The 57,671-nt window shown below is 46.1% G+C and carries 57 protein-coding genes and 1 other annotated feature (2 of these 58 cut by a window edge); of the genes, 44 read left to right on the forward strand and 13 right to left on the reverse strand.

Annotated elements, in window-relative coordinates; genetic code table 11:
• From lonB to H2C83_RS10470, 4 genes are all read left to right on the forward strand, one after another.
• On the forward strand, nucleotides 1–629 hold the 3' portion of the coding sequence (lonB, locus tag H2C83_RS10455; RefSeq protein ID WP_181740456.1) for an ATP-dependent protease LonB. Its footprint begins 1,033 nt before the window's first position; the window shows 629 of its 1,662 coding nt (coding positions 1,034–1,662); the start codon falls outside the window, past its left edge; its stop codon occupies nucleotides 627–629.
• 149 nt (nucleotides 630–778) lie between these two features.
• Nucleotides 779–3,124: an endopeptidase La gene (gene lon, locus H2C83_RS10460; protein ID WP_181740458.1), complete on the forward strand. Its 2,346-nt coding sequence runs from the start codon at nucleotides 779–781 to the stop codon at nucleotides 3,122–3,124.
• Nucleotides 3,105–3,698, forward strand: coding sequence for a ribosome biogenesis GTP-binding protein YihA/YsxC (gene yihA, locus H2C83_RS10465; RefSeq protein ID WP_181740460.1), 594 nt, complete (start codon nucleotides 3,105–3,107; stop codon nucleotides 3,696–3,698). The genes lon and yihA overlap by 20 nt, the downstream gene beginning before the upstream one ends.
• Before the next feature lie 22 nt (nucleotides 3,699–3,720).
• On the forward strand, nucleotides 3,721–4,818 hold the full coding sequence (locus H2C83_RS10470) for a D-alanine--D-alanine ligase (protein WP_181740462.1): 1,098 nt from the start codon (nucleotides 3,721–3,723) through the stop codon (nucleotides 4,816–4,818).
• A gap of 227 nt (nucleotides 4,819–5,045) precedes the next feature.
• Here H2C83_RS10470 and H2C83_RS10475 read toward each other — a convergent pair whose 3' ends face one another.
• From H2C83_RS10475 to H2C83_RS10495, 5 genes are all read right to left on the reverse strand, one after another.
• Nucleotides 5,046–7,592 carry an ornithine cyclodeaminase gene (locus H2C83_RS10475; protein WP_181740464.1) on the reverse strand — a complete coding sequence of 849 codons (2,547 nt, stop codon included), beginning with the start codon at nucleotides 7,590–7,592 and terminating at the stop codon, nucleotides 5,046–5,048.
• 379 nt (nucleotides 7,593–7,971) lie between these two features.
• On the reverse strand, nucleotides 7,972–8,739 hold the full coding sequence (gene map / locus H2C83_RS10480) for a type I methionyl aminopeptidase (protein ID WP_181740466.1): 768 nt from the start codon (nucleotides 8,737–8,739) through the stop codon (nucleotides 7,972–7,974).
• Nucleotides 8,740–8,875: 136 nt separating this feature from the next.
• Nucleotides 8,876–10,486: an ABC transporter permease gene (locus tag H2C83_RS10485; protein WP_181740468.1), complete on the reverse strand. Its 1,611-nt coding sequence runs from the start codon at nucleotides 10,484–10,486 to the stop codon at nucleotides 8,876–8,878.
• A 2-nt stretch (nucleotides 10,487–10,488) separates the two neighbouring features.
• Complete coding sequence (locus H2C83_RS10490; RefSeq protein ID WP_181740470.1) at nucleotides 10,489–11,397, reverse strand: ABC transporter ATP-binding protein; 909 nt, start codon at nucleotides 11,395–11,397, stop codon at nucleotides 10,489–10,491.
• A gap of 9 nt (nucleotides 11,398–11,406) precedes the next feature.
• On the reverse strand, nucleotides 11,407–11,877 hold the full coding sequence (locus H2C83_RS10495; RefSeq protein WP_181740472.1) for a hypothetical protein: 471 nt from the start codon (nucleotides 11,875–11,877) through the stop codon (nucleotides 11,407–11,409).
• Between the two features lie 374 nt (nucleotides 11,878–12,251).
• On the opposite strand from H2C83_RS10495, the gene H2C83_RS18690 reads away from it, so the two are divergent.
• The 4 genes from H2C83_RS18690 to H2C83_RS10515 all read left to right on the forward strand — a co-directional run bounded on the left by H2C83_RS18690 (nucleotide 12,252) and on the right by H2C83_RS10515 (nucleotide 15,303).
• Entirely contained in the window at nucleotides 12,252–12,431 is a 180-nt protein-coding gene (locus tag H2C83_RS18690) for a golvesin C-terminal-like domain-containing protein (protein WP_446697286.1), read from the forward strand.
• A gap of 93 nt (nucleotides 12,432–12,524) precedes the next feature.
• Nucleotides 12,525–12,707, forward strand: a complete 183-nt coding sequence (locus H2C83_RS10505; protein WP_181740476.1) for a hypothetical protein — start codon at nucleotides 12,525–12,527, stop codon at nucleotides 12,705–12,707.
• Nucleotides 12,708–13,095: 388 nt separating this feature from the next.
• Nucleotides 13,096–14,028, forward strand: a complete 933-nt coding sequence (locus H2C83_RS10510; RefSeq protein WP_181740478.1) for a peptidase U32 family protein — start codon at nucleotides 13,096–13,098, stop codon at nucleotides 14,026–14,028.
• Between the two features lie 6 nt (nucleotides 14,029–14,034).
• Nucleotides 14,035–15,303 (forward strand): peptidase U32 family protein, encoded by a 1,269-nt coding sequence (locus H2C83_RS10515; protein WP_181740480.1) that lies wholly within the window; start codon nucleotides 14,035–14,037, stop codon nucleotides 15,301–15,303.
• Between the two features lie 1,150 nt (nucleotides 15,304–16,453).
• Here the strand turns inward: H2C83_RS10515 and H2C83_RS10520 are convergent.
• Genes H2C83_RS10520 through H2C83_RS10530 form a run of 3 tightly spaced genes read right to left on the reverse strand, consistent with a single transcriptional unit; the run spans nucleotide 16,454 to nucleotide 19,082 of the window.
• The gene (locus tag H2C83_RS10520; protein WP_312853902.1) at nucleotides 16,454–17,293 is read right to left on the reverse strand and encodes an ABC transporter permease; all 840 of its coding nucleotides are present in this window, start codon (nucleotides 17,291–17,293) and stop codon (nucleotides 16,454–16,456) included.
• Nucleotides 17,290–18,066, reverse strand: a complete 777-nt coding sequence (locus tag H2C83_RS10525; protein WP_181740482.1) for an ABC transporter ATP-binding protein — start codon at nucleotides 18,064–18,066, stop codon at nucleotides 17,290–17,292. The genes H2C83_RS10520 and H2C83_RS10525 overlap by 4 nt, the downstream gene beginning before the upstream one ends.
• Nucleotides 18,063–19,082 (reverse strand): ABC transporter substrate-binding protein, encoded by a 1,020-nt coding sequence (locus H2C83_RS10530; RefSeq protein ID WP_181740484.1) that lies wholly within the window; start codon nucleotides 19,080–19,082, stop codon nucleotides 18,063–18,065. The genes H2C83_RS10525 and H2C83_RS10530 overlap by 4 nt, the downstream gene beginning before the upstream one ends.
• Before the next feature lie 204 nt (nucleotides 19,083–19,286).
• On the opposite strand from H2C83_RS10530, the gene hemA reads away from it, so the two are divergent.
• The 16 genes from hemA to H2C83_RS10615 all read left to right on the forward strand — a co-directional run bounded on the left by hemA (nucleotide 19,287) and on the right by H2C83_RS10615 (nucleotide 38,375).
• On the forward strand, nucleotides 19,287–20,636 hold the full coding sequence (gene hemA / locus H2C83_RS10535) for a glutamyl-tRNA reductase (RefSeq protein WP_181740486.1): 1,350 nt from the start codon (nucleotides 19,287–19,289) through the stop codon (nucleotides 20,634–20,636).
• Nucleotides 20,637–20,651: 15 nt separating this feature from the next.
• A complete protein-coding gene (gene ccsA, locus H2C83_RS10540) occupies nucleotides 20,652–21,473 on the forward strand; it encodes a cytochrome c biogenesis protein CcsA (protein WP_181740488.1) in 822 nt (273 codons plus the stop codon).
• Between the two features lie 24 nt (nucleotides 21,474–21,497).
• Nucleotides 21,498–22,181 (forward strand): precorrin-2 dehydrogenase/sirohydrochlorin ferrochelatase family protein, encoded by a 684-nt coding sequence (locus tag H2C83_RS10545; RefSeq protein ID WP_181740490.1) that lies wholly within the window; start codon nucleotides 21,498–21,500, stop codon nucleotides 22,179–22,181.
• Nucleotides 22,163–23,089 (forward strand): hydroxymethylbilane synthase, encoded by a 927-nt coding sequence (gene hemC / locus H2C83_RS10550; protein WP_181740492.1) that lies wholly within the window; start codon nucleotides 22,163–22,165, stop codon nucleotides 23,087–23,089. The genes H2C83_RS10545 and hemC overlap by 19 nt, the downstream gene beginning before the upstream one ends.
• Entirely contained in the window at nucleotides 23,086–24,603 is a 1,518-nt protein-coding gene (cobA, locus tag H2C83_RS10555) for a uroporphyrinogen-III C-methyltransferase (RefSeq protein ID WP_181740494.1), read from the forward strand. The genes hemC and cobA overlap by 4 nt, the downstream gene beginning before the upstream one ends.
• A gap of 27 nt (nucleotides 24,604–24,630) precedes the next feature.
• Nucleotides 24,631–25,614, forward strand: coding sequence for a porphobilinogen synthase (gene hemB / locus H2C83_RS10560; protein ID WP_181740496.1), 984 nt, complete (start codon nucleotides 24,631–24,633; stop codon nucleotides 25,612–25,614).
• An 88-nt stretch (nucleotides 25,615–25,702) separates the two neighbouring features.
• On the forward strand, nucleotides 25,703–26,998 hold the full coding sequence (gene hemL / locus H2C83_RS10565; RefSeq protein WP_181740498.1) for a glutamate-1-semialdehyde 2,1-aminomutase: 1,296 nt from the start codon (nucleotides 25,703–25,705) through the stop codon (nucleotides 26,996–26,998).
• A gap of 450 nt (nucleotides 26,999–27,448) precedes the next feature.
• On the forward strand, nucleotides 27,449–28,702 hold the full coding sequence (locus H2C83_RS10570) for a LysM peptidoglycan-binding domain-containing protein (protein WP_181740500.1): 1,254 nt from the start codon (nucleotides 27,449–27,451) through the stop codon (nucleotides 28,700–28,702).
• A 33-nt stretch (nucleotides 28,703–28,735) separates the two neighbouring features.
• A complete protein-coding gene (locus H2C83_RS10575) occupies nucleotides 28,736–29,743 on the forward strand; it encodes a YutH/CotS family kinase-like spore coat protein (RefSeq protein ID WP_181740502.1) in 1,008 nt (335 codons plus the stop codon).
• A gap of 239 nt (nucleotides 29,744–29,982) precedes the next feature.
• Nucleotides 29,983–30,144, forward strand: a complete 162-nt coding sequence (locus tag H2C83_RS10580) for a hypothetical protein (RefSeq protein WP_181740504.1) — start codon at nucleotides 29,983–29,985, stop codon at nucleotides 30,142–30,144.
• Between the two features lie 55 nt (nucleotides 30,145–30,199).
• Nucleotides 30,200–30,364, forward strand: a complete 165-nt coding sequence (locus H2C83_RS10585; protein WP_181740506.1) for a hypothetical protein — start codon at nucleotides 30,200–30,202, stop codon at nucleotides 30,362–30,364.
• Nucleotides 30,365–30,786: 422 nt separating this feature from the next.
• Nucleotides 30,787–31,536, forward strand: coding sequence for a hypothetical protein (locus H2C83_RS10590; protein ID WP_181740508.1), 750 nt, complete (start codon nucleotides 30,787–30,789; stop codon nucleotides 31,534–31,536).
• 213 nt (nucleotides 31,537–31,749) lie between these two features.
• Nucleotides 31,750–31,985: a binding site (T-box leader), on the forward strand.
• A 51-nt stretch (nucleotides 31,986–32,036) separates the two neighbouring features.
• Nucleotides 32,037–34,676, forward strand: coding sequence for a valine--tRNA ligase (locus H2C83_RS10595; protein WP_181740510.1), 2,640 nt, complete (start codon nucleotides 32,037–32,039; stop codon nucleotides 34,674–34,676).
• A gap of 48 nt (nucleotides 34,677–34,724) precedes the next feature.
• Complete coding sequence (locus H2C83_RS10600; protein WP_181740511.1) at nucleotides 34,725–36,125, forward strand: bifunctional folylpolyglutamate synthase/dihydrofolate synthase; 1,401 nt, start codon at nucleotides 34,725–34,727, stop codon at nucleotides 36,123–36,125.
• A 34-nt stretch (nucleotides 36,126–36,159) separates the two neighbouring features.
• Nucleotides 36,160–37,545: a UDP-N-acetylmuramate--L-alanine ligase gene (gene murC / locus H2C83_RS10605; protein WP_181740513.1), complete on the forward strand. Its 1,386-nt coding sequence runs from the start codon at nucleotides 36,160–36,162 to the stop codon at nucleotides 37,543–37,545.
• A 185-nt stretch (nucleotides 37,546–37,730) separates the two neighbouring features.
• Nucleotides 37,731–38,375, forward strand: coding sequence for an SCO family protein (locus tag H2C83_RS10615; RefSeq protein WP_246333857.1), 645 nt, complete (start codon nucleotides 37,731–37,733; stop codon nucleotides 38,373–38,375).
• Nucleotides 38,376–38,392: 17 nt separating this feature from the next.
• Here the strand turns inward: H2C83_RS10615 and H2C83_RS10620 are convergent, their stop codons facing one another.
• The 3 genes from H2C83_RS10620 to H2C83_RS10630 are packed head-to-tail and all read right to left on the reverse strand — an operon-like array spanning nucleotide 38,393 to nucleotide 40,565.
• Nucleotides 38,393–38,614, reverse strand: coding sequence for a hypothetical protein (locus tag H2C83_RS10620; protein WP_181740517.1), 222 nt, complete (start codon nucleotides 38,612–38,614; stop codon nucleotides 38,393–38,395).
• On the reverse strand, nucleotides 38,611–39,834 hold the full coding sequence (locus H2C83_RS10625; RefSeq protein WP_281364141.1) for an ABC transporter permease: 1,224 nt from the start codon (nucleotides 39,832–39,834) through the stop codon (nucleotides 38,611–38,613). The genes H2C83_RS10620 and H2C83_RS10625 overlap by 4 nt, the downstream gene beginning before the upstream one ends.
• The gene (locus H2C83_RS10630) at nucleotides 39,831–40,565 is read right to left on the reverse strand and encodes an ABC transporter ATP-binding protein (protein ID WP_181740521.1); all 735 of its coding nucleotides are present in this window, start codon (nucleotides 40,563–40,565) and stop codon (nucleotides 39,831–39,833) included. Before H2C83_RS10630 ends, H2C83_RS10625 begins: the two co-directional genes overlap by 4 nt.
• A gap of 135 nt (nucleotides 40,566–40,700) precedes the next feature.
• Here H2C83_RS10630 and H2C83_RS10635 point away from each other — a divergent pair, with 135 nt between their 5' ends.
• From H2C83_RS10635 to obgE, 17 genes are all read left to right on the forward strand, one after another.
• Nucleotides 40,701–41,699, forward strand: a complete 999-nt coding sequence (locus H2C83_RS10635) for a type IV pilus twitching motility protein PilT (RefSeq protein WP_181740523.1) — start codon at nucleotides 40,701–40,703, stop codon at nucleotides 41,697–41,699.
• Nucleotides 41,692–42,357 (forward strand): prepilin peptidase, encoded by a 666-nt coding sequence (locus tag H2C83_RS10640; protein ID WP_181740525.1) that lies wholly within the window; start codon nucleotides 41,692–41,694, stop codon nucleotides 42,355–42,357. The genes H2C83_RS10635 and H2C83_RS10640 overlap by 8 nt, the downstream gene beginning before the upstream one ends.
• A gap of 91 nt (nucleotides 42,358–42,448) precedes the next feature.
• Nucleotides 42,449–43,630 (forward strand): SPOR domain-containing protein, encoded by a 1,182-nt coding sequence (locus H2C83_RS10645; RefSeq protein WP_181740527.1) that lies wholly within the window; start codon nucleotides 42,449–42,451, stop codon nucleotides 43,628–43,630.
• Nucleotides 43,631–43,820: 190 nt separating this feature from the next.
• On the forward strand, nucleotides 43,821–44,414 hold the full coding sequence (locus H2C83_RS10650; RefSeq protein WP_181740529.1) for a Maf family protein: 594 nt from the start codon (nucleotides 43,821–43,823) through the stop codon (nucleotides 44,412–44,414).
• Nucleotides 44,415–44,515: 101 nt separating this feature from the next.
• Nucleotides 44,516–45,214, forward strand: coding sequence for a RadC family protein (radC, locus tag H2C83_RS10655; RefSeq protein WP_281364142.1), 699 nt, complete (start codon nucleotides 44,516–44,518; stop codon nucleotides 45,212–45,214).
• Nucleotides 45,215–45,269: 55 nt separating this feature from the next.
• The gene (locus H2C83_RS10660; RefSeq protein WP_181740580.1) at nucleotides 45,270–46,328 is read left to right on the forward strand and encodes a rod shape-determining protein; all 1,059 of its coding nucleotides are present in this window, start codon (nucleotides 45,270–45,272) and stop codon (nucleotides 46,326–46,328) included.
• Between the two features lie 14 nt (nucleotides 46,329–46,342).
• Entirely contained in the window at nucleotides 46,343–47,188 is an 846-nt protein-coding gene (mreC, locus tag H2C83_RS10665) for a rod shape-determining protein MreC (protein ID WP_181740531.1), read from the forward strand.
• Nucleotides 47,185–47,715: a rod shape-determining protein MreD gene (gene mreD / locus H2C83_RS10670; protein WP_181740533.1), complete on the forward strand. Its 531-nt coding sequence runs from the start codon at nucleotides 47,185–47,187 to the stop codon at nucleotides 47,713–47,715. The genes mreC and mreD overlap by 4 nt, the downstream gene beginning before the upstream one ends.
• Nucleotides 47,716–47,793: 78 nt before the next feature.
• Nucleotides 47,794–48,474, forward strand: coding sequence for a septum site-determining protein MinC (locus H2C83_RS10675; protein ID WP_181740535.1), 681 nt, complete (start codon nucleotides 47,794–47,796; stop codon nucleotides 48,472–48,474).
• Between the two features lie 21 nt (nucleotides 48,475–48,495).
• Nucleotides 48,496–49,290 (forward strand): septum site-determining protein MinD, encoded by a 795-nt coding sequence (gene minD / locus H2C83_RS10680; RefSeq protein ID WP_181740537.1) that lies wholly within the window; start codon nucleotides 48,496–48,498, stop codon nucleotides 49,288–49,290.
• Nucleotides 49,291–49,623: 333 nt separating this feature from the next.
• The gene (locus H2C83_RS10685; protein WP_181740539.1) at nucleotides 49,624–50,394 is read left to right on the forward strand and encodes a M23 family metallopeptidase; all 771 of its coding nucleotides are present in this window, start codon (nucleotides 49,624–49,626) and stop codon (nucleotides 50,392–50,394) included.
• On the forward strand, nucleotides 50,387–51,253 hold the full coding sequence (locus H2C83_RS10690) for a M50 family metallopeptidase (protein ID WP_181740541.1): 867 nt from the start codon (nucleotides 50,387–50,389) through the stop codon (nucleotides 51,251–51,253). The genes H2C83_RS10685 and H2C83_RS10690 overlap by 8 nt, the downstream gene beginning before the upstream one ends.
• 153 nt (nucleotides 51,254–51,406) lie before the next feature.
• Complete coding sequence (rplU, locus tag H2C83_RS10695) at nucleotides 51,407–51,721, forward strand: 50S ribosomal protein L21 (RefSeq protein ID WP_181740543.1); 315 nt, start codon at nucleotides 51,407–51,409, stop codon at nucleotides 51,719–51,721.
• Nucleotides 51,718–52,053, forward strand: coding sequence for a ribosomal-processing cysteine protease Prp (locus H2C83_RS10700; protein ID WP_181740545.1), 336 nt, complete (start codon nucleotides 51,718–51,720; stop codon nucleotides 52,051–52,053). Before rplU ends, H2C83_RS10700 begins: the two co-directional genes overlap by 4 nt.
• A gap of 24 nt (nucleotides 52,054–52,077) precedes the next feature.
• Complete coding sequence (rpmA, locus tag H2C83_RS10705) at nucleotides 52,078–52,386, forward strand: 50S ribosomal protein L27 (protein WP_181740582.1); 309 nt, start codon at nucleotides 52,078–52,080, stop codon at nucleotides 52,384–52,386.
• Between the two features lie 143 nt (nucleotides 52,387–52,529).
• On the forward strand, nucleotides 52,530–53,258 hold the full coding sequence (locus H2C83_RS10710; protein ID WP_181740547.1) for a Spo0B domain-containing protein: 729 nt from the start codon (nucleotides 52,530–52,532) through the stop codon (nucleotides 53,256–53,258).
• Nucleotides 53,259–53,277: 19 nt separating this feature from the next.
• Entirely contained in the window at nucleotides 53,278–54,576 is a 1,299-nt protein-coding gene (gene obgE, locus H2C83_RS10715) for a GTPase ObgE (RefSeq protein ID WP_181740549.1), read from the forward strand.
• 18 nt (nucleotides 54,577–54,594) lie between these two features.
• On the opposite strand, the gene H2C83_RS10720 is transcribed toward obgE, so the two are convergent.
• Nucleotides 54,595–55,017, reverse strand: coding sequence for a hypothetical protein (locus H2C83_RS10720; protein ID WP_181740550.1), 423 nt, complete (start codon nucleotides 55,015–55,017; stop codon nucleotides 54,595–54,597).
• Between the two features lie 134 nt (nucleotides 55,018–55,151).
• A complete protein-coding gene (locus H2C83_RS10725; protein WP_181740552.1) occupies nucleotides 55,152–55,622 on the reverse strand; it encodes a low molecular weight protein-tyrosine-phosphatase in 471 nt (156 codons plus the stop codon).
• Between the two features lie 144 nt (nucleotides 55,623–55,766).
• Between H2C83_RS10725 and H2C83_RS10730 the strand changes: the two genes are divergently transcribed.
• The 3 genes in view from H2C83_RS10730 to thrB are tightly spaced (at most 25 nt apart) and all read left to right on the forward strand, a layout consistent with a single transcriptional unit that may run on beyond the window.
• A complete protein-coding gene (locus H2C83_RS10730) occupies nucleotides 55,767–56,210 on the forward strand; it encodes an ACT domain-containing protein (RefSeq protein WP_181740554.1) in 444 nt (147 codons plus the stop codon).
• A 25-nt stretch (nucleotides 56,211–56,235) separates the two neighbouring features.
• Entirely contained in the window at nucleotides 56,236–57,309 is a 1,074-nt protein-coding gene (thrC, locus tag H2C83_RS10735; protein ID WP_181740556.1) for a threonine synthase, read from the forward strand.
• On the forward strand, nucleotides 57,306–57,671 hold the 5' end (the start) of the coding sequence (thrB, locus tag H2C83_RS10740) for a homoserine kinase (RefSeq protein ID WP_181740558.1). The gene runs 576 nt beyond the window's last position; only the first 366 of its 942 coding nucleotides appear in the window; its start codon is at nucleotides 57,306–57,308; its stop codon lies off the right edge, out of view. Before thrC ends, thrB begins: the two co-directional genes overlap by 4 nt.

The raw sequence follows: 57,671 nt of genomic DNA on the forward strand, positions 1-57,671 counted from the left end.
AAATGCCGGAAAAAGCCGAAATCGGTCTGGCGACAGGATTGGCCGTATTCGGGCCACATATGGGAGCTATTCTGGAAATTGAGGTTTCTGCCGCCTGTGCCGAACCAGGTGAGGGAACGGTTCGCATTACAGGGGTTGTAGAGGAAGAAGAAATGGCAAGCCGCGAGCGGACATTACGCCGTAAAAGCATGGCTCGCGGTTCGGTGGAAAATGTAATGACGGTTCTTCGCAAAATGGGACTTCAGCCGGATAATTACCATTTGCATATAAATTTTCCAGGCGGTGTGCCAATGGATGGCCCTTCTGCCGGTATTACGATGGCAACGGCGATATGTTCAGCGATTAAAGGGATCCCGGTCGATCATCACCTGGCGATGACCGGGGAATTAAGTATACATGGGAATGTCAAGCCAGTTGGCGGGATCATTGCAAAAGTGGAGGCGGCCAAACAGGCCGGGGCCAAACGCGTGCTGATTCCGAAAGAAAACATGCAGTCTATGTTTACACAGATGGAAGAGATTGAAGTGATTCCTGTAGAACGGATTGAAACAGTATTTGATCATGCTTTTGGCCAACAGAAAAAAGCTGGGGCACCAGTTCTCTTTTCACCCACTTCGGCTCCCGTTTAAAGTATAATTTTCTTGACAGTGATGGCATCCTTACCGTTTTTTATGGATGAAGGGATGCCAATCGTATCATAGACAAAAGATAATGAATAGGATAAAATCGTACAAAGCTGGCATCCGTTCCTTGTGTTGACAGCAACGGAGGTGCATGTATGGCTGTAAAAGAAGGGGAACATCTTTTGCCTTTACTGCCGCTTAGAGGATTGATTGTTTTTCCTACCATGGTTTTACATTTGGATGTGGGAAGGGAAAAATCGGTTCAGGCTTTGGAAAAGGCAATGGTTGACGACGAAAACATGATTTTGCTTGCTACGCAAAAGGAGCTTCAAATAGAGGTCCCAACTGAAGAGGATATTTACGAAATAGGAACAATTGCCAAGATCCGGCAAATGTTGAAGCTTCCGAACGGGACGATCCGAGTGCTTGTTGAAGGGCTTAAAAGGGCAAGAATCAAGGGGTATGCCAATACAGACGATTGTTACTTCGTCACATATGAAGAGCTGCCGGAGCGAGAAGAAGAAGGACTGGATACAGATGCATTGATGCGCGCGGTATTGGATCATTTTGAACAGTATCTGCGGTTATCGAAAAAGCTTTCTCCCGAAACCTATTCGGTGGTAGCAGACATTGGGGAACCGGGACGCCTGGCGGATGTCATCGCTTCTCATCTTCCGCTCAAAGTTGCCGACAAACAGACGATTTTGGAAACTCTCGATGTGCAGGCACGGCTGGAAAAGCTGTTGTCCCTGATCCATAACGAAAAAGAAGTGCTGGAACTGGAGAAAAAAATCAGTTCCCGTGTAAAAAAACAAATGGAAAAAACACAAAAAGAATACTATTTGCGTGAACAAATGAAAGCCATTCAAAAAGAATTGGGCGAAAAAGAGGGTCGCATGGCTGAAGTGGAAGAGTTGAGGGATAAACTGATCAACCTGAAGGCGCCTGAACAAATCAAGCAAAAAATAGACAAGGAAATTGACCGTTTGGAAAAAGTTCCTACCAGCTCTGCCGAAGGCGGAGTAATCCGTACCTACATCGAGTGGCTGCTGGAATTGCCGTGGCTGAATGAAACCGAGGATGACCTGAGTCTCAAAAAAGCGGAAAAAGTATTGAATGAAGATCACTATGGACTGGAAAAAATCAAGGAACGGGTGCTTGAATACTTAGCCGTGCAACAGATGACCAGGAAATTGAAAGGTCCGATCCTTTGCCTTGCAGGGCCGCCGGGAGTCGGAAAAACTTCTTTGGCGAAATCCATTGCCCGTGCCCTTAATCGTAACTTCGTACGCATTTCATTGGGCGGTGTGCGGGATGAAGCGGAAATACGCGGACATCGCCGTACTTACGTTGGGGCCATGCCAGGCAGAATCATCCAGGGAATGAAACAGGCGGGCAGTATCAATCCGGTCTTTTTGCTTGATGAAATTGATAAAATGTCCATGGATTTCCGCGGTGACCCGTCAGCCGCTTTATTGGAAGTGCTGGATGCAAACCAGAACTATGCGTTTAGCGATCACTATATAGAAATCCCGTATGATTTATCCAAAGTCATGTTCATTACAACGGCCAATGCCGTTCATAACATTCCGCGTCCACTGCTGGACCGTATGGAAGTACTGTATATATCCGGTTATACGGAAATTGAAAAGGAAGAGATTGCCAAGTCGCATTTGATTCCAAAGCAGTTAAAAGAACATGGTTTGACCAAAGAAAATATGCAGATTCAATCTGGTGCGATCCTGAAACTGATCCGCAACTATACCCGGGAAGCAGGAGTCCGGAATTTGGAAAGAGGAATCGGAAGACTGTGCCGGAAAGCTGTGAAGATCCTTGTATCCGGCACCAAGAAGAAAGTGATTGTCACCCCCAAAAATTTGGAAACCTTTATGGGACCGGAGCGTTTCCGGTATGGACGGGCAGAGGAAAGCGACCAGGTCGGCGTTGCTACAGGACTCGCCTGGACGGAGACGGGTGGAGACACTTTATCGGTAGAAGTCTCACTGCTGCCGGGAAAAGGAAAGCTTACCCTGACCGGAAAACTGGGTGATGTCATGAAGGAATCTGCCCAGGCGGCATTTAGTTATATCCGTTCCCGGGCTGAAGAATTGAATATTGATCCATCCTTTTATGAGAAACAGGATATCCATATCCATGTTCCGGAAGGAGCGATTCCAAAAGATGGGCCTTCTGCCGGAATTACGATGGCCACAGCACTGGTTTCCGCCCTGACCGGAATTCCGGTTTCACGTTTTGTGGCGATGACGGGCGAAATTACCTTACGTGGCCGGGTACTTCCCATTGGCGGGCTTAAGGAAAAAACACTGAGCGCTCACCGGGCGGGAATCAAACACGTTATCTTGCCCAGGGAAAATGAAAAAGATTTGCAAGATATTCCTAAAAGTGTCCAGAAGGATTTACAGTTCACCCCTGTGGAACATATGGATGAAGTATTGCGGCTGGCGTTAGTGAGGGATCCTTATGCTCGTGAAGAAAGCTGATTTTGTAATCAGTGCGGTAAAACCGGAACAATACCCGGATGACGCCCTGCCAGAGATTGCTCTGGCCGGGCGTTCCAATGTAGGCAAATCGTCGCTGATCAATTGTTTGTTGTGCCGCAAAAATCTGGCCCGGACAAGCTCCAAGCCCGGAAAAACACAGACAATCAACTTTTACCGCATTAACGACGCATTTTATTTCGCAGATGTTCCTGGGTATGGATTTGCCCGGGTGCCAAAAAGTGTAAAGAAAACATGGGGAAAAATGATGGAAACCTATTTGATCGGAAGAAAACCGCTAAAAGCGGTGATTCAGATGGTTGACCTTCGGCATCCACCCTCAAAGGATGATCAAACTATGTACGACTTTTTAAAATATCACCAGATTCCTGTATGGGTTGTTGCTACGAAAGCGGACAAAGTTCCAAGGGGAAAATGGCAAAAACATTTAAAAATCGTCAAAGAAACTTTAGACATGGAAAAAGAGGATCCGATACTTCTCTTTTCTGCACAAACTGCATATGGTAAAGAGCAACTGTGGCATTTGATTGTTCAGCAGGTTGCGAACGAGAGATAGACACTGGAAAGGGTGGGAGAGGATGGGTAAGAAAATACGTGTTGCCGTACTGTTTGGGGGAAAATCGGGAGAGCATGAAGTATCTCTTCACTCAGCGGCATCGGTGATCAAGGCAATGGATTCCGACAAGTATGAAGTGATTCCGGTCGGGATTACCAAGTCGGGACGCTGGCGGTTTGCCCAGGATGCCTTGCCGATGATTGCCGGAAAGATCGAGCAGGAAGTGTATGACGAACTGCAAGCCAATTTGCCGATACTTTCCTCCAGAGGAGGAGGAAATTTGCCGGTATTTGCTCCTGGCGAAATTGATGTGGTATTTCCTGTTCTGCACGGTACTTATGGCGAAGACGGAACGATTCAGGGAATGATGGAGATTGCGCAAATCCCCTATGTAGGTGCCGGTGTGTTGGCCTCAGCCGTGGGAATGGACAAAACGATCGCCAAAAAAATATTTGAACAGGAAAGTCTCCCCCAAGGAAAATATGTTTATTTCCTGAAAAGCGAAATTGGAAAACAGCTTGATCAGGTGATTGGGAAAGTGGAAGAACAACTTGGCTATCCCTGTTTTGTAAAACCGGCCAATCTGGGATCAAGTGTGGGAATTTCCAAGGCAAAAGACCGCCAGACACTGATTGATGCATTAAAGTTGGCAGCCCTTTATGACCGTAAAGTGATTGTGGAAGAATTTATTCCTGCGCATGAAGTCGAGGTGGCCGTTCTGGGGAACGATGAACCGCAGGCGTCCGTCCCCGGAGAAATTGTGTTTGCCAATGAATTTTATGATTACAAGGCCAAATATCTTGATGGAAAATCCGTAATGCGAATTCCTGCCGAATTACCGGAGGTGACGGCTGAAACGGTAAGAAAACTGGCGATTCGGGTATTTAAGGCCATTGATTGCAGCGGGCTGGCCCGGGTGGACTTTTTCATACGCAAGGACAATGGTGAAGTGCTGGTCAATGAGATCAATACCATGCCCGGATTCACCCCGTTCAGCATGTATGCCAACCTGTGGAAGCATTCCGGACTATCTTACTCCGCATTGATCTCCAGGCTGATAGAACTGGCACTTGACCGTTACAGGGAAAGAGCAGAGTTAAAAACATCCTTTGATCTTTAAAAAAGGGCTGACACACAGCCCTTTTTTTCAGGAATCCCATGTTTGGCTTTTAAAACCCTGTCATCTTTATACAGGGTGGGAAAAAACGTTGGTTTTGGCTCAATCAATATCATCTGGTGTACCGATTCCTGTTTTTAAATCAACGAAATCGCCAAATGTAACAAACAACCGTGTCGAAGTTATTGCAGGTATTCCACAGCCTTGCCCACAACCCCTTTTCGGAAATGTTAAATAGTATAACCTTGAATAACTTCATTGGTCTGAGCTACAAAACAACTTTCTTCAGGATCAACAAGGATCGAACGATGGTAAAGATTTTTGTCGAATGAATGGCTTTTCAAAATGGTTCCTTCTTCGGAGATCGCCGCAACGATTGTTTCCGAATTATTAGATACTATCCATACATAAATTTTTTTGTTGGGAACCCAGGCCGTTCTCGATTCATATGCTTTTGGAAGGGGACTGTATCTCCATAGAACTTCACCTTCATAGGTGTAACCCTTTACTTCACCTTTTGTAACAACGACCAAGCTATTATGTCCTAAAGTTACAGATTGAATATTTTCCTGCTCTTTGAGTTCAAGGATTTTCTCCAATTTTTTATTATAAAACAATATTCGTCTTTTACCTGTTCGTAAAACCAGTTTTTTTTCTGGCGATTCGTAAGCCTCGTAAACAGCTGCTGAAAGTTTTAATTCTGTTTTGTTGACAGGGCTTTCAAGTTCATATATTTTCTTGTCTATTTTTTTTATGTGGAAGTTAGGAAGTTCAACGTCATTCAATCCTGCGCCGAACACATTCTGTTCTTCATTTTCAACATCTGGTTCATTAATTTTTAAATTCCACTTTCCTTTGCGGTCACGCTCAAAGATCCCAGAAACAGGTTTTTCTCCCCGCTCTGCTGCAAAGAGAACAATACCACGGTCCTCGGACATAAACTCCAGATTAAATTCATGAGCATCCACTTTAAATTGATCGAGTTGTTGACCATCTTTGGAATAAGTAACAATATATCCCGGCAGCCAGGTAATTTCCTCTCCTGAAGGTAAACTTGTGAAAATGACTTCGCCATCCGGGGATAAAAACAGTGACCACATTGATGAATATATGTGTTTTTTCCAAATGATATTTCCATCAAGGTCATAACAAACCAGGTTATGGCTCAAACGGTCTTTTTCCCTTTGTTTTTCAGACAAGTTTACTAATTCATCAATTGATTTTCGTGGCCCTTCCTCAACTGCGTAGACTTTTTGGTTTTTCATATCAATGACACGACTACCAAACCACCCTTTTTTGCTATTAATCTCCCATTTTTTTGGGAACTTCTCAGTCGCGGTAATTTCAGGGGCCACATCACTTTGGATATTAGTTCTCTCTGTATCCGTAAATGTTTTTGCTTCAAAATGCTTCCATTGATGGTTTTCCGGTGCTAACCAAAAATAACCCTGGCTGTGAATCCCGCCATCAAAAAACACATTTTGCCCGGCCAAGGTGAACAGTTCCATTCCAGGATGACCTTCCGAACCTCTTATAAGATATCCAGTGTCTTTGTGCAGTTCATATAACCGATTATCTTCACATACAATCAGATATTTTTCTTGATCAGGAATTAGTTGAATGGTAGAGACTTGTTTTGGCAGTTTTGTTCCGTAAATTAATTTTCCTTCCCTGTTTAACCAAAAAGTTTCGCCGGATTGGAAAGAGATCACTAATTTATCATCGATCCAGGTGATATATCTTCCTTCATCTTTAAATGTGTTAATCCATTTAAGCATTCCTCCGCGGTCCCATGCAGAAACTCGCCCCATTTCTTCCAAAATGAACAACATATCTGTTTTTGGGTCATGCGTAAAGCCGGAGAATGGTGAATTAAGTGTCATTCTCTCCAATCCCATCGAAAATTGGGCAGCCAGTTGTTTGGTAAACATGCTGATCGTTTCTTTTTCTGTTTTTGGTGACAGGGATAATGAACGTTGGAGTTCTTTCTGTTTTTGTTGTAATTCTTTTTCTTTCAACTCAGAAATAACAATCCTGGCTTTTAAATTCCCATCATTATCCAAGCGGTACAATCGATCCATGCTTGAGACGAAGATATCTCTGGAATCTGTTGACACTTTAAGTAAGTAAGGTATAAAGCTAAGTTCACCGAACATCGTGGAGAATTTCTCTTTAAAAGAAATCCCCCATTTTAAATTTCCGTTATCGTCAAAGCAATAAAGTTCACCAGGACCGTCGTATGTCTCGCGGGTTCCTACCAACCAAAAATTGTCACCTATTGCAAATCTGAAGGGTTGCCACTGAAACTCATACATAATAGCTTGGTTATTGCTGTAATTTATAAAAGCTACTCTTTCTTTATTTTGAAGAAGGATGCCCATATAATTGGAAGCAACTGGACTCAATTTTTCTAACAATGTTCCTTTCAGGGTGATTTGTTGTACTTGTCTTTTGGTGATTATTTCAATGGTTCCGGCAGCACTTGCAACAAGTAAATCCTGATTGTGATAAAGATGCCGGAATTTCCTGCGAGATCTTGTCTTAAAACCTATCAATCTAGGATTTGTTCTGGATACAGAAAAAAAAGAATTCCACGTTGGCAGGCTCCTAATTTGTAATGGAATGGTTGACAGTTGTTGGAATTTAATATTCCTCTTGACAAAGTTAAAATATTGAGACTGTTTTATGATTGTTGAATAGAGCTTCACCGGATAAGCATCAGATTCCCTGTCAGATGAATTGGAAAATAATTTGTTGAAGGGGTCGAATATTCCCATGTCCTTTGCCTCCCTGAAATCAAAAAATTGAACAATTCCTTATTCCCACAGCCAAAAGCGGAAATACTGGCCCCGATTCTATTTCAACCAACACAATCGCCTTTTTTGTATAGCTGTTTATTAAAAAATAACCCTTTTTGCTTTTTAACTGTTGTCCGGAAGCCTGTAGGGATCATTACAGCTTACAGAACCATCTGCATATAGAAAACAAGAAGGTGATGGGTATCTCCGGAATTTTAATCACTTCTGCTCAGGGAAAAATTTATACCTTGGATAAACAATAGCCTCATGACAGGTTGTGATGATGTGATGTTACACCTGGATAATCAAAAGTGCCAAATGGCTTACTCTACACTGCTTCCGAAAGCAGAGGATCACATTACAAAATGACGTTTTCATCTGCCTGTTTTGTCAGAATCATCGGTCCATTGCCCGTAATGGCAATCGTGTGTTCATACTGTGCTGATAAACCTCCATCGATGGTTTTGGCCGTCCAGCCGTTGTCGGTCATTTTCACATGGTATGTTCCTGTGTTCAGCATCGGTTCAATCGTAATAACCATGCCCTCCTTGAGTTTGATCCCCTGACCGGGAGGACCAAAGTGAGGAACTTCAGGGAGTTCATGCATCCGCCTTCCGATTCCATGACCGATAAAAGAGCGGACCACGGACATTCCTTTTTCTTCGGCATAAGATTGAATGGCATGTGAAATATCCCCGATCCGGTTTCCAGCTTTTGCCTGGGCAATGCCCCTGTACAAGGATGATTTTGTTACGTCAAGTAAAGTTTGGGCGCTTTTTGAAATTTTTCCCACCGGATAGGACCAAGCGGAATCCGCCAACCATCCTTCCAGATTTACAACCAGATCGATGGTAACAATATCTCCTTCTTTTAAAGGGGTATTGCGCGGAAATCCGTGACAAACCTCATCATTGACTGAAGCACAGGTGGCATACGGATATCCCATATATCCTTTTTGTTCCGGAGTGGCTCCGTGTTGATGCAAAAACTGTTCAACCCATTCATCAATTTCCAGCGTTGTGATTCCGGGGCGAATTCTGTGTTTTAATTGCTGATGGCATTTGGCCAGCAATTTTCCGGCCTGGTGCATTTTGGCGATCTCAAGGGATGTTTTTAAATGAATCATTTCCAACTCGCTCCCTGTATTTCATTCTGTATACATAAGTATGATTGATCCTTTTATTTTTCCACTTATAAAATTTTCCTTTAAAATTGGTGAAACAACAAATAGGAGCTCCTGTTTTTGGCTGGAAAGTGTTTTATTAACCAGTGATATCCCGATGATTATAAGCGATCATACCGCAGATAGCCATGACGGTTGCTATGAAAGTGAGAACAGCCATCGCCGCGAAATTGAGTTCCTCGATGGGGTACTCAGGAACATGTTCAAAGACTGAAAGGTTATTCATCCACTGGGGAAAATCAAGAACTTCACTGAGATAAATGACAATAAAACAATAGATGACATAAAGCCAGACCAGGCCTGAAGCCCGGGGGAGGGTTCCGACAAATAATCCGGCCAGGCCAATGACGGCCCACATGGCTGGCAAATAGGCAAAGGCGGAGGTGAACGTTGAACCAAATGCGATCGCTTCTTCCATCACCAATTGGCCAACGGACCATAGCCCCAAAACGATCATTAACTGCATGATAAAGTTGACAATAACAGCCAGCAGATAATAATTGGCCAACAGGCGAGTACGCGAAACAGCACGGCTGTAAATGTTTTCGGTCAGATTTTTGTTTTCTTCTCCCTTTAATTTCAATACTACCGACACCGATGGAATCAGTGCGATCAATGACATGATGGCGATCAGTAGCGTGACAAACTGGTCGGTGATCGATTCTCCCGCTTCATTGGAGATGAACGCCTGCATGAATTCAATATCGGCAAAATAGGTTTCCAGATCTCCCAGAACTGCACCAAAAGAGGCACTTAAGGCAAAGATGCCAATGGTCCAGGCAAGAATACTGGTACGCTGCAGACGGAATACAAGCCCAAATATGGTTTGCAGAATCGGTGAAGCCTGTTTTTTTCCTTTTCTTTCCGGTAAAAATCCGGCTCCCATGTCCCGGATCGAGTTCAGATAAAAAGTGGCGAAGGCGATGATCATGGATAATGCTGCTGCCAGCAGGATGGGCCACCAGTAGTTATCCACAAAAACCTGTGCTCTTGCCGCCCAGCCCAGAGGAGAAAAAAAAGAGAAGGTCTCGTTGCTGACATCTCCAATTCCCCGGATCAGGTAAGCTGCGATCAAAACGGAGAAAGACAGGATTGCCGTTTTTCTGGAGGTTTCCGCAAGTTGTGCCAACAGAGCGGTAATGATTCCAAAAATCAGGCCTGTCGCCCCGAGAATGGCCCCATACAAAAATGCCCCCTCAGTATCAATACCGTCGATACCAAGCAAAGCCAGACTGATTCCGGTGAGGAGAGCCAGGAGAACGTTGGTTGTAAACATCACGACCATGCCTCCGCTTAAGTAGGCGAGGCGGCCGACAGGCAGTGCGCGAATGAGTTCAATCCGTTCGTTCTCCTCGTCGTTTCGGGTGACGTTTACCACTTGCAGAATACTCATGATTCCGGCAACAATTGTCGTAAAAAGCAGGCATTCGTGTGCAAACAAAGTACCAAATGAGGCCAGATAATCTTCGGTTTCATATCCTGGACCAAGCATGGCCACCATCGCAGGATTGTCCATCGTCATGGCAAAAGCCATCTTTGACGGGACATCCTGATAAACATTCGGATAGGATGAAGCACAAGCCAGTGTGACAGTAACCAATCCGGCCAGCCAGACAAGTATTTTGAATCGCTGTTGCCTGAAGATCAACTTCGTCAAACTTCCGGTACCTTTGAAAAGCCGTTCAAACATAATCACGAATCCTCCATCTGACCAGAGTGATTTATTTCCTGATAATGGCGCATAAACAGGTCTTCCAGCGTCAATGGCGTACTCTCCAGCTTGACGACTCCAAACTGGCTGATATACCGGATGATTTCATCGATTTGATCCGGGTCCGCCTGAAAGGCGAGCTCCGGACCGGTTTCCCTGACATTGTGAATTCCCTTTACATCCTTGAGCGAAGGAACGGGTTTTTTTGTCCTGATGATGAAATTGGTTCGGGTTAAATGGCGCATGTCGCTCAATCGTCCTGTTTCAATCATTTTTCCCTCGCGAATGATCCCGATGGTGTCGCACAATTTTTCAACCTCCGATAAAATATGGCTGGACAGGAGGATGCTTTTGCCTTCATTTTTCGCCTGGATCACGCATTCTTCAAAAATCCTTTCCATTAACGGATCAAGGCCTGATGTAGGTTCATCCAGTATGTAAAGATCGGCATTACTGGCAAATGCGGCAATGAGCGCAACTTTTTGCCTGTTCCCCTTGGAATAGGTTCTGCATTTTTTGGCGGGATCAAACCGGAACTTTTCAATCAGTTCATTCCGCCTGTTTTTATTTACTTCGCCTCGCATTCTCAACAATACATCAATAACTTCCCCGCCGGTCAAATTGGGCCATAAATTGACATCGCCCGGTACATACGCAACGCGTTTGTGGATGTCTACAGCATCTTTCCAGGCATCCTTGCCAAATATCCTCGCTTCTCCTGTTGTGGCCTTCAGCATCCCGAGCAATATCCTGAGTGTGGTTGATTTTCCGGCGCCATTTGGCCCGATAAAGCCGTAAATCTCTCCCTTGTTCACTTCAATATTCACACCGTTCAAGGCAACAAACTTTCCGAATCTTTTGGTCAGGTGCCTTGTTTTTACGATGGCCATTTTTTCCCCTCACTTCTTCAGAATCAGGATGAGACCAAGAATGACGATAAAAACAGACCAATATGCGTGGATGATCGAGGTGATCGGTGAAATAATGGGGAGATCCGCAATGCCCGGGTAGGCAAAGACTCCCGTTAATACCATAATGATTCCAACAAGACCGGTTATTTTGTTTTTATTGATCGAGAATTGCAACAAAACCGCAACGCCAAACAGAGCTAGCAGCAGGCCCCAATGTTTTGACCAGCCGTCAACATACTTCATGCCCCAAATGGTCAAGCCGAGGGCAGTAATCAGTCCTCCCCACAAAGTCAGGGAACTGTGTTTTTTTATCAATGCGGTAAACAATAAAAAAGCGCCAGTTAAAAACATCAGGAAGGGCCAGGTGATAAGGGAAGTGACTGGAGCTAAACCGGATTGGATTACCATAATCATGATTCCGATGAAAGTAAAGAAAAATCCTATAAACTTTGATTGCATCGATCCGCTCTCCCCTTAAAAAATAAGTAGAATTTTCCTATTATCTTAACACAATTTAATAGAAAACAAATGGTAGATTTCATGATAAAAAAGAGAGCAAAGCCGTTGAATCCTTTCTATGGTTGTGTTTGGTATTGTCATCATATAGGCCATACCCTCTATTTTCCCTTTTGAATCCTGGTAATAATACGTCTTCAAATAGATTATTCCTGCCGCCGGTTTCTTTTCGTCCATCCACTGGTGATCCCAGGCTGTTGCAGAGATCAGCCGGTCTCCCTTTTGCAATTGGTCGATAAATTGAATCCACTCTTCTTTGGTTGCCGTAACCTCTAACTTATCCATACCGGCTGAAGGAATGGATTTTCCCGTTTTCCATTTCTGTTTGCAAATCCGGTGCCTCAACCTCTGGAAGCGGATATGAAGGAGACAATCATCAATATAACGCTGCCGGAACCGGTGCAGATCCATTTACCTGGAACTTTCAGGTGCCCGAAGCAGGCGCATATAACGTAATGCCGAGTACATCACCCATAAAAACGGAACCGCCACCGTAGCAAAGGACCAGCAACAAAACGGCGGAAACCGGGTTTTGCTGGGTAAATATAACTTTGATCAATCCGGCAGTGTGAAGCTCTCGGTGAAAAACCGTGGCCCACAGTGGACAAACCGGATTTGTCGTCAGCGCCGATGCCGTGAAAAAGGAGAAAGACTTGACCGACGTGACGGATAATGAGCAAAAAGACTTCACCTGCACTTATGACGTTAACGGCAATATGACCGAAATAGCGGACTTCCCGCACGCCAAGGTGAAAACCTGCGCCATCAGCTAAAACGAACTGAATCAGGTTAGCCAGGTGCAGGAAAAAGATAGTGCAGGCACGGTGAAACGAACCATCATCTTCTCCTGATAAACCCTTTAGTAGAGCGGAAAATATTATGCGTTCGGAATCAGATTCTTAAAAAATCGGGAATTGCCATGATTTTGGAACCCATTCAAGGATGCACTGGTGATTGCAGATCAGATGTTTGAGATGAATAAAGGGACCATCCTTTCTACCTTTCCACTTTACCTGGATGTATAATATTGAATTAGGTTTACTGTTGAGTAAGTTGCGTAGTCATTTTTTGACTCCATGGCATCATGATCAGACAGGATGCCTGTTTGCATTGGAATAATGGTGATAATATTTAAGATATAAAGAAGAAAGGACGTTCTACATGGGTTTACAAACTCCTGAGCTGATTGTTTCCTCAGGAAGCCTTGCAGAAGTAGAAAAATTATTTGCAGCGGGTGCTGATGCGGTCACTGTGGGCGATGAAAGGCATGCACTTCGAGCCCCTGGTCATTTTGATTTGGCTATGATTCATTCGGCTGTTCAACTTGCCCATGACCAAGGGAAAAAAGTATATGTTTTAGTCAATGCTCTCCTCCATCATGATCATCTCGAGGGGCTGGAGGAATACCTCCAGCAACTGGCCGAGCATGAGGTGGATGCAATCGTGTTTGGTGACCCGGCTGTTTTCATGACGGCTAAACGGGTCGCTCCTCAGCTTGGTTTGCACTGGAGTACAGAGACCACATCCACCAACTATCGCACGATCCAATTTTGGGCGAAACGCGGAGCAACTCGCGCTAATTTGGCGCGTGAACTTTCGATGAGGGAAGTCATCGAGATCAAACGATATAGTCCTGTCCCGATTCAAGTACAAGTCCATGGGATGACCTGCATTTTTCACTCAAAGCGGAAGCTGGTCAGCAACTATTTTCGTTTCCAGAAGCGATACCGCGAAGAGCGGGAGCAACCGCTTTTTCTGAAAGAGCACGTTCGAAAAGAGCAACGATATCCTGTTTTTGAAGACCTGCATGGTACACATGTGATGAGCAATGAGGATCTCTGTATGATTGAACACCTTGGACAGTTGATCACTAGCGGCGTAGACTGCTTTTATATCGAAGGAAATCGCAAATCGATCGCCTATAATTGTCAGATTGCCTCCATCTACCGTCAAGCAATCGATGCTTTTCTTCAAGATCCACAGGCTCCACTTGATCCCAGCTTGCTTTCTGAACTTCAAAAAATCCAGCCAAAGAGTTACCCTCTCGGTACCGGGTTTTACTTTAAAGAACAAGTCTACTGGAAAAGGAGGTGATGCAAAATGGCAGAGCGAACCAAGTTGAAAAAACCAGAGCTACTCGCTCCGGCAGGTAATCTGGAGAAATTAAAATTTGCCGTGTTGTACGGAGCGGATGCTGTCTATATTGGAGGGCAAAAATACGGTCTTCGCTCGAAAGCCGGAAACTTCTCTTATGAAGATATGAAAGAAGGGGTCGCTTTTGCTCATCAACATGGGGCGAAGGTATTTGTTGCAGCCAACATCATAGCTCACAATGAAGACTTTGATGGGATGACCGACTATTTTCAAACATTGTATCAGATTGGGATCGATGCAGTAATTATTGCTGATCCGGCAGTCGTTGATATTTGCCGAGAAGCGGCCCCCAATCTGGAAATTCACATTAGTACACAATCTTCCATCACCAACTGGCAAACGGTGCAATTTTGGGCAGATGAAGGAATCCCGCGTGTCGTCTTGGCGCGTGAGGTCTCCCTGGACGAAGTTCAAAAAATTAAGCAGCATACCGATATCGAGATTGAGACATTTATTCATGGAGCGATGTGTATGTCTTACTCTGGTCGCTGTGTCTTGTCCAACTATATGACCAGCCGCGATGCCAATCGAGGTGGATGTGCACAGTCCTGTCGTTGGAAGTATGACCTGTTCGAAGACCTTGATGGTGAGGAAAATGCCCTGTTTGAAGAAGGGGATCAATCTTTTACCATGAGCTCCAAAGACCTTTGTATGATAGAACACATTCCGGAATTAATCAATGCAGGAGTCGATTCACTTAAAATTGAGGGACGGATGAAAAGCATCCATTACATTGCAACGGTAGTCAATTCCTATCGTCGGGTGATCGATGCCTATTGTGAAGATCCAGAAGGGTTCCAGTTTAAACCTGAGTGGAAAGAAGAGATCCTGAAAGCGGCCAATCGACCGTTAACTACCGGATTTTATTTCAATAATCCTTCCGAAAAGGATCAAATCTTTGGTTTGCCTCCGAAAATGGCGGCTTATGATTTTGCAGGTCTTGTTCTCGATTATGACCCAGAAACGCAAACTGCTCTGATCGAACAACGCAATCATTTTAAAATTGGTCAAGAAGTGGAGTTTATTGGACCGAAACGTGAAAAGTTTCTCCAACAAATAGATGAGATCCGGGACGAAAAAGGAAATCCACTGGATGCAGCACGCCATCCCATGCAAAAAGTGAAAGTGAAAGTGGATCTTCCTGTTCAACCATACGATCTGATGCGGATAGAAAAGGAGCAAGAAATTATTAAAAAAAAACACTTCCTAACTTGATATTATCCCCTTGTAAGCGTCAAAGTGTTCCCCCAGGCACAACTGGCTGATGAAAGTTCAGCCGAGGTAGGGCCAAGTGCCTCGCAGCTGGCAGGCAGACGTTGGAGAAATCTGGCGGCTGAAGTGAAAAGCTGTGCAAAGTGTAGCGGAGCAAAGCCGCAGGCCGTAACAACCGTGAATCCTGCCGCATCGTCAATTTGTAACCCAATAGGGGACAAGGAAGTGTCGAGTCTCGTGGATGGAGGCGAGACCATGGAACAAGTGAAGAACTTGGAAACGCAGCGTGGAAGAACTCTCCGGTATAGAGGGATCGGCATGTGGAGAAAGTTGTGTCTGGAACCAGGGAGACCCTCCCCCGCACGGAGACAATGCGTCGTAACAGGCAAACCTGTAAGCCCAAAGGGTGAAATAGTAGTTGCGGAAGGGAGTCGGAGGGAGCCATATTACCAATGAAGGGGCGACGAAAGACAACCCCCCTGCTTTCATGGAAACCGGGGAGGTAAGAGCGAGTGAATGCCAAAGAAATGGCTAACTATACCAAAGCAAAAGCTCAAGAACTCCAACGGCCCCCTCTACCTTGCGGCTAAAGAAAACCCGAAGAGACGGTTCCATGCGTTGTTTGACAGATTATATGGAAAAGATATTATACAAACGGCATGGCGTTCGGTGAACTGAGCGGGAACCCTGATCGAACAAACCATCCACGATGGTTTTGACCATGTCAAAGAACATAAAGCATTAAAAGAAGGCTCCACCACCAAGTACAAAACCACTCAATACTCTTACGACCCGGTCGACCGGACAATGCAGAAGATCAGTAAAGCCAGTATGCCAGACAGCAAAACCACCGACTTCGCTTATCTGGGTCTGAGTAAGAAATGATGTAGATTTAGAATGCCCAGGTCGTCAAGTCTATGCCCAAGCTGTAAACGCTTTGGGGTGATGAGTCATAAAGATTTTGGAGACCAAACTTTGGAAGCGCCTGTGGTAAATCCCAAAGTGTGTGGAGCCTCAGCTTTGTTAAAAAGAAGTATCAATAGACGATACTCCTTTTTAACAGGCAATGAAACTTCTTGCAAGTGATCAGCCAAACATAGAATTTACAAGGAAGGCTGGTTAATCCGGCTCCGGCATTTGTCATTTGCTTTTTTCATTCCTGGCGAACCTTGTGAACAAAACGTTTTTCTGTTATGGCGATGATCTGGTACATGATGGTTGCGATGATCGCCACAATCATCAGGCTCAGCATCACAAGGTGCAGGTTAAATACCTGAAAACCATAAATCATCAGATAGCCGAGCCCCTGTTTGGAAACCAGAAATTCCCCGACAATGACGCCGACCCAGGAAAGGCCGACATTGACCTTCAGGGCGGCAATCATATCAGGAACGCAGGCCGGAAAGATGATTTTAAAGAAGATTTGGCTCCGGCTTGCACCAAATGATCGTGCCAAAAGGAGATAGCTCTCATCCACGCTTTGAAAGCTTGTATAAATGACAATGGTAGTAATGATGATGGTAATGGCAATTCCCATTGCCAGAACGGAAGCGAAACCGGCTCCAAAAGAAACGATGAAAAGCGGGCCCAGTGCGACTTTGGGCATACTGTTCAGGACGACAAGGTAAGGATCGAGGACGCGGGACAAAAATGGTGACGTCCAAATGATGGTAGCCAGGATGATCCCGGAGGCGGTACCAATTAAAAAACCGGCAACGGTTTCCAGTGAAGTAATGGCGACATGCCGGTACAGTTCGCCCGATTGCGCCAGTTCTGCTGCCTGTTTCCACATCAGTGCGGGGCTGCTGAACAGGAAGGAATCAATCCAGCCGGACTCTGCTCCCCATTCCCAAAGGCCGAGAAAAGCGATCAGGATGAGGAAACGAAGCGTCCAGACCCCGATTTGCCGGAGTCGCAATTTTCGCAAAAAACGGGCGTGTTGGGCACTGGATGCTCCCTTTTCCAGCCATCTGTTCCATATAAACAAATTCAATTTCGTTCCACCTCCCGCCACAGTTCTTCAAATAACTGGCGAAATACGGGGTGACTTCGAGACTTGAGCGGCGGCAACAAACGAATTTCTTCCGGAACGGCAGTGGTTTGGCGGATGGTACCGGGGCGGCCTCCCATCACGATGATCCGGTCGCCGACGGCCAGAGCTTCTTCCAGATCATGAGTCACCAATACCGCTGTTTTCTTTTGTTCTTTCATGACTTCTACCAACAAATCTTCCAAAACAATCTTGTTTTGAATATCGAGGGCGGAAAACGGCTCATCCAGCAGCAAAATGTCCGGGTTCACGGCCAATGTTCTGACAAGTGCCACCCGTTGCCGCATGCCTCCTGACAATTGGGACGGGTACAGATGGGCAAACTGTCCAAGTCCCATCTGTTCCAGCAAATGAAAGGCGTACTCAATCCGTTCCGGGGTTGCCTGCTTCTGGAGTTCCAGACCCAAACGCATGTTTTGGGCAACAGTTCGCCATTCAAGCAATCCGTCTTTTTGCAGCATGTAACTGGTGCATTTTGAGCGCTGGCTTATTTCTTCTCCAAACAACAGGATTTGGCCGGCAGTTTGTTTGTAGATTCCGGCAAGAAGTGAGAGAATTGTGCTTTTTCCGCAGCCGCTTGGCCCGACCAGCACCAACAGTTCCCCTTGCGGGACGGCGAAGGTAATATCGGAAATAGCCGTAACTTCCTCTTTTTTGGTAAAGTACGTGTGGGTAACCTGATTCAGGGTAATCGCAGGCCTGGGTGTTTTTTTCATGAAGAAGCCCCCTTTGCTTCCTGCATCACTTCCTGGCTTATTTTTGTATCAATCAGTTGTTCATAAAGAACGTGTCTGGGCAATTCTCCTGCCTGCTGCATGATGTCAAGCAAATGCTGATATTCATCTTTGTCGATCAATGGATTGGATGCATAGGAGGATTGTTCTTTATAACGTTTTACGACACGTACAAGGGTTGATTTGTTCGTTTCGGGAAAGTAATCCTGGATGACTGAGGCGATTTCTTCAGGAGAGTGGGTTTGAACCCATCTTTGGCCGTTGTAAACTGCGCGGACAAACTTTTTGGCGATTTCCGGATTTTTTTGTATCCAGCTTTTTTTAGTCAGGTAGCAGGTATAAGGAAGGTAACCACTGTCTTTGCCAAAAGAGGCAACGATATATCCTTTGCCCTCTTCTTCAATTTTTGAGGCGAGTGGTTCAAACAGTTGTGCAAAATCACCTGTTCCGGACAAGAAAGCATTCCCCAGATTCTGGTAGTCGATATTTTGGATAATTCGGACATCTTTGTGCGGAACGAGCTTGTTTTTTCTTTGTACATATTCACTGACCATTTCGGGCATTCCGCCGCGGCGCTGGCCCAACAGGGATTTTTCTTTCAGCATTTGCCAGTTGAATTGACGGATCGGTTTTCTGGATACAAGAAAAGAACCGTCTGTTTGGGTGAGCTGCGCGAATGCCGTTACCGGATTGCTGCCTGAACGTGCAGTGACGTAAATGCCGGACTCCACACCGACCAGGACAATGTCCGATTCATCCGCGAGCAAGGTAGTCATTGTTTTGTCTCCGCCATTGCCGTTGACCAGTTCGATTAATAAACCTTCCTGTTTGAAAAATCCCTGGCTCATAGCAACATATTGCGGGGCGTAAAACAGGGAATGTGTTACTTCAACCAGGCGAATTTTCGTGTTGTCGCCGGATGTCGGCTTGCAGGCGGTGACCAGGGCAAAACACAATACCAGGATGAACGCCGGAAGCCAGCAGATCTTATTTTTCAAAAAGATCACCTCATTGAAAATGGGCAAGTATCTATATTTCCATTATATAATATGAATACCGAAAAGTACTCATACGATTCAGTCAGTTCCAAAATGTGTTCACAGGTCAACCCTTCATGATATGATATAATGTATTATAATTCTTCGATGTTTTTCGACGTTTGATGTACCTGGACAAGCGTCCGGGATTTGAGGTGAAATGCTATGCATATCTTAACCGTTGGACTAAACCATAAGACCGCTCCAGTCGAATTGAGGGAAAAGTTGTCTTTTTCGGAAGATCGGCTGCAATTGGCCTTAAGGAACTTGCGCGATATGAAGAGCATCATGGAATGTGTGATTGTAAGCACTTGCAACAGGATGGAGCTCTATGTAGTTTGTGATCAGCTTCACACAGGGGAATATTATGCCAAAGCATACTTGGAAAACTGGTTTCACATTCCACGTGAGGAATTTGGCGATTACCTGTATATTAAAAACGGTCAGGATGCAGTGCATCATCTGTTTCGGGTTGTTTGCGGCATGGATTCCATGGTGCTGGGAGAAACGCAGATTTTGGGTCAGGTGAAACAAGCTTTCCAGACGGCAATGGCATATAAAACAACAGGGACTCTGTTCAATACGCTCTTCAAACAGGCGATTACATTTGGAAAGCGTGTTCATTCCAAGACGGAAATTGGACAAAATGCCGTTTCTGTCAGTTATGTAGCCGTTGAGTTGGGCAAGAAAATGTTTGATTCGTTCAGAGACAAAACCATTTTGTTGATTGGTGCGGGCAAAATGAGTGAGCTGACGGCAAAACATTTTTATTCATCCGGGACAAGCCGGGTACTTGTGATCAACCGGACTTTTTCCAAAGCGGAGGAACTTGCCGACAAGTTTCGGGGTGAGGCGCGTCCCTGGGATCAATTGGTTCCCTCTCTTGAGGAAGCGGATATTGTCGTCAGTTCCACTGGAGCAAAAGAGCCTGTATTGACCCGGGCCATGGTTGAACCGGCACTGAAATATCGCCGTACGCCGCTTTTCCTGATTGATATCGCTGTTCCGCGGGATATCGATCCGGCAATCGGTGAACTGGAGTCGGTATTTCTCTATGATATTGATGATTTGCACGGAATTGTCGATGCCAACATGACGTTGCGCAAACACGAAGCCGAGAAAATCAGCGCATGGATCGATGATGAGGTGTGTGAATTCGGGGAGTGGCTTGATACCCTGGGCGTGGTTCCACTGATTTCGGCGCTGCGTGAAAAAGCTTTATCGATTCAGGAAGAAGCCGTCAAACGGATTGAACGCAAACTGCCAAACATGACGGAAAAAGAGAGACGCGTCATTCGTAAACATACAAAGAGTATTGTAAACCAAATGATGCGTGATCCAATTGTTCGCATTAAGGAATTGGCTACCACCTCGCAAAAAGAAGCTGCACAGGAGATGTTTGTCTATCTGTTTGCATTGGAAGAAATGTTGGCAAAGGAAGAGGAAGAAGCCACAACCCATACAGAGGTAAAAAGTCCAGCGCTTGTCAGTCAAAAAGCTTGGGTCCGCACGTAAGAGGAGGAAACCGATATGTTTGCGGAGCGTTGGATTTATGATTTTATGATTTATTTATATGCAATAAGCCTGCTGTTTTCAGTGGCTGATCTGTTGCAACGAAACAAGATTTCTGAAAGGATATCCTATTATTTTCTGGGAATCGTATGGCTCATCCAGACGTCCATTTTTATCCTGGTAATTTTCGATTGGTGGCTAAGTGCGTTGTCATTCCGGATTGATGCATTGTTCATTTATTCATGGATTATCATCAGCTTTACTCTGGTCATGCATCTCATTTTCCGCATGCCGATCTATTATCTGTTGGCCAATTTGATGGGCTTTATTGTTTTGGGACTAAATCTTTTTTTCGTGCGCCATAAATCCCCCGCTTTTGAACACTTATTGCTGACTGAACTTGTTTTCATTCATGTGACCATGGCGATGATGGCTTATGTGGCCTATTCCCTGGCGTGTATCAGCGGGGGGTTATATTTGATAAACAACCATTTGCTTAAAGAAAAGAAATGGAACAATCTGTTGCGTAAATTGCCCAGTCTGACACGTTCGGAAACTTTTTCAATCTGGCTGGTTATCGCAGGTACTGTGTTTTTGCTGATTTCCCTGATATTGGGGATCATTTATGCTTACCAAACAGTCAACGGGCTGATTTGGATGGATCTGAAATTATGGTGGTCTTTCCTGATCATTCTGCTGTACAGCCGGATTTTGTACAGCCGGGTTCGAACCCGGCTGACCGGGCGCCGTCTGGCCTGGTGGAATGTCGTCTCTTTTTTGGCGGTCCTTCTCAATTATTTCATCACCCGATCCAGTGCCACTTTTCACCACTGGTTATAGGAGTTCAAAGGAGCTTGGGGCTGAATGACACAACGGTATGCCATGATGGTAAACTTGAAAGGAAGGCCCTGTCTGGTGGTTGGCGGGGGAAAGGTAGCCGAACGGAAAGCAGGCTCCCTGATCGGGTCAGGGGCTTGTGTAAAACTGGTCAGTCCCTCAGCAACCCCCCGGATTAAAAAGTGGGCCCTTTCCGGAAAAATTGAGTGGATTAATCGGGTTTATCGAAAAGAAGATAATGATAATCAATTCCTGATCATTGCGGCCACCAATGACAAAAATGTTAACCGCCAGGTGCATCAGGCGGCAATTCTCCGCAACCAATGGATCAATGTTGTTGATCAGCCGGAACTTTGCAATTTTATGGTACCTTCCACCGTAAGGCGCGGAAATTTGCAAATTCACATTTCCACCAATGGAGCCTGTCCGGCGGTCGCCCAAAAAATCAGGCAGGACCTGGAAGAGATCTATGGCACGGAATACGAACTGTATCTGGATTTGATGCAGGAGATGCGCAAAATCATGCGGAAGAAGGTGGCTGATGTCTGTTTGCGGCGTCAGTTGTTGAAAGAACTGTTGTCTGAGCAGTGGGTTGATTTGTGTCGGAAAGAGTCGGCAGAGGCTCGGGAGAAAATGTTAAATTGGCTGGAAAAAATGGTGACCGACAGTGACAAGAAAGGAGGTTCCGTTGCGTGCGGACGCTGGTCGTAGGAACAAGACAGAGCAAGTTGGCATTAACCCAGACAGATTGGGTCGTTGAACGTTTGCAGGAACTGGAACCGGGATTGGAAATTAAACGTAAAAAGATTGTGACCAAAGGAGACCGGATTTTGAATGTCACACTGTCCAAAGTAGGTGGCAAAGGCCTGTTCGTAAAAGAAATTGAACAAGCCATGCTGGATGGGGAAATTGATTTCGCCGTGCACAGCATGAAGGACATGCCTTCGGAAATGCCACCGGGACTGATGATTGGTGCCGTGCCGGTCAGGGAAAATCCAACCGATGCCTTGTTATCGAGAGATAAAAAACGGCTGGATGAACTGTCAGGCGGGGCCGTGGTAGGAACAAGCAGCTTGAGACGCCAGGCGCAAATACTGGCTTATCGGCCTGATTTGAAGGTGAAGCCGGTCCGGGGCAATCTGGACACCAGAATTCGGAAAATGAAAGAAGGCCAGTTTGATGCAATTTTATTGGCTACAGCAGGATTAAAACGGATGAAATGGCAGCAAGAAGTAACCCAGGAACTGCCTGCCGAAATCATGCTGCCTGCGGTTGGACAGGGGGCACTGGCCATTCAGTGCCGGGAAGATGATGAGGAGCTGTTAAACCTCCTTTCCAAACTGAATCACGAAGAAACGGCCAGAGCAGTTCGGGCAGAACGGGCTTTTTTAAATGCCTTCCAGGGCGGATGCCATTTGCCGCTGGCGGCGTACGCCGAGATCCGCTACAATGAAGTGCATTTAACAGGGCTGGTGGCCCATCCTGACGGAAAAACCGTAATCAAACAGTCATTCATTGGGAAAGATGCGCAGGCAGCAGGTGAAACCCTGGCCAAATCGCTAAAAGAAGAGGGTGCTGCTGAACTGTTGGCAACAGTGAAAGAAGGGTTGGCTCGATGAAAGGCATCGTATATCTGGTAGGAGCAGGACCAGGAGATCCCGGTTTAATCACAGTAAACGGATTGCGTGCCATTTCAAAGGCCGATGTCATCATTTATGACCGCTTGGCCAATCCCCAGCTTTTAAAACATGCCAAACAAGACGTTGAGCTGATTTATGTCGGAAAATTGCCAGACCGCAAAGGCCTGAAGCAGGATGACATCAATCATTTGCTGGTGGAAAAGGCAAAAAAAGGGTTGGTTGTGGTCAGACTGAAAGGGGGAGACCCGTTTGTTTTTGGACGCGGTGGAGAAGAGGCGGAGTGCTGCGTTGAGGAAGGAATTCCTTTTGAGGTTATTCCCGGAATTACTTCAGCGGTAGCTGTTCCCGCTTATGCGGGCATTCCTGTCACCCATCGGGACTTTAATGCCTCTTTTTCCATTGTTACAGGCCGTGAGCAGCCGGAAAAGAATGGCTCGACGGTTTCATGGGATATCCTGGCCAACGCTACCGAAACATTGGTAATTCTGATGGGGGTAAAAAGTCTGCCTTATATTGTTGAGCAGTTAACAAAATACGGGCGGGACAGCAAAACCCCGATCGCCCTGATTCGATGGGGAACAAGAATGGAGCAGGAATCCATAACGGGTACTCTCGGAAACATTGTGCAGAAAGTAGAAGAAAACGACTTTCGTTCTCCGGCCGTCATCATTGTGGGAGAAGTTGTCCGGTTGCATGAAAAACTGTCCTGGTTTGAGAAAAAACCGTTGTTTGGCAAACGGGTTCTCGTTACCAGGGCACGTTCCCAGAGCAGTGAACTCTCTGAAAAGATTGAGGCATTGGGCGGAGAAGCTTTGGAGTTTCCGGTAATCCGGATTGTTCCTCCCAAGCAGCAGGAATTGTTTGATCAATCTCTGTATCGTCTGGACGAGTTTGACTGGGTAATTTTTACCAGCGCCAATGGAGTCAAACATTTTTTTCAGCGGTTGCTTGAACTTGAGATCGATATTCGCCGGATGGCGAAGGCGAGGATTGCGGCCATTGGATCCAAAACGGCTGAAGTTCTGAAAGAAAAGGGCCTGCTGGTTGATGTGCTTCCTAAAGAGTATAAGGCGGAAACTTTGGTGGAAAGTCTTCGTCCATATGTGAAAAAGGGAGAAAAAATATTACTTCCGCGTGCCAATATCGCCCGGAAGATTTTGGCGGACGAACTGGAGAAAATCGGTTGTGAAGTGTTCGATGTGGCTGCTTATGATACGGAGCCGGAAATGGGAGACGCCGGGGAAATTGCCCGCAAACTGGAGGACGGGCAAATTCATGTACTTACCTTCACCAGCTCGTCGACGGTTCGCAACTTTGTGCAAGTTCTCCGCACGGCAGGAAAAGATGTTCCATCTCTCCTGAAAGATGTCCGGATTGTCTGCATCGGTCCGATTACCGCCCAAACCGTAACAGAATTGGGGCTTGAAGTAGACCGTGTTGCCGAGACTTACACGATTGATGGATTGGTTGAAGCATTGAAACAGCTACCATAATTCAGATCAGGAACAGGAGATGAAATCATGTCGGCATTTATTCGTCATCGCCGTTTGCGTATAAATGAGCAAATCAGAAGTCTGGTAAGAGAAAATCATGTTCAATTGGAAGATTTGGTTTATCCGATCTTTGTCATGGAAGGAACGGATATCAGGAAGGAAGTTCCATCCATGCCCGGAGTTTTTCAGTATTCGCTCGACCGTCTGCATGAGGAGATTGATGAAGTAGTCCAGCTTGGCATTTCTTCCGTTTTGGTGTTTGGTGTTCCTTTGCATAAAGACGAACGGGGCTCGCAGGCGGATCATAATCACGGAATTGTACAGGAAGCGATCCGTTATCTGAAGCAACAATATCCTTCCCTTTATGTGATTGCCGATACCTGTCTGTGTGAATATACATCGCATGGACATTGCGGGATTGTGGAAAATGGTGAAGTACTGAATGATCCGTCCCTGGAGCGGATGGTGTCCACGGCCGTTTCACAAGCCCGGGCCGGAGCGGATATGATTGCCCCTTCCAACATGATGGACGGGTTTGTCTATGCGATTCGTAAAGGTCTCGATGAAGCCGGATTTGAACAGATTCCGATCATGTCCTATGCCGTAAAATATGCTTCCGGTTTCTATGGTCCGTTTCGTGATGCAGCTCATTCCACCCCTGAATTCGGGGATCGCCGTTCGTATCAGATGGATCCGGCAAATGCCAGGGAAGCAATGCGCGAAGCCGCTTCCGATGTGGCCGAAGGAGCCGATCTGCTGATCGTGAAACCGGGGCTTGCGTATCTGGATATTGTCCGCCGTGTCAGGGAACGGTTTGATTTGCCGGTGGTTGCCTATAATGTAAGTGGCGAATATTCCATGGTAAAAGCTGCAGCGTTGAATGGATGGATCGACGAAAAGAAAATCGTTATGGAAAGCATGGTCTCCTTTAAACGCGCCGGCGCGGACATGATCATTACCTACCATGCCAAGGATATTGCCCGCTGGCTGAAAAAGGCGAATCATCGATAACCAGGGATAATGGAAGCGGAAGAATTTGGAAGCGGAGATGAGAGTGGCGGGATTTTGAGAGCAAGAGTTTGAGAAGGTGGGAAAGTTGATGAGTAACCGTTATGAACGATCAGTTGCCAACTTCAAGGAAGCAGTGGAATTGATTCCGGGGGGGGTAAACAGTCCGGTTCGCGCTTTCAAATCAGTGCAGATGAATCCTGTTTTTGCGGAAAGCGGGCAGGGTTGCAAAGTGACCGATGTGGATGGCAACCAATATATTGATTATATCGGTTCGTGGGGGCCGCTGATTTTGGGACACGCCCATCCCAAAGTGGTTCAGGCTGTAAAAGAAACAGCTGGGAAAGGAACCAGTTTTGGCGTGCCGACAGAATTGGAAACAAAGATGGCCAAAATCGTGACCGAACGGATGCCTTCTGTCGAAGTCGTCCGGATGGTTAACTCCGGAACAGAGGCAACCATGAGTGCAATCCGTCTGGCACGTGCCTATACGAAGAGGAACAAGATCTTGAAGTTTGAAGGAAGTTACCACGGACACTCGGACAGTCTGCTAATCAAGGCGGGTTCCGGGGTGGCTACCCTGGGCTTGCCCGACAGCCCCGGGGTTCCGGGAAATCTGGCTCAATTTACGCTAACCGTGCCATATAATGACCTGGAAAGTGTGCGGCTGGCCTTTGAACGGTTTGGCGATGATTTGGCCGCTGTCATTATTGAACCGGTTGCCGGCAATATGGGAGTCGTGCCGCCCCAACCCGGTTTTCTTGAAGGGGTTCGCAAGATTACCGAACAGTATGGCACCGTCCTGATTTTTGATGAGGTGATGACCGGTTTCCGGGTTGATTATCATTCCGCTCAGGGACGTTATGGCATCACTCCTGACCTGACAACAATGGGGAAAGTAATCGGGGGAGGTTTGCCGGTTGGAGCTTTTGGCGGAAAGCGCGAAATTATGGAGTTGATTGCTCCAAGCGGTCCTGTTTACCAGGCAGGTACTTTATCCGGTAATCCGTTGGCGATGGCGGCAGGAATTGCAACATTGGAGGAAATGACTCCTGATGCCTATGATCAACTGGAGAAAAAGGGAGCCATTCTGGAAGCAGGCTTCCGGCAAAACGCAGAAGAAGCAGGGATTCCTCACCACATTAATCGTGTCGGCTCCATGGTCTGTATGTTCTTTACCGATGAAACGGTGACCAATTATGAACAGGCCAAAACTTCAGACACCGGTTTGTTTGCTGCATACTTCCGCAATATGATGGAAGAAGGCATTCTGATTGCGCCTTCCCAGTTTGAAGGCATGTTTGTCTCTATGTCTCACAGCGACGAAGATCTGGCCCGCACCCTTGAAGCAAACCGGAGCGCACTGAAGAAACTGGCCGGAAAATAACAGAAATGCATTGACAAATAATCTTTTGCTTTAGAGGCTGCTGGTGAAATATCAGCGGCTTCTTTGACTTTATAAAAAGGAATTTGTGAGGTGATTTTTCAGGACTCCGTTCTGTCTCTGGTCTCTGTCTTGCAAGGGAGCAGTGGGTGCGCTCCGGCGTTTGATTCCAGACGGGTTTCTCCGCTTCGTTAACACTTTGTCCGTTTTTCCTTCCATTAAACGTTTTCAAAGTTACCCCGCTTCTAAAATCACTCCTCCTTCTGCTTTGTTGATATGTCCGATGTTAACCAAATATCAGCAGTCTTTTGTCAGGCATAAAAACTCTTGTCCATAAGAATCAGTTATAACCGGAAAGGAATTGCATATAGTTTACTAATATCCCATTCGCTTGAGCTTGCGGGAAGCAAGGGTTTAAGTTTTGGGAAGAAAACCTCTTGAGGAGGGAATCAGATGGAAAGCCAGTTTACCCAGCTTCGCTTTGATATTTTGGAAGAAGTACGTTTGCATCCGCAACAACCGGGGATCGATGCCCTCCTGGAATTGGACTTATATCCGGATGTAGAAATCAAAGACGAAGGGCAACATTTGAAAATTCAGGGATATTTGCGTTTAAACGGCATTTATGTAGGTGAGGGCAAAACGGACCGGAATGAAGAAGATCCCTTGCATACCCGGTTAAGGGAGGAAGAGACAAATGAATTGGCTTATGTGATTCCGGTTGAAATCACTCTTCCTGCAGATCGTGCGGAGCGTTCACGGATCTCGGCTGAAGTGGAAACTTTTGACTATGAGGTCCTGTCACCATTTGAATTAAAGATCGAAGCCATTTTAATGATTGATGGCCTGCTTCCGGAATGGAAAGAGGAGGAGGAACAGGCAGAAGAGATGGAGCCAAAATATCCGGTTTTTTCCGGTGCCACCGCGCAGCCCGTAACAATTTCCCAAGAACATTCACAGGATCAGGCTTCCAATACTGAAGAAAATCATGCTGCTTATTTGCAGCCCTTTGAAGAAAATCTGGAGAAAAAGGATGCAGGAAATGGAATGGAGCAGGTACAGGATGCGGAACTTTCCCCTGAAACAGGGGAAAAAACGGAAAACGCCCATGCCGGAGAGCAGGAAGCAGCATTGCCGAAAGAGGAGTCAGAGCCTGAACAGGAAAAAGAGGCACATCAAGGAGTGAATGTAGAGATTAAACCATCTCCGCAGGATTTCTGGCGGGACAGACAACAAAGCAAGGTTCGGCAGGATGAGTCCACGGAAACGCCAATTGCCAAACTGGAGAAAACGGAAAAAGGGGAAAGAACGGAAGAAGAACCGGATATGTGCAGCAAGGAAGAAGTGAAAGAGCAACAGGATTTGCACATGGAAGAGCAAAGTGAACCGTACGAAGAAACACAGATCAATGAAGAAACAGAAACCGGCATGGAAACCGGATGTGGTGAAGAAACAGAAAGGGTTGGAAGGGCAGACTGGATTCGCTGGCTGGTTAAAGGAAAAGAAGAAAATTTTGTTCCCATGCGCATGGTGATCGTACAGGAGAATGAAACCATTGATCATGTTGCCAACAAGTATGAGGTGTCTGCAGATTGGCTGGTAAAGATTAACCGGTTGCAGACAGACCGGCTGGAACCCGGGCAAATCTTGCAGGTGCCTGAGAAAAAGAACCGGGATGACGAAGACAGAGAGGCGTATTTTCAATAAAGATTACGAAGCGGAGAGGAGGGAGTTGATTGAATGTACCAATACGATGAATTGAGGGAGGTTTGCCGGCAGTTTGGTTGGAATCCTGTTCAAATCAGGGGAGACCGGGGATTGTGGAAAGTTACTCTGCCTGATCGGAAAATGGCTCTCAAGCAATCGCGTGCTCCTTTTGAAAAGTTGATTCTTCTTCATCAAATTTTATCTGACATGAAACAGAACGGTTTTGCACATTCCCTGCCCTTCGCCCTGACTGCAGGGAAAAATCCGGTCGTACGTACAGGAACCAGCTGCTGGTATGCCTTGCCATGGAAGGAAAAGCAAAAACGGGAGATCACAGCCAGGGAGATCGTAAGCGGACTTGCCCGTCTCCACCGGTTGTCGGAACCAGTCATAAATCAATACCCTGAATTGATCAATAAAACGGATGAACGCCTGTTAAAGGAATGGAAATCGAAACAGGAACAGCTGCAATTTTACGAAGATGAAAGAAATGGCCGGGAATTTCCTTCTCCATTTGACCAGTCATTTGCGCAGGTCAGGGAACGGATGGACCGTTCCCTGTCATTTGCCATTCGGGGAATGAGTCGTTTCCTGGAGACGGAAGAAGGCATGGCTCCGCGGTATGTGCTTTGCCATCGTCGGATTCATCCCGGCAATGTGGTATGGGATGAGCAGAATCTTTATTTCATTGATTTTGACCATGCCCAGGCAGACTCACCCGTTCGTGATCTGGCCCTTGCTGTTCACCGTTTTGGGGATGTGACGGATCCGGAAAACTCACCGGCAGGGTTGATTCAGACTTATGAGGAGATTCTGCCCCTTCAGCCGAAAGAGAAAAGGCTGCTGGCGCTTTATTTGTCCTATCCGGAACGATTGTTGAAAATACTTTCCCAATACTATCACCATCCCAAACTGAGCGGTGAATCGCAGGCAGTTTCGCGCCTGGAAAGAGAAAGTATCCTGTTTGAGGAGATTCAGGGCATTGTCCGCCGTTTATGGCCGGCCAGAAAAAAAGATGCAACGAAACAAAAGAATACGTAGACCGCTGAAGAATATATCCGGGGAAGCCCGGTTTTTTTATTTTTGTCAACTTTGCGGGTATTTTTTAATGTTAAACTTAATAACGACCATATGCTGGAAGTGATGATATACTAGACAAAGATGAAAATTCATTATTCAGCTACTTTTTTAAATACTGGACAGATGAGTACAAAAAGTGGAGAATAGGAATATGTTAAAATGAAAAGACTTCGGATGCAGACAGGAAGGGGTTTATAGACTTGAGAGCAGTAAAATTAATGTTTAGAAAAGCTTACAAAGGTGTTTTGTTCTTGACTTTTCTCAGTCTGCTGCTGTTATGTACAGTATTGCTGTTGGCTTTTTTGGCTGATCCCCAGGCAATGTATGAATTTATCAAGCAAACTTTTGGTGTACATTCATAATTCGGGAAATTATTTCATTATATTTTGAAGCGGCGTTTTCGCCGTTTTTTATTTTTTGTCCGGGTACCAACAGATTTTGACTGCCCGGGCCCAGGCGGGAAGTCATCACCGAATCCGTCGCAGGCGAGATTCAGAAGTCTTATCTCTATTTACATTGGGGGAAAAGGACGAATTGGACACATTGGCCGAAAAACATTGGCAGATTCGAAATGAGGGATAAACGGACTTCATTGCTTGTTGCTTTGGTGGTGATAAATTTAGATACTTGTTTTATGGATAAACCTGATCCTATTATACAAGGATGAGCAGACAATAAATAAAAACCGAGCAGGAGGAAGATTTTTGGGCGAAGTGACTGGGAGATTTTAATCAGGCGAAGCGACCAGGGAACGAAGCTCAAAAATTGACTCCCGGCCACTTTGTCAACAAGCTGGCACTGACTATAGATTGTCAGTTTTTTATTTTGTGTGTAAAAAGTTCATCAGCATATTTTTGATATGATGTTTATAGGTACGGTAGATCTATTCATTTTCTTACTTTTATTCTGAAAGTGTTTTTAAAGGTATTTATGGATGTGTGTTAGTTAGTTTCTTTTCACTTGTATTTTTAGATAAAAAATTACAGGATAAGGGAGGTTTATCTATGAAGTTTAAGTTGAGTCCAAAAATGCCTAAAGTATCAGAATACCTTGCCAAAGTATCCAATTTTTTGGGTAAAGTACACGAGTATTTTATTAAAATGGCCAGGTTGTCAGTTGAATGGTTCAGCAAGTTTGAAAAAAGTTTGTTTACTCGTGTCTTGAGAGTAATATGTACTGTTTTGTTGCCTGTAATTTTGTTAACTTCTTTCTTTGTTTTTGATGGTGAGGATTATTGGGAATCTGTCTTTTTGGTTTGGGTTCTTTCTATCCCGGCTTATTTTGTTCTGTTTTTGTTGTCCAAGATTGTTGATGGAAAGTCTCTGGTGATTAAGTTATCTATGTCTGATTTGGAGCCTGGTTCTGAGTCTTCTCATGAGAGAGAAGTTTTTAAAGACGAACAGTCCGATGAGCTTTCTGATGATTGGAAGACGCCTGAACCTGTTGATAATATGGGGACAACTGTGTCGAGATTTCCTGGAAGGGAATATAAAGAGTTGGCAGATGCCTGGGGTTTGGATATGGAAAACGACAGGGAAGCGATCAAGAAGCATTTGGATAAGGTATTATTAATGGGTGAAGAATCTGTTAATAAGCATGCCAAGGACATAAGGGACTTTTTGTTGGCAATGGCAAGGGAAGAGAAGAGGCTTTATGGGAAAACCTATACTTTTTATAAAGGTTTATATGACATTAGTGACGACAGGTCTTTGATAATGTTGGTAAGAAGATTACTATATGAGCTGTATATATAGATCAAGCCCGAAATTGTGTGTAAATTACCTCGGTCAGAAAAAGTCAACGTTTAACCAATGCGTGTGACTTTGGACTGAGGTTTTTTATTGGTTTTCGCCGGTGACATGGGCTTCCGGGTTGCTTTCACATGAATATATCTTGTCTTTTGTGTTATGGTCTGGACCAGAAACGGCTTTATATAATATAATAACCAATAACAATGGATAAAAAATGTAATTGCGAGGAAAGGAAGAGTAGACGGATTAAGCCAGTCAGAGAGAGAAACCCTGGGCTGAAAGGTTTCTTCTGGGTTTAACCGTTGAATGTCATCCTTGAGCAGGTCGTCTGAAATCCGCCATGAAGAGAGTAGGATGATCCGGTACCGCCCGTTATCTGATTTGAGTGCACTAATGGTTTATCAATCTGTTAGTGAATAAAGGTGGTACCGCGAAGATCTTTCGTCCTTTGCTGATGAAGGGTCTTTTTTTTATGGGAAGCAATGAGAAATGGAGGTACGAATATGACTGAAATGGCCAAGACTTATGATCCCAGACAGGCAGAAGCGAAATGGTATGATTACTGGTTGGAGGGAGGATATTTCAAAGCCGGGGAAAAAGGGGACAAAGAACCGTATACGATTGTGATTCCTCCACCAAACGTAACGGGAAATTTGCACATCGGACACGCGTTGAACAATACTTTGCAGGATATCCTGATCCGTTTCAAGCGGATGCAGGGCTATGACGCGTTATGGCTGCCGGGGATGGACCATGCCGGAATTGCCACACAGGCTTGTGTGGAAGCCAAGCTTCGGGAAGAAGGAATCAGCCGCCATGAGCTCGGGCGCGAAAAATTTCTGGAAGTTGTCTGGCAGTGGAAAGATGAGTATGCGCAAAACATTGCCAGCCAATGGCGGAAAATGGGCTTGTCCCTTGATTACAGCCGGGAACGCTTTACTTTGGATGAAGGATTGTCTGATGCCGTTAAGGAAGTGTTTGTCCGGCTTTATGATGAAGGGCTGATTTACCGGGGCAAATATATCATTAACTGGGACCCGGTTGCCAGGACGGCGCTTTCGGATATCGAGGTTATCCATAAAGAGGTACAGGGAGCCTTGTATCACATCAAATATCCTTTGGCTGACGGCAGTGGCTTTATTCAGATTGCAACCACCCGGCCGGAAACGATGCTGGGGGATACGGCGGTTGCGGTCCACCCGGAAGATGAGCGTTATCAGGGTATGATCGGCAAAGAAGTGATTTTGCCCCTGACCGGACGCAAGATCCCGATCATTGCCGATGATTATGTGGATATGGAATTTGGAAGCGGTGCTGTAAAAATCACCCCTGCGCATGATCCAAATGACTTTGAGGTTGGAAACCGTCATCAGCTGTCGCAGATTCTGGTGATGGATGAACTGGGAAAAATGAATGAAAAAGCAGGCAAATATCAGGGAATGGATCGGTTCGACTGCCGGAAGCAGATTGTGAAGGATCTGGAAGCGGAAGGGTTCCTGGTCAAAGTGGAAGAACATGTGCATGCTGTCGGTCATAGTGAACGCTCAGGGGCTGTGGTGGAACCCTATCTCTCCACACAATGGTTTGTGGCTATGAAGCCATTGACTGAACGGGCAATTCGCGCACAGAAAAATGGAGAAGGGGTTCGTTTTGTTCCGGAACGTTTTGAAAAAATCTATCTCAACTGGATTGAAAATGTCCGCGACTGGTGCATTTCCCGGCAGTTATGGTGGGGACACCGGATTCCGGCATGGTATTGCGGAGAGTGCGGGGAAATGACGGTTGCCCGTGAGGAACCGGCTGAGTGTCCCCATTGCGGAAACAACCGGTTAAAGCAGGATGAAGATGTTCTTGATACATGGTTCAGCTCGGTGCTCTGGCCATTTTCAACATTGGGCTGGCCGGAACAGACCAGGGATTTAAAACGGTACTTTCCGACTGACGTTTTGGTTACCGGATATGATATTATTTATTTCTGGGTAGCACGTATGATTTTTATGGCCCTGAAATTTACGGATGAGATTCCATTTAAAGATGTCTTGATGACTGGCTTGGTCCGGGACGCTGAAGGACGGAAAATGTCCAAATCCCTGGGAAATGGAATTGATCCGATGGATGTGATCGACAAGTACGGTGCCGATGCCATGCGGTATATGTTATCTACCGGCTGTACCCCTGGAAATGACCAGCGTTTCCGGTTTGAACGGGTAGAAGCTGCCCGAAACTTTGCCAACAAAATCTGGAATGCTTCCCGTTTTGCTCTTATGCATTTGGAAGGAACAAGCGAAAAGGATTTGCGTTTGAAAGGGCCGTTTTCCACGGCTGACCAGTGGATCTTGCACCGCCTCAATGAGACAGTTCGTGATGTGACACGGCTTTTGGACCGCTATGATTTTGGCGAAGCGGGACGGATCTTGCACAATTTCATCTGGGATGAGTTTTGCGATTGGTATATTGAGTTTGCAAAACTGCCTCTGTATGGTGAAGAAGAAGAACCGAAACGGGTAACCCGGTCCGTGCTGGTTCATGTGCTGGATCAGTTGTTGAGACTCCTGCATCCGACGATGCCGTTTATTACAGAGGAAATCTGGCAGCATTTGCCCGTCAAAGGCAAAAGTATTGCCATTGCTTCCTGGCCGGAAGCAAATGATGAGTTTGCATCTCCCCGGGCGGTTAAAGAGATGAGAACTTTAATTGAAATCATCCGGGCGATGCGCAATATCCGGGCTGAAATGGATGTAGCGCCAAAGCGTCAGATCGAACTCCTGATCCGTTCCGACCAGGATGTAATCGGCTCGATTTCGGATCATGAAGCGGTGATCCGGAAGTTGTGCGGTGTCAATCGGTTGACGGTGGATACGGATTTGAAACGTCCGGAAAAATCGGTGGCCGCTGTCGTTACCGGCGCCGAACTGTTTCTGCCGCTTTCAGGCCTCGTTGACATTCGGGAAACGGTTTCCCGGCTGAAAGCGGAACTGAAAAAACTGGATGCTGAAGTGGAACGGGTCAGGAAGAAATTGGCCAACCCCGGTTTTGTGTCAAAAGCGCCTGCTCATGTGGTTGAGAATGAGCGGAAAAAAGGTGAAGAGTACAAAGAAAAACGCGACAAAGTGATCGCCCGGTTAAAAGAAATCGAAGGATGACAGGAAATCAGGGGCGGGAGAAATCCTGCCTCCCTTCTTGTTGACGGATTGAATGATTACAGGCAAAATGGACAGAGTGAACGTTTTCTCATTTTATTAGCAAGGAAAGAAGCTGAGGGAAGAGTGGATCAATTCAAGACAGCTCATGATGTGTTTTCATGGATGGAACATGCATGCGCTCAAACCATTCAGCCAGGTCTGGAGCGCATGGAGTGGATGCTCAACCAGCTGGATCATCCTGAACGAAGACTGAAATTTATCCATATAGCCGGAACCAATGGCAAAGGTTCCACAGCAGCAATGATTGCGTCCGTGTTGAAGGAAGCCGGTTATCCCACCGGAATGTTTGTTTCTCCTTATGTAACCTCCTGGCATGAACGTATTCAATTTGATGGACAGTCGATTGAAGAAACCTCTTTTGTGCGCTGGTCAAATGAATTAAAACCCCTGATCGAAAAAATGGCTGAGGATGGCCCTGGCAAGCCAACCCCGTTTGAGTACTGGACACTGGTTTCATTATGTTACTTTGCCAGGGAGGCATTTCCGTGGTTTGTTGTTTGGGAAACCGGGATGGGAGGACGCCTTGATTCAACCAATGTGGTTTTTCCATTGGTGTCGGTGATTACCGAAATCGGTTATGATCATAAAAATTGGCTCGGCGATACATTGACGGAGATTGCTTCCGAAAAAGCAGGAATTGTCAAATCGGGTGTACCTGTGGTTTGCGGCAGTCAGAAAGAGGAAGCGGTACCTGTAATCAGAAACATTTCCAGGGATCATCGCAGTCCGTTTTATTTGCTGAACAAAGATTTTCTGGTGAAAGACGTTCATCAGGATTCAGACGGACAAAATTTTACTTTTCAAAATGTGTATCGGGAACTGAGTGGGCTTTCCATTCCGCTCATTGGTGACCATCAACTGCAGAACGCGGGAACGGCACTGATGACATTGGAAGTATTGCGCCAGGCATATGCGACGGTGATCGAACCCGAGCATTACAGGAACGGGCTGAGAAAGACTTTCTGGCCAGGACGCCTGGAAAAAGTGAGCGATTCCCCGCACATTCTGTTAGATGGTGCTCATAATATAGAAGGAATAAATGCTTTAATACAGACGATCAAAAAATATCATACGGATTGTGGCCGGATCGGTTTCCTGGTCGCGGTGATGAAAGATAAACCGGTGAGGGAAATGATGAAGCCCCTGGCGGATGCGGCTGATTTTGTTACTACTACATCGCTGGAAGATCATTCGCGTTCTCTTGCGGCAGAAGAGCTGGCCCGAATTCTGAAAGAGATCAATCCCCGTTTGTCTGTGGAATCTGTTTCCGGAGAGAAAAAAGCGCTTCATGTGTTCATGGAGAAACTTGCAGCGGGCGATCTGGGGGTTGTAGCGGGTTCGCTGTTCCTGGTGTCTGCAGTACGGCCAATGTTGTTGGACCGTAAGTGAAGTTATGGATTAAATGAAGGTTGGTGATTTCACGATGGATAATAAAAAAAGGGTTCATTTTGTGGGGATTGGCGGATATGGGATGAGTGCCATTGCCCGGGTACTTTTGGATTTGGGTTATCAGGTTTCCGGATCAGACGTAGCAGAAAATGCGCTGGTAAAAAAATTAATCGAGCGTGGAGCGAATGTTGCCATCGGCCACCGTGCTGATCATGTAAATGGTGTGGATACCGTTGTCTATTCATCAAGTATCGCTCCGGATAATGTAGAGCGTGTTGCGGCAAGGGAACAGGGGATTGAAGTGCTTCACCGGTCCCAGATGCTGGCCCGCCTTTTAAACAATAAAAAAGGGATTGCCGTTGCCGGGGCACACGGAAAAACAACAACCTCGTCCATGGTTGCCCAAACCCTGGAATTGTGTGAAGTTGACCCCACGTATATTATTGGTGGAGAAATCGTTGCGTTAAAAGGGAATGCCAAGGCTGGCCATAGCGAGTATGTGGTTGCGGAAGCGGATGAAAGCGATGGGTCTTTCCTGGAGTATTATCCATACCTGGCTGTCGTGACCAATATTGAACAGGATCATCTTGAAAACTACGGCGGGGATTTTGAGAACCTGAAAAAGGCATACCGTTCTTTCCTGAATCAGGTCAGGCCGGATGGCACCGCCATATTGAACTGGGATGATGCTTATGTCAGGGAAATGGTGGATGAAGTCAAGGGACGGACAATCACGTACGCCATTGATAACCCGGCAGATTATAATGCCATAAACATTCGTGAAAATTTCCGCCAAATTCAGTTTACGGTTGTGCGCGGAGAGGAAGTTTTGGGCGATATTCTGTTAAATATCCCGGGCCGTCACAATGTTGCCAATGCGCTGGCAGCAACAATTGTATGTCTGGAAGCGGGTGTTCCTTTTGGGCAGATTGCCAAGGCGCTTTTCCGCTTTCAGGGGGCAAAACGCCGTTTTCAGGTAATTGGTGAGGAAGATGATATCCTGATTGTTGATGATTATGCGCACCATCCTACGGAGATCAAGTCCACATTAAAGGGAGCCAGGGTTCTGGGTCGCCGGATGGTTGTCGTATTTCAGCCACAACGTTATTCCCGTACTCATTTGTTGATGGATGAATTCAGCCGTGCTTTTGGAGATGCCGATGAGGTGATTTTAAATACCATTTATGCCCCGCCCGGAGAAAAACCGATCCCCGGGGTGACAGCCGAGCGTCTGGCACAGCTGGTCAAGAAAAATTGCAATGAAAATACACGGTTTATTGCTTCCAAGGAGGACGTTGTCAAGTATCTGCTGGAGCATGTAAAACCCGGTGATCTCGTCATGACGATGGGTGCCGGCGATATTTGGCGTGTTTCCCATCAATTCGCCCTGGAACTGAAAAAAGAGCGGGTAAGCGGGTAAAATCCATTAAATGATAAAAATGAAACTCGGCGGGAGGATTGGAGGCTTTCTTCTCTCACCACCGTTTTTCTTTTTCGAGTCTAAGAGCCGGCAAGATGCAGGCTCTTTTTTTATTGTTGAATATATCAAAAATATCGTACTGTTTGCGCTATTGTGATATCCTTGGGTTAGAAAGGAGGAGCGATATGAATAAAGTAAAATGGTTTGCGATCATGGTTGGCGTGATGATCTGGGCCGTTGCCGGATGTGCGTCAAACGCAGATACCACAGCTGAAAGGAATAGCGGACAAACTGCGGCGAATAACGATGTATCCGCATTGAATTGGCAAGTTCCTTTTTTTACATATACGAATCAGGACGGGGAAACTTTTGGGTTTCAGGATTTGAAGGGAAAAATATGGCTGACAGACTTTATCTTTACCCGATGCCCGAATATTTGCCCGCCCATGACTGCCAATATGTTAAAAATCCAGAATGCCTTGAAACAGGCAGGAATGGAAGCGGAAATTGTATCGTTTTCTGTTGATCCGGAGTACGACCAGCCCGAAAAACTGAAAGAGTTTGCCAAGAATTACGGCGCGGATCTCAACTCGTGGCACTTTGTAACAGGTTATTCCTTTGAAGAAATTCAAAAGCTGGTGAAAGATACTTTTAAAGGGGCTGTTTCCAGGCAGGAAGGGCCTTCTCCGGATGTACCTGTGCTGGTAAATCATCCGTCACAGTTTTATCTGGTCGACCAAAACGGAAAAGTAGTGAAATTTTATGATGGATTGAGACCGGATGCCGGACAAATCGTGAATGATATCAAGGTATTGCAAGAAGGAAAATAAAATGAACAGTTTGAGAATCAGCCAAAAGATGGTGCACCGGAGGTACTTCGAATCTGCTGCAAACGGGATGTAGTATCAGCAAAAACAGGTAAAATTGTTTGGGCGTAAGCGGATTGAAGAGCCCACCGGAAACGGATTGGTGAGTCCCCCACCGCTTTCCCGGTAAGGCGGGACAGCACAGAGTCCTGAATAACGCTTTCCCCGATATGTTTTTTAAATGGCTTGAGATTTACTCTCAAGCCATTTTTTGCTGTTTGGACCGTGGCAAGTAAAAGTAGCTGATTGTATAGGTGAGAATTCCGCCGACAGCGATCAGGAGCATGGTCTCTGTCAGGAGCATTGCTCCGGCAAGCCAGGCAAAAAGAGCAATCGATAAGGTTTGAATGCCGATGGTTACCAGACCGATGCTGCGCAAGCCCTGTTTCCACTGTTTTGGCGGCAGAGGATACAATTTGTGGATAATGGGATATTGTTGGGAATGGGCCAAAGATGGTAACTGTACCGAAAACATCCATACACAGCCCAGATAGACGGCAAAAACGACCCACCGGTTGGGAAAAACGGCAATGAAGATCATCGCCCAAATAATGAGACGTATACTGATGGGAAACAATTCGCTTTTCCGAAAAAAAGCGCGCCAAAACAAATAGGCTGAAGCTGTTTGGGTTGACCAATGCGGGAGAAAGCGGGTAAACCATTTCCTTTTCCTGACCGGTGTCTTCAGCCTGGGCAAATCAACGAACATGCCTGCCAAAGCATGGTAACGTGTCCGTATGTTTTGCTCTTGCGCCTGCATAAGGTGCCAGGGATAGGGAATAACCGGAACCTGTCTGCGGAGATACCAACCCAATGCAAACAGGCCGACAGCCGTTCCCAATACTCCGGCTGCATGTTGGTTCAGGAAAAAGAAAACCGTTCCCCCGTTCAGAAAAAAACGACCTGCCGTTACCATGCGGATTTTGTTTCGGGCCAAAGAGACAGTCAGGCGCATTTCCCACCATTCAATCAGAACGTTGTAAACCTGGAGAAGGGTAAAAAAGAGATAAGCCAGAACAATGGCAAGATTGCTTTTCCACATGATAAAAAACAAAGGATAGGCCAGTAAGGTAAGAATCCCGAGATGAATCAGGTGAACGGCAGCGCTGTAAGTCAGGCTTGCCCGGAAATACGGCTTCATTTGTGTCTCAACCGGCAGCAGAAATACCAGATCGGCTGGTTTGACCCAAGTTCGGACCCGGCTGGATGTAACAAGAAGGGTATAGGGAATGGTCAGCATGAAATCGATGGGAAAATCGGCTGGCACCCAGGCCAGAAATTGTTGATAGGCAAAATAGAGGGCGATCAAAACGATTCCAAGAATGAGCGGAGTGCCTCCGCCTCCGATAATCACCCGGATGATTCGCATGGCATAGGTCCAGGCCGATTTCATTCTGCTATAGAATAACTCACTGGTGTTCATGATTGTTTCCCTTCTATTGCAATCATAAATAATTCATCCAATGATTTGTTTTGTGTGCCTGCTTGTTGATTCATTTCAGCCAGGGTGCCTTTCAACCGCATTTGCCCTTCATGAATCAGAACAAAACGATCACAATATTTTTCAGCCATCCCCAGAATATGGGTTGACATTAAAATGCCCATTCCTTCTTTTTTCCCGGACTGTAACAATTCCAGCAAGGATTGGGTGGCCAACAGATCCAACCCCACAAACGGCTCGTCAATAATCAAAAAACGCGGCTTGACCAGGAATGCACACAAGATCATGATCTTTTGCTGCATCCCCTTGGAAAATGTATCAGGGAACCAATTTTTAACCTTTTGCATGCGAAAACGGGTCAGCAAAGATTGGGCCCGTTCCTGAAGCAGGTCAGGAGGCATCCGGTAAGCGCTCGCCGTCAACTCAAGATGTTCCCACAATGTCAGTTCTTCATAAAACAGGGGGGTTTCAGGAATATAGGCAAGCTGGTTTCGAAACGTTTCCGGATCTTCCGTCAATGTCTTTCCATCAATTGAAACAGTTCCGGAAAAAGGTGTGATCAAACCAAGGATATTTTTGAGTGTCGTGCTTTTTCCGGCACCGTTCAAGCCGATTAATCCAACAATTTCGCCGGGTGAGACAGAAAAGTCAATGTTTTTGATCACGGGAAATTGTCTGGAATATCCTCCGTAAAGTTGTTGTATGGATAGCATAAGAAACTCCTTTAAGCTGAAAAATTTGGATTGAATATAACATATAGTTTGCGGGAAAAAATAAAAGATTGCAAGATGGGACAAGACTGTCCTTCTTTAACAGGAATTTTGGAAAAGAGATAGAATTGGTAAATATTGAATGAAAATGGGGAAGAAAGGGAGAGGAGCGTGTTATTGGAAGAGGCGATCCATTTGGCGGCAGCTAAAAATGCAACCGATTTGCATTATATTGAAGAAGAATTTCCTTATATTCGTGTTGATGGAAAAATCGAAGTCCTCACCGGCAACCAGCGCGGGTCCAGACAAGAGATCGCGGAATTCCTGGGCATCGGCACTGAGGAAACAAAGGAAAAAGAAGCGGCCATGTCTTTTGGCAGATACCGGATACGCATTCATTTGTATCAAAAGCAAAAGCGATTGGCCCTGACAATCCGTCTGCTGCCCGGGCGAATCCCTGATTCGGAAGAACTTCAGCTGCCACCGGTTTTAAAAAAGGTAATCCGCCAAGCAGGCCTGTTTCTGGTTACCGGACCGACAGGAAGCGGAAAAACGACAACACTGGCTTCCCTGATCCAGGAATTGAACCGTACGGAATCCTTACATATCCTGACTCTGGAAGATCCGATTGAATATCTTCATTTTTCTGACAAATCCCTGGTGATTCAGCGGGAGGTCGGGGAGGATATCAATGGTTTCGCGGAAGGGATGGCCGCTGCATTGAGACAGGGGCCTGATGTGATCATGATCGGTGAATTAAGGGATCAAAAGGCGATCCAAACGGCACTTCATCTGGCGGAAACGGGCAAACTGGTGATGGCTACCATGCATGCAGGCGATGTGGAAAAAGCGATTTATCGCATTATTGACAGTTTTTCAGCGGAAGAACAAACGCTGGTTCGTTCCCAGTTGGCTGCTTCCATGCTGGCCATTGTTTCCCAGAAAATCATCCGTTTGACCTGTGGGAAACGGCAACCTGCCTTTGAGGTTTTGCTCAACCACCGTTCGGTGGCACACCTGATCCGCAATGATCAACTTCATCAGCTTTATACGATCATGCAGTCTCATCAATCCCTGGGAATGCAAACCATGGAAATGGCCCTGGAAAATCTGAAAAGGGCAGCGGCGCATGGCTGAAAAAGTTTTTCTCATGATCGGTGTTAGTGGATTTCTGGGCTATTGGTTCCCTGATCTGGCCATGTGGATCGGAACAAGGAAAACGGAAAAATCAATACCGCTGCCCCCTTATTCCAGAGTTCTCCTGAAAGCAACAATGGTCGGGGTTTCCGCTGCTTTGGCATGGGGGGTCAAATGGCGTCTAGGGACGGGACTGGAAGGATGGCTGGCGATTTTCCTGATCTGGCTCCTGCTTTTGATCGTACTGACTGATATGTGGTTTTTGATTATTCCCAATTTAATCACGTACGGTGGATTTTTTTTATTTATGCTGGTCCGTTTTTTCTCAGATCCCATGTCGATCGATAACTATTTGTTTGCTGTAGTTGCCATCACTGCTGTACTTTCTTTGGTCAGCTGGATCAGCAAAGGGCTTGGCTGGGGAGATGTCAAGTTAATGGCCATGGCGGCATGGGTAATCGGATGGCCGCTGATTTTTCTGGCTGTTTGGCTGGCAACGGTAAGTTCGCTGATTTATGCAACTGCTCGTATTAAATGCCAGGGCTGGCAAAGTTTGAGAAGCCCGATTCCTTTCGGGCCTCATCTGGGGATGGGCATTGCCCTCGCTTTATTCTGCGGAGACATTCTGTGGGAAATAATCTGGAGGATCGGGAAATAAAGGATTCCAATTTTCTTGTCCCTTTTTGGTTCTATCTTTTCTATGATCTCATAAACTATATTGACAGGATGATAGAGAGGGGGCAGGCTGAATGGATAACCATAAAAGATCCCGAACACATGTACATAAAACCGGACTTAAAGTGAATATTCGTACAAAGAAAGCAAAGGCCAAAGCAAGGAACGAAGAAAAGAAAAGTGACTGTTCCGTTGTTGTTGCAAGCGAGCCGCCCTTTCGCCCCGGCCCCATTGAACGGACAATTGGAAAGATTCCATGGAAACCATGGCCTGGTGAAAAGGTAACCAGAAAAATTTCGTGGGAACAACGGCTTGAAGAAGCGAAACTGGATTCATGGGATAGATGGATGGAAGGGCAAAAGAAAAAAAGCCGGGTGGTGGAGTGGGCTTCTCCAAACAATCCGTTTAAGCATAAAAAAACCCGATCCAAAAAAGATACGTCCAGGATCTGGCAAATCATTTTGTCAGCCGTCGCAGCCTTGATTATTGGCACGGTCATGGGTTTTTCCGTGTTGAACCTGTTTTTTGCGGAAAATTCAACCCATTCATCCAGATCGATTGATGATCACCTGCAGTTGCCATCTCCTGCGACAGAAAAAAGAAACCAGGTTCATGAAACAACCGTATTGACTCAGACATTGCCCCCGCTTCAGGCTGTCGTGCTGCAGGCGGGAAATTTCAGTGAAAAAGCCGGAGCCGAGAAAACGGTCAAACAATATCGGGTCAAAGGGTTGGCTGCGGTCATGTCGGAACAGGCTCCCTACCGGATCTACCTGGGGTTGGCTCCGGACCGGGATCTGGCGTTGAAATTATCGGCGATTTATCATAAACTGAATGTTTCTGTCTATTTAAAAGATGTTCATCTAAACGGGGAAACCTCCTTGAAAACGGAAGTTTATAACCCGCTCAACCAGGCACTGAAACTGGGAAACCAGCTTTTCCGGAAGTTGAGTACCGGCTCAGCGCAAGCAATTGGCGCATCCACTTCAGACAAGGCCCTACCGTTTGAAATGACGGAAGAACTGTCCAGGGAGTATCAGCAATTTGTGGTTCAGACCCAGTCGGTCAAAAACCAGCTCCCTTCAGAAGCAGGGCAGGCCCTTGACCGGATGATTCAATCAATGGATCAGGCTGTTCAAAGTGGAACTGCTGGCCGGAAAAACCCGAACCAGGCCTTGCTATGGCAAATGCAGGAAGGTTTGGCACGGTATGTGGCAGCTTATGAACAATTGCTGCAAACGTTGAAAAAACAATAAAATTTGGCTGGGCAGGATAGGTGAAAGTAACTTGTTGAACCTTAACCCATTTGATAAACTTAAATTGATATGTTTTGTTTTTCAGCACCTCGATGAGCGGGTGCTTTTTTCCTTAACAGAATAAAATGTAAAATTTTGGAAAACAGAAAAACCTTTGCAGTTGTCGTTAATTTAGGCAGGTGTCATTGAAATGCAACGTGAAATTGTATTGGCGTCAGGGTCTCCCCGCAGAAAAGAATTGCTTGCGCGTATTGGAGTTCCGTTTCGTGTTCAGACAAGTGATGTGGATGAAACGGTAGACTTGCCCTTGTCCCCGGATCAGGTGGTTGAAGAACTGGCATTGCGCAAGGGAAGGGTCGTGGCTGCCCGGTGTGAAAATGCCCTGGTAATTGGAGCGGATACCGTGGTTGTTTACCAGGGAGAAATCATGGGCAAACCGGCGGATCAACGCGAAGCTGCTCAAATGCTGGGGGAGTTATCAGGGAAGGAACATCAGGTTTATTCAGGAATCGCCCTGTTGACTGTGAATCAGGGTAAAATTACCGGAGAGGTTGTATCCCATCGGATGACACGTGTCTGGATGCGGTCTCTTACTCCTGAAAAGATCACATGGTATGTAAATACAAAAGAACCTTTAGATAAAGCTGGAGCTTATGGAATTCAGGGCCTTGGAGCCTGTCTGGTAGACCGGATTGAAGGATGTTATTTTAATGTGGTTGGAATGTCTTTGGCATTACTTGATGAAATGTTGTCAGAGGTTGGTTTTTCCATTGCACAGGATTAAATCTGGAAGGAACAGGCACCTTTGCTGACCGTTTTGCTTCATGTGAAATCATTCCAGAAAAAGGGAGTAGAGTAGCCGGCAGGGGGAGGAATATATTGTTTATGGAACGTACATTGCCGATGATCAAAGATGTGCCTGAGGAGGAAAGACCCCGTGAACGCATGTTGCGCTTTGGGCCGGAACACTTGTCCAATGCAGAGTTGTTGGCTTTGTTGTTGAGAACAGGCAGCACGGGAGAATCTGTCATGCTCCTGGCACAGCGTGTACTCAGCAAAATCGGCGGACTGAAAGCCCTCACTCAGGTTTCCCTTAAGGAATTGATGGAAATTCACGGAATCGGGCCGGCCAAGGCTGTGCAAATCATGGCTGGCGTCGAACTTGGTCAACGGATATCCCGATTGCTGCCTGAGGAGCGTTATGCGATCCGTTCCCCGCAGGATGCAGCCCGATTTGTGATGGAAGAACTTCGTTTTCAAAAACAGGAGCATTTTGTATGCTTATTTTTAAACACCAAATACCAGGTGATTGGAAAACAATGTATCTTTAAAGGAAGTTTAAATGCCTCTGTCGTCCATCCCCGGGAAATTTTTCATGAAGCGATCCGTAACAGTGCCGCAGCGATTATTTGCGTACATAATCATCCCAGCGGAGATCCGACTCCAAGTCCGGAAGATCTGGAAGTAACCGAGAGGCTGATCGAGGCAGGAAGGCTATTGGGGATTGAATTGATCGATCACCTGATCATTGGTGATCAATCGTATATGAGCATGAGAGAGCATGGAATGGTTTCAGATGAATAAACAAGACAGAGAGAAAGTGGATTTGCGATGATGGGAAGGAGGTTCTACCATGCCCATGTTTGGCGGACTGGTTAAAGATTTGGGAATAGATTTGGGTACGGCAAACACACTTGTTTACGTAAAGGGGGAAGGAATTGTTGTCAGGGAACCGTCAGTTGTGGCGATCGATACGGAAACCCAGGAAATAAAGGCGGTCGGGAATGCGGCCAAGCTGATGATTGGCCGTACACCGGGCAATATTGTTGCAATCCGTCCCATGAAAGATGGCGTTATTGCCGATTATACAACGACGGCAACCATGCTGGAGTATTTTATCAAGCAGGCAATCAATCAAAAAATGATTATTCCGCGAAGACCCAATGTGATGGTTTGCATTCCTTCCGGGATTACTCCGGTTGAAAAAAGGGCTGTCGAGCAGGCGGCGATGCGTGCAGGAGTAAAAGAAGCCTATACCATTGAGGAGCCGTTTGCCGCGGCAATTGGGGCAGGTCTACCCGTTTGGGAACCGACAGGAAGCATGGTGGTTGATATTGGCGGCGGAACGACAGAAGTTGCCGTAATTTCTCTGGGAGGAATTGTAACGAGCCATTCACTGCGGGTGGCTGGCGACAAAATGGATGAAGCGATTATTCAATATATCCGTCGCAAACATAATTTACTGATTGGAGAGCGTACCGCGGAAATGCTGAAACTGGAAATCGGTTCGGCAATTCCTGAGGATGATCCGGAAAAAAACAACGAACGGGAAATCAAGGGACGCGATCTGATGACCGGGCTGCCCCGGATGATCAAAATCACATCCAGGGAAATTGCCGAAGCCCTTTCGGAAACGGTGCGGGAAATTATCAATGCAGTAAAAATGGCTTTGGAAGAGACACCGCCCGAACTGGCCGCAGATATTCTGGAGCGTGGCATCATGTTGACAGGCGGGGGAGCTTTGCTTCGGAAATTGGATGACTGTTTGAAACAGGAAACGCAAATGCCCGTTATGATTGCTGAAAACCCGCTTGACTGTGTAGCGATGGGGACAGGCGTTTCCCTGGAGCATATTGACAAATTCAAACCGAGAAGCGGTACAGGTTATCGCAGTCTTCTGCACAAACGATTCTATTAAAGGGATTGTGAAATATGAGACGCAGTACGATTCGTTTTCTGGTTGTTGTGACGCTTGTGGTGGCCTTGTTTTTGACAGTAAGTGTGACACGCGGGGCAAGAGGAACATTATCTGCACCGGAAAGCTGGTTAATCACCGGGGTTGGTTGGATTCAGTCTCTTTTTCATCTTCCCGTGCAGTCCATTTTTGCTGCCGGAAACAAACCCGATGAAGAAACGGCCATGATGGAGCTGCAGGCTAAAGTAAATCAGTTGCAAAAAGAGAATAATGAACTGAAACAACTGCTCAACTACAAAAAAGAGCACCCAATGGATACAATCGCGGCCCGGGTTGTTTATCGCAGCCCGGACCGCTGGAATAACCGGATAGTGATCAATCGTGGTTCCATCGATGGGGTAAAGCCCAAAATGCCGGTCGTTACTGCCCGGGGATTGCTGGGACGAGTAGTCAATGTGACAAAATATATGTCGGAAATCCAGCTGTTAACCAATTCTGACGGAGGACCGGGAATTGCTGCGGTGATTCAAAACGGCTCAGAGGAAATCCTGGGCATTATCGAAGGATATGACATGGAAAAGAAATGCTTGCTCTTAAACAAGGTGCCTGTGACGGCACAGCCGAAAAAAGGGCAATTCGTGGTTACTTCTCAATTGTCTGACATTTATCCCGGGGGGATCCTGATTGGCACGGTGGACCAGGTGAAATTGAATGAAGGACAGGTCGAACAGGTCGTTTATGTCAAGCCGTCTGCCTCTTTTGAACGCTTCGATTTCGTCATGGTGGTAAAAGATCCGGAAAAATTGCAGTTGAACCAGCTTTCTGAGCAGAAACCGTCCGGGAAAGGAGGAGAAAAACGATGAAAAAGTATTTTGTCGCTTTTCTTTCCCTTCTTTTTCTGTTGGAAGGTTCCCAATTGCAGTGGTTGCTCCCTCAATCCTGGGGGAGTCCTTTTGTGATTGTACCCCAGCTGGTTGTGAGCGGAATTGTTGCGATTTCCTTTTATTTGCCCCGCCGTTATGTTTTGCTGATCAGCTTTGTTTTTGGATTGCTTCATGATATTGTGTATGGGCCGGCCATCGGGATTCAATCATTTACCCTGCCGCTTGTCGCTTATGGCGCTTATCTGCTCTCGGGAACGTTCTCCCTGTATCAATGGATTGCAGGAATGACACTGCTTTTGGGTCAGTTGTCCTGTTTTTTGGTCACCTACGGGTGGTATCGTTTGTTTGGCTTTACCGATGTATCCTTTTCCTATGCTTTTTGGATTCATATGGTTCCATCCGTCATGTTTAATTTGCTGGTCGGCTATCCCATTTACAGATTGATTCGCTGGATCTATCAGAAAAAGCGGACACGTTCCGTGATATTTGATACCATTCTGCGGTAAAGGCCTTTTAAGGTAAGAGGGGATTGAAGGAAAATAAAGGGAAAAAGCGAAATCAATAGTGAGGCGGGTGACGTCAAGATGGGTAAAGTGTTAAAACCGGGCGTAGTAATTAAAGGCACCAAAGACGGCCTTCTATTTTATCTCGATGATTCGCGTCCCTTTTCAGCGGTTTTGGAAGAACTGAAGCATAAGCTTGAAAATACGCATGCCGCCAATATCTGGGATGGCCCTGATATGAAGGTGATTATCAAGCTTGGAAAGCGGCAGATATCGCAAGTTGAGGAATCCTCCGTCAGAGAACTGTTTTCCGTCAGAAAAAATCTGATCATTCAAGGATTTGAAACGGAAGGAAAGCATTATCTGCAAGGCATGGAAGCCGGTATAGAAATCAAATCAGGTACGGTGCGGTCAGGACAGGTCTTGATACATAACGGCAATCTTCTTTTTATAGGAGATGTCAATCCGGGAGGAATGATTCAATCCTCCGGCAGTATTTACGTTATGGGGGCATTGCGGGGAGTTGCCCATGCCGGATGCCATGGGGACACAAATGCCATAATTGTTGCATCGCTTTTGCGCCCGACACAGCTTCGGATAGCAGATGTGATTTCCCGCCCGCCGGACCAATGGGATGAATCGGAGACCGGAATGCGGTTTGCCTATTTGTCAGATCATCAGATCGCGGTAGAGAAAATTCACCAACTGGGACAGTTGTACCCGGATTTTGAATGGAAGGCAAACAGACGACGTTTTTCATAGATTGCGGTTTGGAGGTTAAGTATGGGAGAGAGTATACTTGTAACCTCGGGCAAAGGGGGAGTAGGTAAATCTACGACTACTGTCAATATTGGAACGGCTCTTGCTTTGTCGGGGAAAAAAGTCTGTTTGGTTGATGCGGATATCGGTTTGAGGAATTTGGATGTATTGATGGGATTGGAGAACCGGATTATTTATGATCTTGTTGATGTGATTGAGAAGAAGTGCCGGGTTGAACAGGCATTGGTCAGGGACAAGCGATGTGATGATCTCTGTTTAATGCCGGCTGCGCAGACCCGTGACAAATCTGCCGTAACCACCAATGAAGTCCGGTGGCTGATTGCCGAACTGAAAGAACAGTTTGACTATGTGTTGGTTGACAGTCCTGCGGGGATTGATGTCGGATTTCAGAATGCCTTATCCGGTGCAGATCAGGCGATTGTGGTTACAACGCCGGAAAACGCAGCAATTCGGGATGCGGATCGGGTAATCGGCCTGCTGGAAAAAGAACTTGACACGATTCCGAAACTGGTCATCAACCGTTTGCGGAAGCAAATGACCAAAGACGGGGGTATGATGGACGTAGATGAAGTTGTCGCGGTGTTGGCTGTTGATCTGTTAGGGGTGGTTCCGGACGAAGAACAGGTTATCCGAGCGGGCCACATCGGCGAACCCATTGTTTATGACAATCGTAATATGGCGGGAAGAGCCTACCGGAATATCGCCCGGCGTATCCAGGGGGAAATGGTTCCGTTAATGATCCTGGAAAAAGAAGCAGGCATGATCACCAAAATGAAAAAATGGCTAGGGTTTGGTTGATCACCGCCAAAAGGAAAACCGGACAAATCTGATTTATGATTGAATACATAGTTGGCGGAAGCGATTTGAAGCGGGTGAATTCGAAACCTCTGTGAGAGCAGAAGCGAGTGCTTTCAGGAGAAACGGGCGGAACTGTTTGAGTGTTAGCGAGTGGAAGCCTGCCTGAAGCGCTCTGACCGCTTCCTTGCAAGGTGGAATGGAATGAGCCTGAAAATCGCTTCCTAAAATATGCTTTACCAAAATTGGAAAACAGACCTGCCTGGGTCTGCTTTTTTCATATTATCTGTTGTCCATTCATATATTGATGAAAAATGGACAAACAGGTGAGGGCTGATGGCAATCGAACAGGAATGGATTCAAAATATAAAAAGAAGACGGGAACAGCAAATCCGTTACATGAAAAAAAATGGAACGCCATATAACACTTTGGGGAAAGATGGGGCGTTTACAGGAGAAAGCACTTTATCCGGTTATGTTCCCTGGCACAAGGCCGCGTCTCTGAATGCAGACAAACCGAAGCGTAAAAGAAAGAATAAATTTTTGTATCAGTGGATCCTGGCAATGGTTTTGTTTTTGGCCACAACCGCTGTTTTTACGCTGCCGGAAAATGTTGCGGCTCCTCTTAAAAACGGGATTTACCAGGTGTTGACAAAAGAGTTCCGGTTTGCCGAAATGCAGGCTTTGTATCAGAAATATGCGGGAGGATCTCCGGCATTCTTGCCCGCATTTTCCAAAAAGTCAAACAATGAGAAAAATTGGGCGGTTCCGGTTTCGGGAAAAATCACATTGCCATTTGATGAAAAAAGAAAAGGAATTGTTCTTGCCACGCCAGAATCGGCTCAGGTTGTTGCTTCCCAGGAAGGATGGGTAGAGTTCACAGGAAATAAAAACGGCCTGGGAAACACCATTATTATTCAGCATGCAAATGGCAGGGAAACATGGTATGGATGGCTGGAAGAGATAAACGTGCGGGAAAAAGACTGGGTCAAAAAGGGGCAGCCGATCGGAAAAGTGAAAAAAATGCATAATCAATCTTTTCTGTACTTTGCTCTCCGTGATCGTAATCAATTTGTCAACCCGGCGAGCGTGATAACCTTTGAATAAGCGGTTTATGCACATTCCGGTTCGAATTCATCCCCTGTTCTGGATAGTTGTCTGTTCAGCGGTTTGGACAGGCTATTTTATTGAAATTTTTACCTTGATTGTCCTGGTGGTGATCCATGAACTGGGACACCTTGCAGCGGCCAATGCATTTGGCTGGAGGATGGAATCGATCCGGCTGTTGCCGTTTGGCGGAGTAGTCAAGACAGATGAATGGGGAACGGTTCCTGCACGTGAAGAGATCACTGTTGCTTTGGCCGGCCCTTTTCAACATGTTTTCATAGTGTTGATCAGCCTGTTCTTCCATCAGCAGGGATGGTGGTCCCTGGATTGGACAAAATACTTTATCCACGGGAATATGATGGTTGCAGGGTTCAATTTGCTGCCTATTTACCCGCTGGACGGGGGACGCATCTTACAATCGTCCTTAAGCTATTTTTTTCCATACCGGGTTTGCCTGGAAATCACTTTGTGGCTGGGCATGGCCGGTTCGTTATTGCTGTGTGTATGCTCGTTTTTTTTGTCGTCAAAAGGGGTTGTGTTGCATTTGCTGCTTCTTGGCCTGTTTTTGTTTCATTCCAATTACCAGACCTTTAAACAGAAAAACATTCACTTTGTCCGTTTCCTTCTTTACCGGCGCTATCATCCGGACCGTTCCCATCGGGTGACGAAACTACGGGTCCGGGCGGATGCAAGATTGAATACGGTGATGCGAAAGATCTGCAAAGAGAAGTACCATATCCTGGAGGTTCATGATGAAACCGGGAAACTGATCAGTGTGGTGCCTGAAGAATGGGCGCTTGACACCTATCTTCGTTCCCCTTACTATAGAAAAGAAATCAGGGAATGGTTTGCCTCATGAACCGGGTTGAATTGGAAGCGGAAAAAGCTTTGACAATCTGTTATGAAATGTGCTATGATAGGCGTTGTCGTTATCACCGCACACGACGGGATCAATAAAAAGGCTGTGCCTTTCCTGTTCGTGGCGAGTCTCTAGTCAAGAGGAGGATTGGAAATGTACGCAGTAATTGAAACAGGTGGCAAACAATATCGTGTAGAGAAAGACAGTGTTCTCTACATTGAAAAACTGGACGCGCAAGTTGGGGATACTGTCACGTTTGACAAGGTTCTGCTTGTGAAAAATGCTGATGAAATCAAAGTAGGTTCCCCGCTGGTAGAAGGCGCGAAAGTAACCGGTAAAGTCGTAAAACATGGAAAAGGGAAAAAAATTATCGTGTTTAAGTATAAACCGAAAAAGAACTACAAACGTAAAAAAGGCCATCGTCAGCCGTTTACGCAAGTAGTAATTGAAAATATTGAAGCCCAATGATTAGAATCCGAGTGAAACGTGACGGCCAAAACCGTGTACAGCGGGTGCTGATTACCGGACATGCATATTTTGACAAGCATGGCAAGGATATTGTATGTGCAGCTGTTTCTGGAATTTCCATCGGAATGGTAAATGCCATTGAGCAGCTTTTTGGCGTGCAGATGCATGCTGAAAACGACGGGGATGGAAAGGTGGATTGCCGCTTGCCAAATGAGGTCCGGGATCCGGAACAGCGGGAGAAAATTGGTTTGTTGTTGGAAGCGATGGTCGTTTCACTCCAAAATGTGGCTGATGAGTTTCCTTCTTACGTTAAAATCAGTGAATGGAAATAATATCTGTGAAAAGAGGTGGACATGATGCTTAAACTTAACCTGCAGTGCTTTGCATCCAAAAAAGGGGTAGGTTCCACAAAAAACGGTCGTGACAGCATTTCCAAACGTCTCGGAGTAAAACGTGGAGATGGCCAATTCGTATTGGCTGGAAATATCCTGGTTCGTCAACGCGGAACCAAAATCTATCCGGGCTTGAATGTTGGCCGTGGTGGAGATGATACCCTTTTTGCCAAAGCAGATGGTGTTGTACGTTTTGAGCGCATGGGACGCAACAAGAAACGCGTCAGCATTATTCCGGCAGCTGAACAGGAAGCAGCTGCAGCACGCGCTTAAGATCCGATATGGATATATAGTGAGAGTATAAAAGGTAAGCACATTTGTCAAATATGTTGCTTACCTTTTATTTATTGCCTTTTCCTGTTTTTCTTCAGTAAAATAAGGTTCAAAGTGATTACACAAGATGGGGGAGATTTGTTTTGAAGCGAGGGTTTACGACAAGCAAGCTGGTTATTCCGATGGTTCTGCTGATGGTTGGATGGCTGGTCCATCCTTTTGGAAAGCTGGTGGACTTTTTCTTTTTCCTCGCTTCATTTATCACGCTTGTGGCAGGAATGTCCTGTATGCAAAAACAATGGCTGGTACAGGCAAAAATAAAGGAAGAAGAACGGGCAAAACAGGTTTTTGCCGAATTGCGCCATGACTGGATGAATCATATTCAGGTTTTAATGGGATATTTGATGATGAAGAAAGAAGAACCGATCAGAAAATATTTAAATAAATTGGTGCAACAGGCCCAGACGGAACGGACCGTTTCCAGACTGATGCATGCTCCGCTGGCGGTAGCCTTGCTGGAACTGCCACATCGCCAGAAAGAATGGGAAGTTACTTTGGCTGTATCGGAGGCGTTTGGGTTTGGCAATATGGATGAAGAAAAGATCTTTCTGGAAATTTGGCAGCGATTACTTGCGGCCATCGAGAAAAAACAGCAACTGGTGGATGAGTTTGTGCAAGCTTCTTTTTCCCTGAAAAGTGATATAAACGGGGTGCAGGTAAATCTTAAGTTCACGGGATCAGATCCGACAGAGTTTTTGTCTGACGATTTCAGGGATCTGCTGGAAAAGCAGTTGCGGGCAGTTGAACCATCGATTGCTGTAACACTCGAAGATAATGGATTGCAGCTGACTTACAATCGGGGGTCGGACTGAGCGGGAGGGTGACAGAAGCATGTTTGTAGACAAGGTAAAGATTTATGTGAAAGGCGGCGACGGCGGAAATGGCATGGTTGCGTTTCGCCGGGAGAAATATGTACCCAAGGGCGGACCTGCCGGCGGCGATGGTGGCCGTGGGGGAAGCGTCGTTTTTATGGTGGATGAAGGATTGTGTACGTTGATGGATTTTCGTTACCAAAGGCATTTTAAAGCCAAACGGGGAGAAAATGGGCGATCCAAGTCCCAGCACGGAGCTGGGGCGGATGACTTGGTGGTAAAGGTTCCGCCAGGGACGGTTGCCCGTGACGCGGATACTGGGGAACTGATCGCAGACCTCACAGAGAATGGGCAAGAAGCGGTTATTGCACGCGGGGGGCGTGGTGGACGTGGAAATATCCGTTTTGCAACCCCTGTGAATCCTGCTCCGGAAATTGCCGAGAATGGCGAACCTGGAGAAGAGCGGTGGGTTGAGCTGGAATTAAAGCTGTTGGCTGATGTTGGCCTGGTTGGTTATCCCAGTGTTGGAAAGTCTACTTTGTTGTCCGTGGTTTCCGCGGCAAAACCCAAAATTGCCTCCTATCATTTTACGACGCTTGTCCCCAATTTGGGCGTGGTGCAGGTGGAAAGCGGTCGCAGTTTTGTAATGGCCGATTTGCCCGGCCTGATCGAGGGAGCGCATCAGGGAGTCGGACTGGGACACCAGTTCCTGCGCCATGTTGAACGGACCAGGATTCTGCTCCATGTGGTGGACATGGCCGGTTCGGAAGGACGGGACCCTTATGAGGATTATCTGCAGATTAATGAAGAGCTGAAACAATACCGTCAGGATCTGGAGAATCGGCCACAAATTGTAGTTGCAAACAAAATGGACTTGCCGGATGCAAAAGAGCATCTTGTTCTGTTTAAAGAGCAGGTGGGAAAAGAAACACCTGTTTTCCCGGTATCGGCTGTGACTGGTGAAGGGATAAAGGAGCTGCTTTATGCGGTGGTGGAACTGCTGGAGAAAGTAGAAAGGGAACAGCAAGTTCAGGAAACAGTTGAACATACCACTGAGAGAAAAATTTACCGAAGCAGGGAAGAAAAACCGGCTTTTGCGATTCGGAAAGAAAATGAGATTTATGTCGTGGAAGGCGAACGGATTGAAAAATTGATCCAGCGTACCAACTTTTCATATCACGACAGTGTGATGCGCTTTGCCAGGATCATCCGGCAGATGGGTGTAGAAGATGCGTTGCGTAAAAAAGGAGCCAAAAACGGGGATACGGTGCGAATTGGTGAGATGGAATTTGAATTGAATGATGCGATGGATTATTGAAAAAAGCAACCGGTCTGGTTATCGGTTGCTTTTTCCCTGGTAAATGCGTCCGGTTGCGATAGATTGCTGCAGACGGCCAACAGAACTCTGATCCATTTTGAACAGGAATTTTCCGCTTTCATGCGGAATCAACTGTTTTTCCGTTTTTCCGGGAGGAACCATTCCGTCGGCAATGGTCGGGCATTCCAGATGGTCACAATGAGCAAATACAAAGTAATAAACAGGAGAAGGACCAAAATTATGGATTTCAAGGGTCATCGTTCCCTTTTCCAGGTAGAACCAGTCTGTCCATACCGAAGGTTGCGATTGCAACGGATTTAAGGCCAAATGATATTCCGACCGTTCACAGGATGAGTAACCTGTGGAAAAAAAGATAAGTAGTAAAGATAAACAGACAAGCGACAAAACAGAAATGATTTTCGGTTGCTTAAGCTGGCGCATTGGCTCACCACCCAGTTGTTTTATTTAGTATAAGCAAGGAATGGAGGGGATATGAAAAGGGATTCCACCGTTTGCTATATTTCGTTAAAAATCGACTTCCAGGCATCAGCAAAATCCCGCGTTATCCAAAAAATTCAACTGAGCCGATGTTCTTTTTTGATTACCTCCAGAAGAGTGCGGCACCCCTTGCTCACCAGATCATAAGTTTCCTCAAAATTTCCGGTGTACCATGGATCTGGTACTTCGGTATAGGTGGTATCGGGGATAAAATCGACAAACCGGTATATATTCACATTGCGGTTTCCGGCAAGGTGGCGCAAATCGTTTACATTGCTGTCATCCATACCGATGATATAAGTAAATTTCGAGAAATCATCCGCATTTACCTGCCGTGCGCGCAATCCTTCATAAGAAATCCCCAGCGATTTCAATTTTTGCCGGGTTCCACGATGGGGAACTTCTCCGGTATGCCAGTTCCCAATTCCCGCAGAATCCACTTTGATTTTTTCTTCCAGATCTTCCATCTTCAGCAGATGGCGAAAAACCGCTTCTGCCATGGGGGAACGGCAAATGTTGCCCAAACAGACAAATAATACTGAGACCATGAATCGATACTCCTTTTTCTGAAATGATGGCAATCAATATCATAGCATATGAAAAAATTATAAAAAAAGTCTTGCAAAGAAGCGTTTTCAAGCGTTAAAATGTCCGCAATAAGAAAACATTTGTTTATTATTGGGGGACAGCCAATGTCAGATGATATATTTGCTTTGGTTCGCATAGAAATGTTGCCCGAAGCAATACAAAAAACATTGGAAGCGAAAAAATTGCTGGAGACAGGTGATGTGACAAAGGTGCAGGAAGCTGTAAACAGGGTAGGATTAAGCCGCAGTTCTTTTTATAAATATAAGAACAGTGTCTTCCCCTTCAATGCGATGGTAAAGGAAAAGATCGTAACGATTGCCCTGACCCTGGAACACCGCCCGGGGGTGCTGTCCAATGTGCTGAAGTATCTGGCAGAGATGAAGACAAGTGTTTTGACCATTAATCAGACAATTCCGTTGCAAGGAGAGGCTGCTGTATCAATGTCGATCGATACAACACAGATGGAAGCCGATGTCCAGGTGATTTTGCGTGGCCTTTCCCGCCTGGATGGAGTAAGAAGAGCAGCTATTGTCGGATCTGGCGAGTAAATTACAAAACAAGGAGAGAGAAAATATGAGAACAGGGATCTTGAAAAAATACAGGGAGTTTCTTCCAGTCAGTGAATTTACACCAGACTTGACCTTGTACGAAGGGGAAACTCCTCTTTATTTTGCAGAAAAGTTATCGCAAGATTTAGGAATAAATTTATATTTAAAATGGGAAGGTGCCAATCCGACCGGTTCATTCAAGGATCGGGGAATGGTACTGGCCATTGCAAAAGCGAAAGAAGAGGGGAGTCAGGCGGTCATTTGCGCATCGACGGGCAATACTTCTGCCTCAGCCGCTGCTTATGCAGCAAAACTCGGCATGGACTGCTATGTGGTGGTTCCCCATGAGCATGTCGCATTGGGAAAATTGTCGCAAGCCGTTATGTATGGCGCGAAGGTGCTCGCTGTGAAGGGGAATTTTGACCAGGCACTGAAAATCGTGCGTGAATTGACTGAAGTTTATCCGGTCACCCTGGTCAATTCTGTCAATCCATACCGGATTGAAGGCCAGAAAACCGCTGCGTTTGAAGTGAGTGAGCAATTGGGGAAAGCCCCGGATATTTTGGCCATTCCGGTCGGCAACGCCGGGAATATTACCGCTTATTGGAAAGGTTTTAAAGAATACCATCAGAAAGGGCGGATCAAGAGCCTGCCCAAAATGTGGGGATTTGAAGCAGAAGGAGCCGCTGCCATCGTTCGCGGAGAGCCGGTTACACAACCGGAAACCATAGCAACAGCCATTCGGATCGGGAATCCGGCGAGCTGGGAAAAAGCGGTTGCGGCCCGGGATGAATCACAAGGCTGCATAGATTCTGTCAGCGATGAGGAAATGCTGTATGCTTACCAGGAACTGGCCAAAAAAGAAGGAATCTTTTGTGAGCCGGCCTCTGCTGCTTCAGTAGCCGGAGTCATGAAAATGCGCCGGCAAGGAAAGTGCGGGGATCAGGCCACTGTCGTTTGTGTACTGACAGGCAACGGATTGAAGGATCCCCATACGGCCCTGGAATCTGTCCAGGTAAAGCCACAGGTTTTACCGTGCGAGAAGAAGGCGATTGAACAATTGATCCACGAACAAAAGGCAGGGAGCATGTCATCATGAAGTCTTTTTCTCCATTTTATGTAAAAGTTCCGGGAAGCACAGCCAATTTGGGCCCTGGTTTTGATTCGATCGGTATGGCGGTCAACTGTTTCCTCACCCTGTATCTGGAACCGGCTGCCCGGCTGGATATTACCGTCGGAGGAAAACACTCATCGGGAATATCCGTGCAAAGTGATAATTTCATTGTTCAGGTGATGAGAAAACTGTTTGAAAAGGAAGGAGTTGAGATGCCTCCCTTTCATCTGCATATCAAAAATGACATCCCGCTGGCAAGAGGGTTGGGAAGCAGTGCGGCAGCGATTGTGGCCGGACTTTTGGCAGCTGATCATTTACTGGAGACAGAGTGGAGCCAGAAGGAACTG

This window comes from Thermoactinomyces mirandus (assembly GCF_013868055.1).
GTDB lineage: Bacteria > Bacillota > Bacilli > Thermoactinomycetales > Thermoactinomycetaceae > Thermoactinomyces > Thermoactinomyces mirandus.

Bases quoted from the DNA above. Each gene is read 5' to 3' on its own strand.
- H2C83_RS10640 (WP_181740525.1), top strand. From the start codon at position 41,692: ATGGCTGAAAAAGTTTTTCTCATGATCGGTGTTAGTGGATTTCTGGGC.
- H2C83_RS10470 (WP_181740462.1), top strand. From the start codon at position 3,721: ATGGGTAAGAAAATACGTGTTGCCGTACTGTTTGGGGGAAAATCGGGA.
- cobA (WP_181740494.1), top strand. From the start codon at position 23,086: ATGAAAGGCATCGTATATCTGGTAGGAGCAGGACCAGGAGATCCCGGT.
- mreC (WP_181740531.1), top strand. From the start codon at position 46,343: ATGAGACGCAGTACGATTCGTTTTCTGGTTGTTGTGACGCTTGTGGTG.
- H2C83_RS10495 (WP_181740472.1), bottom strand. From the start codon at position 11,877: ATGCAATCAAAGTTTATAGGATTTTTCTTTACTTTCATCGGAATCATG.
- lon (WP_181740458.1), top strand. From the start codon at position 779: ATGGCTGTAAAAGAAGGGGAACATCTTTTGCCTTTACTGCCGCTTAGA.
- hemA (WP_181740486.1), top strand. From the start codon at position 19,287: ATGCATATCTTAACCGTTGGACTAAACCATAAGACCGCTCCAGTCGAA.
- H2C83_RS10525 (WP_181740482.1), bottom strand. From the start codon at position 18,066: ATGAAAAAAACACCCAGGCCTGCGATTACCCTGAATCAGGTTACCCAC.
- H2C83_RS10675 (WP_181740535.1), top strand. From the start codon at position 47,794: ATGGGTAAAGTGTTAAAACCGGGCGTAGTAATTAAAGGCACCAAAGAC.
- murC (WP_181740513.1), top strand. From the start codon at position 36,160: ATGGATAATAAAAAAAGGGTTCATTTTGTGGGGATTGGCGGATATGGG.
- radC (WP_281364142.1), top strand. From the start codon at position 44,516: ATGGAACGTACATTGCCGATGATCAAAGATGTGCCTGAGGAGGAAAGA.
- mreD (WP_181740533.1), top strand. From the start codon at position 47,185: ATGAAAAAGTATTTTGTCGCTTTTCTTTCCCTTCTTTTTCTGTTGGAA.
- H2C83_RS10720 (WP_181740550.1), bottom strand. From the start codon at position 55,017: ATGCGCCAGCTTAAGCAACCGAAAATCATTTCTGTTTTGTCGCTTGTC.
- minD (WP_181740537.1), top strand. From the start codon at position 48,496: ATGGGAGAGAGTATACTTGTAACCTCGGGCAAAGGGGGAGTAGGTAAA.
- rplU (WP_181740543.1), top strand. From the start codon at position 51,407: ATGTACGCAGTAATTGAAACAGGTGGCAAACAATATCGTGTAGAGAAA.
- H2C83_RS10485 (WP_181740468.1), bottom strand. From the start codon at position 10,486: ATGTTTGAACGGCTTTTCAAAGGTACCGGAAGTTTGACGAAGTTGATC.
- rpmA (WP_181740582.1), top strand. From the start codon at position 52,078: ATGCTTAAACTTAACCTGCAGTGCTTTGCATCCAAAAAAGGGGTAGGT.
- H2C83_RS10685 (WP_181740539.1), top strand. From the start codon at position 49,624: ATGGCAATCGAACAGGAATGGATTCAAAATATAAAAAGAAGACGGGAA.
- map (WP_181740466.1), bottom strand. From the start codon at position 8,739: ATGATTCATTTAAAAACATCCCTTGAGATCGCCAAAATGCACCAGGCC.
- H2C83_RS10515 (WP_181740480.1), top strand. From the start codon at position 14,035: ATGGCAGAGCGAACCAAGTTGAAAAAACCAGAGCTACTCGCTCCGGCA.
- obgE (WP_181740549.1), top strand. From the start codon at position 53,278: ATGTTTGTAGACAAGGTAAAGATTTATGTGAAAGGCGGCGACGGCGGA.
- H2C83_RS10570 (WP_181740500.1), top strand. From the start codon at position 27,449: ATGGAAAGCCAGTTTACCCAGCTTCGCTTTGATATTTTGGAAGAAGTA.
- H2C83_RS10660 (WP_181740580.1), top strand. From the start codon at position 45,270: ATGTTTGGCGGACTGGTTAAAGATTTGGGAATAGATTTGGGTACGGCA.
- thrC (WP_181740556.1), top strand. From the start codon at position 56,236: ATGAGAACAGGGATCTTGAAAAAATACAGGGAGTTTCTTCCAGTCAGT.
- yihA (WP_181740460.1), top strand. From the start codon at position 3,105: ATGCTCGTGAAGAAAGCTGATTTTGTAATCAGTGCGGTAAAACCGGAA.
- H2C83_RS10490 (WP_181740470.1), bottom strand. From the start codon at position 11,397: ATGGCCATCGTAAAAACAAGGCACCTGACCAAAAGATTCGGAAAGTTT.
- H2C83_RS10545 (WP_181740490.1), top strand. From the start codon at position 21,498: ATGACACAACGGTATGCCATGATGGTAAACTTGAAAGGAAGGCCCTGT.
- H2C83_RS10700 (WP_181740545.1), top strand. From the start codon at position 51,718: ATGATTAGAATCCGAGTGAAACGTGACGGCCAAAACCGTGTACAGCGG.
- H2C83_RS10630 (WP_181740521.1), bottom strand. From the start codon at position 40,565: ATGCTATCCATACAACAACTTTACGGAGGATATTCCAGACAATTTCCC.
- H2C83_RS10625 (WP_281364141.1), bottom strand. From the start codon at position 39,834: ATGAACACCAGTGAGTTATTCTATAGCAGAATGAAATCGGCCTGGACC.
- ccsA (WP_181740488.1), top strand. From the start codon at position 20,652: ATGTTTGCGGAGCGTTGGATTTATGATTTTATGATTTATTTATATGCA.
- H2C83_RS10650 (WP_181740529.1), top strand. From the start codon at position 43,821: ATGCAACGTGAAATTGTATTGGCGTCAGGGTCTCCCCGCAGAAAAGAA.
- hemL (WP_181740498.1), top strand. From the start codon at position 25,703: ATGAGTAACCGTTATGAACGATCAGTTGCCAACTTCAAGGAAGCAGTG.
- H2C83_RS10615 (WP_246333857.1), top strand. From the start codon at position 37,731: ATGAATAAAGTAAAATGGTTTGCGATCATGGTTGGCGTGATGATCTGG.
- H2C83_RS10595 (WP_181740510.1), top strand. From the start codon at position 32,037: ATGACTGAAATGGCCAAGACTTATGATCCCAGACAGGCAGAAGCGAAA.
- H2C83_RS10510 (WP_181740478.1), top strand. From the start codon at position 13,096: ATGGGTTTACAAACTCCTGAGCTGATTGTTTCCTCAGGAAGCCTTGCA.
- H2C83_RS10645 (WP_181740527.1), top strand. From the start codon at position 42,449: ATGGATAACCATAAAAGATCCCGAACACATGTACATAAAACCGGACTT.
- H2C83_RS10590 (WP_181740508.1), top strand. From the start codon at position 30,787: ATGAAGTTTAAGTTGAGTCCAAAAATGCCTAAAGTATCAGAATACCTT.
- H2C83_RS10475 (WP_181740464.1), bottom strand. From the start codon at position 7,592: ATGGGAATATTCGACCCCTTCAACAAATTATTTTCCAATTCATCTGAC.
- H2C83_RS10725 (WP_181740552.1), bottom strand. From the start codon at position 55,622: ATGGTCTCAGTATTATTTGTCTGTTTGGGCAACATTTGCCGTTCCCCC.
- hemB (WP_181740496.1), top strand. From the start codon at position 24,631: ATGTCGGCATTTATTCGTCATCGCCGTTTGCGTATAAATGAGCAAATC.
- H2C83_RS10575 (WP_181740502.1), top strand. From the start codon at position 28,736: ATGTACCAATACGATGAATTGAGGGAGGTTTGCCGGCAGTTTGGTTGG.
- H2C83_RS10730 (WP_181740554.1), top strand. From the start codon at position 55,767: ATGTCAGATGATATATTTGCTTTGGTTCGCATAGAAATGTTGCCCGAA.